General features: G+C 71.7%; 48 protein-coding genes (2 of these 48 running past the window's edge). 25 read left to right on the top strand and 23 right to left on the bottom strand.

The genetic code is table 11. The features are described 5' to 3' along the window. The 4 genes from treY to ACQPZZ_RS09730 form a co-directional block, all read right to left on the bottom strand. Positions 1-1,829, bottom strand: the 5' portion of a protein-coding gene (gene treY / locus ACQPZZ_RS09745) for a malto-oligosyltrehalose synthase (protein ID WP_432930901.1). Its footprint begins 382 nt before the window's first position; the window shows 1,829 of its 2,211 coding nt (coding positions 1-1,829); the start codon lies at positions 1,827-1,829; its stop codon lies beyond the left edge, outside the window. 201 nt (positions 1,830-2,030) lie between these two features. Then, complete coding sequence (gene glgX / locus ACQPZZ_RS09740; protein WP_432930899.1) at positions 2,031-4,184, bottom strand: glycogen debranching protein GlgX; 2,154 nt, start codon at positions 4,182-4,184, stop codon at positions 2,031-2,033. A gap of 347 nt (positions 4,185-4,531) precedes the next feature. After that, the gene (locus ACQPZZ_RS09735; protein WP_432930897.1) at positions 4,532-5,308 is read right to left on the bottom strand and encodes an MBL fold metallo-hydrolase; all 777 of its coding nucleotides are present in this window, start codon (positions 5,306-5,308) and stop codon (positions 4,532-4,534) included. A 116-nt stretch (positions 5,309-5,424) separates the two neighbouring features. After that, positions 5,425-5,796, bottom strand: coding sequence for a winged helix-turn-helix transcriptional regulator (locus ACQPZZ_RS09730; RefSeq protein ID WP_432930895.1), 372 nt, complete (start codon positions 5,794-5,796; stop codon positions 5,425-5,427). 76 nt (positions 5,797-5,872) lie between these two features. On the opposite strand from ACQPZZ_RS09730, the gene ACQPZZ_RS09725 reads away from it, so the two are divergent. Both ACQPZZ_RS09725 and ACQPZZ_RS09720 read left to right on the top strand, forming a co-directional pair. Beyond that, a complete protein-coding gene (locus ACQPZZ_RS09725) occupies positions 5,873-6,733 on the top strand; it encodes an SDR family oxidoreductase (RefSeq protein WP_432930894.1) in 861 nt (286 codons plus the stop codon). 145 nt (positions 6,734-6,878) lie between these two features. Continuing rightward, entirely contained in the window at positions 6,879-7,484 is a 606-nt protein-coding gene (locus tag ACQPZZ_RS09720; protein WP_432930892.1) for a hypothetical protein, read from the top strand. Between the two features lie 3 nt (positions 7,485-7,487). On the opposite strand, the gene ACQPZZ_RS09715 is transcribed toward ACQPZZ_RS09720, so the two are convergent. The 3 genes from ACQPZZ_RS09715 to ACQPZZ_RS09705 all read right to left on the bottom strand — a co-directional run bounded on the left by ACQPZZ_RS09715 (position 7,488) and on the right by ACQPZZ_RS09705 (position 12,888). Continuing rightward, positions 7,488-10,784: a BTAD domain-containing putative transcriptional regulator gene (locus ACQPZZ_RS09715; RefSeq protein ID WP_432930890.1), complete on the bottom strand. Its 3,297-nt coding sequence runs from the start codon at positions 10,782-10,784 to the stop codon at positions 7,488-7,490. A 76-nt stretch (positions 10,785-10,860) separates the two neighbouring features. After that, positions 10,861-12,180, bottom strand: coding sequence for a sensor histidine kinase (locus ACQPZZ_RS09710; RefSeq protein ID WP_432930888.1), 1,320 nt, complete (start codon positions 12,178-12,180; stop codon positions 10,861-10,863). 24 nt (positions 12,181-12,204) lie between these two features. Beyond that, positions 12,205-12,888, bottom strand: a complete 684-nt coding sequence (locus ACQPZZ_RS09705; RefSeq protein ID WP_432930886.1) for a response regulator transcription factor — start codon at positions 12,886-12,888, stop codon at positions 12,205-12,207. 157 nt (positions 12,889-13,045) lie between these two features. On the opposite strand from ACQPZZ_RS09705, the gene ACQPZZ_RS09700 reads away from it, so the two are divergent. After that, entirely contained in the window at positions 13,046-13,675 is a 630-nt protein-coding gene (locus ACQPZZ_RS09700) for a hypothetical protein (RefSeq protein ID WP_363644548.1), read from the top strand. A 140-nt stretch (positions 13,676-13,815) separates the two neighbouring features. On the opposite strand, the gene ACQPZZ_RS09695 is transcribed toward ACQPZZ_RS09700, so the two are convergent. Then, positions 13,816-14,532, bottom strand: coding sequence for a DUF305 domain-containing protein (locus ACQPZZ_RS09695; protein ID WP_432930884.1), 717 nt, complete (start codon positions 14,530-14,532; stop codon positions 13,816-13,818). 390 nt (positions 14,533-14,922) lie between these two features. Here ACQPZZ_RS09695 and ACQPZZ_RS09690 point away from each other — a divergent pair, with 390 nt between their 5' ends. From ACQPZZ_RS09690 to mscL, 3 genes are all read left to right on the top strand, one after another. Further along, positions 14,923-15,927, top strand: a complete 1,005-nt coding sequence (locus ACQPZZ_RS09690) for a LacI family DNA-binding transcriptional regulator (RefSeq protein ID WP_030510556.1) — start codon at positions 14,923-14,925, stop codon at positions 15,925-15,927. Next, positions 15,914-17,398, top strand: coding sequence for a serine/threonine-protein kinase (locus ACQPZZ_RS09685; protein WP_432930882.1), 1,485 nt, complete (start codon positions 15,914-15,916; stop codon positions 17,396-17,398). The genes ACQPZZ_RS09690 and ACQPZZ_RS09685 overlap by 14 nt, the downstream gene beginning before the upstream one ends. A 291-nt stretch (positions 17,399-17,689) precedes the next feature. Further along, entirely contained in the window at positions 17,690-18,118 is a 429-nt protein-coding gene (gene mscL / locus ACQPZZ_RS09680; protein WP_432930880.1) for a large conductance mechanosensitive channel protein MscL, read from the top strand. Positions 18,119-18,422: 304 nt separating this feature from the next. Here mscL and ACQPZZ_RS09675 read toward each other — a convergent pair whose 3' ends face one another. The 6 genes from ACQPZZ_RS09675 to ACQPZZ_RS09650 all read right to left on the bottom strand — a co-directional run bounded on the left by ACQPZZ_RS09675 (position 18,423) and on the right by ACQPZZ_RS09650 (position 26,934). Next, positions 18,423-20,405 (bottom strand): glycosyl hydrolase family 28-related protein, encoded by a 1,983-nt coding sequence (locus tag ACQPZZ_RS09675; protein ID WP_432930878.1) that lies wholly within the window; start codon positions 20,403-20,405, stop codon positions 18,423-18,425. Beyond that, positions 20,402-21,970, bottom strand: a complete 1,569-nt coding sequence (locus tag ACQPZZ_RS09670) for a glycoside hydrolase family 13 protein (RefSeq protein WP_432930876.1) — start codon at positions 21,968-21,970, stop codon at positions 20,402-20,404. The genes ACQPZZ_RS09675 and ACQPZZ_RS09670 overlap by 4 nt, the downstream gene beginning before the upstream one ends. Before the next feature lie 42 nt (positions 21,971-22,012). Continuing rightward, positions 22,013-22,990, bottom strand: a complete 978-nt coding sequence (locus tag ACQPZZ_RS09665) for a carbohydrate ABC transporter permease (RefSeq protein WP_432930874.1) — start codon at positions 22,988-22,990, stop codon at positions 22,013-22,015. Positions 22,991-23,001: 11 nt separating this feature from the next. Beyond that, complete coding sequence (locus tag ACQPZZ_RS09660) at positions 23,002-23,925, bottom strand: carbohydrate ABC transporter permease (protein ID WP_432930872.1); 924 nt, start codon at positions 23,923-23,925, stop codon at positions 23,002-23,004. Between the two features lie 127 nt (positions 23,926-24,052). Further along, positions 24,053-25,432 carry an extracellular solute-binding protein gene (locus tag ACQPZZ_RS09655; RefSeq protein ID WP_432930870.1) on the bottom strand — a complete coding sequence of 460 codons (1,380 nt, stop codon included), beginning with the start codon at positions 25,430-25,432 and terminating at the stop codon, positions 24,053-24,055. A 491-nt stretch (positions 25,433-25,923) separates the two neighbouring features. Next, the gene (locus ACQPZZ_RS09650; protein ID WP_432930868.1) at positions 25,924-26,934 is read right to left on the bottom strand and encodes a LacI family DNA-binding transcriptional regulator; all 1,011 of its coding nucleotides are present in this window, start codon (positions 26,932-26,934) and stop codon (positions 25,924-25,926) included. A gap of 539 nt (positions 26,935-27,473) precedes the next feature. Here ACQPZZ_RS09650 and ACQPZZ_RS09645 point away from each other — a divergent pair. After that, positions 27,474-30,296 (top strand): discoidin domain-containing protein, encoded by a 2,823-nt coding sequence (locus ACQPZZ_RS09645; RefSeq protein ID WP_432930866.1) that lies wholly within the window; start codon positions 27,474-27,476, stop codon positions 30,294-30,296. A gap of 122 nt (positions 30,297-30,418) precedes the next feature. Here the strand turns inward: ACQPZZ_RS09645 and ACQPZZ_RS09640 are convergent, their stop codons facing one another. Continuing rightward, the gene (locus ACQPZZ_RS09640; protein ID WP_363647137.1) at positions 30,419-31,411 is read right to left on the bottom strand and encodes a LacI family DNA-binding transcriptional regulator; all 993 of its coding nucleotides are present in this window, start codon (positions 31,409-31,411) and stop codon (positions 30,419-30,421) included. 130 nt (positions 31,412-31,541) lie between these two features. Between ACQPZZ_RS09640 and ACQPZZ_RS09635 the strand changes: the two genes are divergently transcribed. After that, positions 31,542-31,913: a hypothetical protein gene (locus tag ACQPZZ_RS09635; RefSeq protein ID WP_432930864.1), complete on the top strand. Its 372-nt coding sequence runs from the start codon at positions 31,542-31,544 to the stop codon at positions 31,911-31,913. A gap of 482 nt (positions 31,914-32,395) precedes the next feature. On the opposite strand, the gene ACQPZZ_RS09630 is transcribed toward ACQPZZ_RS09635, so the two are convergent. The 5 genes from ACQPZZ_RS09630 to ACQPZZ_RS09610 all read right to left on the bottom strand — a co-directional run bounded on the left by ACQPZZ_RS09630 (position 32,396) and on the right by ACQPZZ_RS09610 (position 34,228). Continuing rightward, positions 32,396-32,641: a hypothetical protein gene (locus ACQPZZ_RS09630; RefSeq protein WP_432930862.1), complete on the bottom strand. Its 246-nt coding sequence runs from the start codon at positions 32,639-32,641 to the stop codon at positions 32,396-32,398. Next, positions 32,634-32,861 carry a DUF6158 family protein gene (locus ACQPZZ_RS09625; RefSeq protein ID WP_432930861.1) on the bottom strand — a complete coding sequence of 76 codons (228 nt, stop codon included), beginning with the start codon at positions 32,859-32,861 and terminating at the stop codon, positions 32,634-32,636. The genes ACQPZZ_RS09630 and ACQPZZ_RS09625 overlap by 8 nt, the downstream gene beginning before the upstream one ends. A gap of 13 nt (positions 32,862-32,874) precedes the next feature. Next, a complete protein-coding gene (locus ACQPZZ_RS09620) occupies positions 32,875-33,021 on the bottom strand; it encodes a hypothetical protein (protein ID WP_357325544.1) in 147 nt (48 codons plus the stop codon). Positions 33,022-33,158: 137 nt separating this feature from the next. Next, on the bottom strand, positions 33,159-33,380 hold the full coding sequence (locus ACQPZZ_RS09615) for a DUF397 domain-containing protein (RefSeq protein ID WP_142563210.1): 222 nt from the start codon (positions 33,378-33,380) through the stop codon (positions 33,159-33,161). Continuing rightward, a complete protein-coding gene (locus ACQPZZ_RS09610) occupies positions 33,377-34,228 on the bottom strand; it encodes a helix-turn-helix domain-containing protein (RefSeq protein ID WP_432930858.1) in 852 nt (283 codons plus the stop codon). Before ACQPZZ_RS09610 ends, ACQPZZ_RS09615 begins: the two co-directional genes overlap by 4 nt. A gap of 150 nt (positions 34,229-34,378) precedes the next feature. Here ACQPZZ_RS09610 and ACQPZZ_RS09605 point away from each other — a divergent pair, with 150 nt between their 5' ends. The 16 genes from ACQPZZ_RS09605 (at position 34,379) to ACQPZZ_RS09530 (ending at position 51,337) form a co-directional block, all read left to right on the top strand. After that, the gene (locus tag ACQPZZ_RS09605; RefSeq protein WP_363647133.1) at positions 34,379-34,822 is read left to right on the top strand and encodes an ATP-binding protein; all 444 of its coding nucleotides are present in this window, start codon (positions 34,379-34,381) and stop codon (positions 34,820-34,822) included. A gap of 103 nt (positions 34,823-34,925) precedes the next feature. Continuing rightward, complete coding sequence (locus tag ACQPZZ_RS09600) at positions 34,926-36,365, top strand: MFS transporter (protein WP_432930856.1); 1,440 nt, start codon at positions 34,926-34,928, stop codon at positions 36,363-36,365. A 129-nt stretch (positions 36,366-36,494) separates the two neighbouring features. Then, positions 36,495-36,626: a hypothetical protein gene (locus tag ACQPZZ_RS09595; protein WP_363647131.1), complete on the top strand. Its 132-nt coding sequence runs from the start codon at positions 36,495-36,497 to the stop codon at positions 36,624-36,626. A 201-nt stretch (positions 36,627-36,827) separates the two neighbouring features. Then, a complete protein-coding gene (locus ACQPZZ_RS09590) occupies positions 36,828-37,685 on the top strand; it encodes an LLM class flavin-dependent oxidoreductase (RefSeq protein ID WP_363647130.1) in 858 nt (285 codons plus the stop codon). 133 nt (positions 37,686-37,818) lie between these two features. Beyond that, a complete protein-coding gene (locus ACQPZZ_RS09585) occupies positions 37,819-38,286 on the top strand; it encodes a PH domain-containing protein (RefSeq protein ID WP_432930854.1) in 468 nt (155 codons plus the stop codon). Further along, positions 38,283-39,875, top strand: a complete 1,593-nt coding sequence (locus tag ACQPZZ_RS09580; RefSeq protein WP_432930852.1) for a PH domain-containing protein — start codon at positions 38,283-38,285, stop codon at positions 39,873-39,875. The genes ACQPZZ_RS09585 and ACQPZZ_RS09580 overlap by 4 nt, the downstream gene beginning before the upstream one ends. Positions 39,876-39,920: 45 nt before the next feature. Then, a complete protein-coding gene (gene speB, locus ACQPZZ_RS09575; RefSeq protein WP_363647127.1) occupies positions 39,921-40,934 on the top strand; it encodes an agmatinase in 1,014 nt (337 codons plus the stop codon). Positions 40,935-41,319: 385 nt separating this feature from the next. Further along, entirely contained in the window at positions 41,320-42,396 is a 1,077-nt protein-coding gene (gene rsgA / locus ACQPZZ_RS09570) for a ribosome small subunit-dependent GTPase A (RefSeq protein ID WP_432930850.1), read from the top strand. Between the two features lie 253 nt (positions 42,397-42,649). Continuing rightward, positions 42,650-43,162 carry a GNAT family N-acetyltransferase gene (locus tag ACQPZZ_RS09565; protein ID WP_432934322.1) on the top strand — a complete coding sequence of 171 codons (513 nt, stop codon included), beginning with the start codon at positions 42,650-42,652 and terminating at the stop codon, positions 43,160-43,162. 140 nt (positions 43,163-43,302) lie between these two features. Further along, complete coding sequence (locus tag ACQPZZ_RS09560; RefSeq protein ID WP_432930848.1) at positions 43,303-44,295, top strand: hypothetical protein; 993 nt, start codon at positions 43,303-43,305, stop codon at positions 44,293-44,295. Between the two features lie 97 nt (positions 44,296-44,392). Continuing rightward, on the top strand, positions 44,393-45,427 hold the full coding sequence (locus ACQPZZ_RS09555; protein WP_363647125.1) for a rod shape-determining protein: 1,035 nt from the start codon (positions 44,393-44,395) through the stop codon (positions 45,425-45,427). Next, entirely contained in the window at positions 45,424-46,383 is a 960-nt protein-coding gene (mreC, locus tag ACQPZZ_RS09550; protein WP_432930846.1) for a rod shape-determining protein MreC, read from the top strand. Before ACQPZZ_RS09555 ends, mreC begins: the two co-directional genes overlap by 4 nt. Next, positions 46,383-46,964: a rod shape-determining protein MreD gene (locus ACQPZZ_RS09545; protein WP_432930844.1), complete on the top strand. Its 582-nt coding sequence runs from the start codon at positions 46,383-46,385 to the stop codon at positions 46,962-46,964. The genes mreC and ACQPZZ_RS09545 overlap by 1 nt, the downstream gene beginning before the upstream one ends. Beyond that, a complete protein-coding gene (gene mrdA, locus ACQPZZ_RS09540; protein ID WP_432930842.1) occupies positions 46,957-49,020 on the top strand; it encodes a penicillin-binding protein 2 in 2,064 nt (687 codons plus the stop codon). The genes ACQPZZ_RS09545 and mrdA overlap by 8 nt, the downstream gene beginning before the upstream one ends. 91 nt (positions 49,021-49,111) lie before the next feature. Further along, positions 49,112-50,278: a rod shape-determining protein RodA gene (rodA, locus tag ACQPZZ_RS09535; RefSeq protein WP_432930840.1), complete on the top strand. Its 1,167-nt coding sequence runs from the start codon at positions 49,112-49,114 to the stop codon at positions 50,276-50,278. Positions 50,279-50,293: 15 nt separating this feature from the next. After that, positions 50,294-51,337, top strand: coding sequence for a DUF2293 domain-containing protein (locus ACQPZZ_RS09530; RefSeq protein ID WP_363647120.1), 1,044 nt, complete (start codon positions 50,294-50,296; stop codon positions 51,335-51,337). A 7-nt stretch (positions 51,338-51,344) separates the two neighbouring features. Here the strand turns inward: ACQPZZ_RS09530 and ACQPZZ_RS09525 are convergent, their stop codons facing one another. Both ACQPZZ_RS09525 and ACQPZZ_RS09520 read right to left on the bottom strand, forming a co-directional pair. Further along, positions 51,345-52,247, bottom strand: a complete 903-nt coding sequence (locus ACQPZZ_RS09525; protein WP_432930838.1) for a serine/threonine-protein kinase — start codon at positions 52,245-52,247, stop codon at positions 51,345-51,347. A 110-nt stretch (positions 52,248-52,357) separates the two neighbouring features. Then, a complete protein-coding gene (locus tag ACQPZZ_RS09520; RefSeq protein WP_432930836.1) occupies positions 52,358-54,520 on the bottom strand; it encodes an N-6 DNA methylase in 2,163 nt (720 codons plus the stop codon). A 58-nt stretch (positions 54,521-54,578) separates the two neighbouring features. On the opposite strand from ACQPZZ_RS09520, the gene ACQPZZ_RS09515 reads away from it, so the two are divergent. Beyond that, positions 54,579-55,313, top strand: coding sequence for a PP2C family protein-serine/threonine phosphatase (locus tag ACQPZZ_RS09515; protein WP_432930834.1), 735 nt, complete (start codon positions 54,579-54,581; stop codon positions 55,311-55,313). Between the two features lie 256 nt (positions 55,314-55,569). Here ACQPZZ_RS09515 and ACQPZZ_RS09510 read toward each other — a convergent pair whose 3' ends face one another. Further along, on the bottom strand, positions 55,570-57,035 hold the 3' portion of the coding sequence (locus ACQPZZ_RS09510; RefSeq protein ID WP_432930832.1) for a multicopper oxidase family protein. The gene runs 130 nt beyond the window's last position; only the last 1,466 of its 1,596 coding nucleotides appear in the window; the start codon falls outside the window, past its right edge; its stop codon occupies positions 55,570-55,572.

Raw genomic sequence — 57,035 nt, 5'->3', positions numbered from 1 at the left:
TCCGGGTCGACCAGGGAGAAGTCGGTGATCTCGTTGCCCTGGTAGACGTCAGGGATGCCCGGCATGAGGAGCTGGACGGCCTTCTGCCCCAGGGAGTTGACCCGGGCGTACCGGTCCACGACCTCGGTGAACGAGGCGACGGAGTAGCCGCAGGCGTCGATGGCCCGCAGGGCGAAGTCCCTGATCCCGTCCTCGTACGCCGGGTCGGGGTTCAGCCAGGAGATGGACGTCTTGGCCTCACGCGCCGCCTTGAGGAGGTAGTCGGTGAAGCGGTCGACGGAGATCGGCCAGGCCGCCATCAGCGACTGCCAGGCCAGATAGTCGAGCCTGGGGTCGAACGACACGGCCGCCGTCCAGGAGTCGACGGCCATCGCCCACTCCTCGGGCATCTCCGACAGCACGGCCAGCCGGGCGCGCACGTCCTCCGACCGTTTGGTGTCGTGGGTGGACAGCGTCGTCATCGTGCGCGGCGGCAGGCCCGCGCAGAATTCGTGGAACTCGGCCGGCGACACCCCGAACCTGTCGGGCTCCCCGCCCACCTCGTTGAGGCAGGCCAGCGGATACCACCGGTAGAGCGCGGTGTCCTCCACGCCCTTGGCCATCACCGGCCCGCAGGTCTGCTGGAAGCGGACGACCGCCTCCGGCGGGCCGTACAGGACGAGGTCGGCCACCTTGGCCACCGCTGCGGGATCGGTCCTGGTGGCCGCCAGCCCGGCCGCCTCCCGGATGATCGCCTCCGCGTCGGCGGGCGGCTGCTCGCCCGGGTTCACGTACGCCCGGTAGACGGGCATCGCGGCCAGCAGCTCCACGACGGCCTCGCGCAGCGCGGGGTCGCCGAGGTCGTCGGTCAGCCGGTCGACCTCTCCCGCGAAGAACAGGTCGATGACGTGCTTCTTGGCGTCGTGCCGCACGGTCTCGTAGTCGTCGCGCACGCCGGTGTGCCGGCCGAACGTCTCGATGAGCGCGTCGCGGCCCGCCGGGTCGGCGAACAGCCGGGTGACCATGTTGAGCGCGTCGTACCCGGTGGTGCCGTCGCACGGCCAGTCGGAGGGCAGCCGTTCGCCGTCGATGAGGATCTTCTCCACCCACAGCGGCCCCGGCACGTGCGGGCGCAGCCGCCGCAGGTAGCCGCGGGGATCGGCCAGGCCGTCCGGGTGGTCGACGCGCAGCCCGTGGATCACCCCCTCCTCGATGAGGCGGAAGGTGACGGCGTGGGTGGCCTCGAAGACCTCGGGGTCCTCCACGCGCAGGCCCATCAGCGACGACACGTCGAAGAACCGCCGATAGCCGGGGCTCTCCCGCCAGTGGGCCAGCCGGTAGTGCTGGGCCTCCAGCAGCTCCGGCAGCGGCAGGTGCCCGGTGCCCGGCCTGATCGGGAACACGTGGTCGTGGTAGCGCAGCACCCGGCCGTCCACGCCGTCGTCCACGCGGAGCGCCTCGTCGGCGTCGTCCCCGAGCAGCGGCAGCGTGACCGGCCACCGGAAGTCGAACCACCGGGAGGCCGGCGACCCGGGGCCGTCCCGCAGCGCCGCCCACAGCTGAGCGTTGTCCGACTCCGGCACCGGCACCGTCATGTGGTTGGGCACGATGTCGGACACCAGCGGCATGCCCTCGGCCGCCAGCGCCCGAAGGCCCTCCTCACCGCCGAACTCGTCGCGTACGCGGCCGTGGTCGGTCACGTCGTACCCGTGCTGGGAGTTCGGGCAGGCCTGGAGGATCGGCGACAGGTAGAGGTGGCCTGCCCCCAGCTCGCGGAGGTATCCGACGAGGCTCGCGGCCTGGGCGAATCCGAAGTCAGGCGTCAGCTGCACCCGATAGGTAGAAGTCACCGAACCGCCTTTCGCAGCGCGTTCCCGGAGTGTTCATAGTGCACGGCACGAATGCGCCCCTGCCAGACCGTGACGGCCGGCAGGGGCGCCGGGCTGGAACCCCTCTTGCCCGGTGCCCGGCGGGCTAACACCCGAAGAGCACTTTATTGCGACATAACCGCTGGTCAGCCCAACTGTTGGTCCACGGGGCCGGCGTACGGCTCACACGCGCCGCAGCACCCGCACCGAGCGGCCGTTCACGGGAACGGCCTCGCCGGCCCGGCACACGCGTGACTCGCTCAGCACCGGCATCGCCGTGTCCAGCTCGGTCGCCCACAACTCGCCGTAGTCGTCGGGGATCGTGAACTTGATGACCTCGTGGTGGGCGTTGAACAGCAGCAGGAACGAGTCGTCGCTGATCCGCCGGCCGCGCCGGTCGGGCTCGGTGATGGCGTCGCCGTTCAGGAACACCGCGAGCGCCTTGGCGTAGCCGTTCGTCCAGTCGGCGTCGGTCATCTCCGTGCCGGACGGCGTGAGCCAGGCGATGTCGCTCAGCTGGTCGTGCGATCCGCGTACGGGACGGCCGTAGAAGAAGCGGCGGCGGCGGAAGACCGGGTGGTCGCGGCGCAGCCGGGCGACGCGCCGGGTGAACTCGAGCAGCTGGCGCTTCTCCCGCGTCCCCGCGTCGTCCTTGGCACCGGAGTCCCTGGCGCCGGCCTCCAGGATCGCGCCCCAGTCGACCCAGCTGATCTCGTTGTCCTGGCAGTAGGAGTTGTTGTTGCCCTGCTGGGTGCGGCCGATCTCGTCGCCGTGCGACAGCATCGGCACGCCCTGCGACAGGAACAGCGTGGCCAGGAAGTTGCGCTTCTGCCGCTCGCGGAGCTGGGCGACCGGCCCGGTGGCCGGGCCCTCCACCCCGCAGTTCCAGGAGCGGTTGTCGTCCGCGCCGTCGCGGTTGTCCTCGCCGTTGGCCTCGTTGTGCTTGCCGTTGTACGACACCAGGTCCTGCAGCGTGAAGCCGTCGTGGCAGGTGACGAAGTTGATCGACGCGGCGGGGCGGCGGCTGTCGTCCTGATAGAGGTCGCTCGACCCGGTCAGGCGGCTGGCGAACTCCGGCAGCGCGGCGGGCTCGCCCCGCCACAGGTCGCGGATGGTGTCGCGGTAGCGGCCGTTCCACTCGGTCCAGCGGGCCGGGAAGTTGCCGACCTGGTAGCCGCCGGGGCCGACGTCCCACGGCTCCGCGATGAGCTTGACCTGCGACAGCACCGGGTCCTGCTGGACGAGGTCGAAGAACGCGCTCAGCCGGTCGACCTCGTGCAGCTCACGGGCGAGCGAGGCCGCGAGGTCGAAGCGGAAGCCGTCCACGTGCATGTCGCGCACCCAGTAGCGCAGCGAGTCCATGATCAGCTGGAGTGCGTGCGGGCTGCGCATCAGCAGGCTGTTGCCGGTGCCGGTGGTGTCCATGTAATACCGCCGGTCGTCCTCGACCAGCCGGTAGTAGTTGGCGTTGTCGATGCCCCGCATGGACAGCGTCGGGCCCAGGTGGTTGCCCTCCGAGGTGTGGTTGTAGACGACGTCGAGGATCACCTCGATGCCCGCCTCGTGCAGGGCCTTCACCATCGCCTTGAACTCCAGCACCTGCCCGCCGCGCTGCCCGGAGCTGGAGTAGGCGTTGTGCGGTGCGAAGAAGCCGATCGTGTTGTAGCCCCAGTAGTTGGACAGCCCCCGCTTCTCCAGCATGTGGTCGGTCACGAACTGGTGGACCGGCATGAGCTCGATCGCGGTGACGCCGAGCGACAGCAGATGATCGATGATCTCGGGGTGCCCCAGGGCGGCGTACGTGCCCCGGATCCGCTCGGGGATCTTCGGGTGGCTGATCGTCAGGCCGCGCACGTGGGCCTCGTAGATCACCGTGTCGTGGTACGGCGTGGCCGGCGGCCGGTCGTGCCCCCACCCGAAGAACGGGTTGACGACGATCGACCTCGGCACGTACGGCGCCGAGTCGCTGTCGTCCCGGCTGTCCGGCTCCCCGAAGCGGTAGCCGTACACCGCCTGGTCCCACTGCACCGAGCCCTCCACCGCCTTGGCGTACGGATCGAGCAGCAGCTTGTTGGGGTTGCAGCGCAGGCCCTCGGCGGGCGAGTAGGGCCCGTGGACGCGGTAGCCGTACCGCTGGCCCGGCCCCACCCCCGGCAGGTAGCAGTGCCAGACGAAGCCGTCCACCTCGCTCAGCGGGACGCGCTCCTCGTTGCCGTCGTCGTCGAACAGGCACAGCTCGACGCGCTCGGCCACCTCCGAGAAGAGCGCGAAGTTCGTGCCCGCGCCGTCGTACGTCGCTCCGAGCGGATAGGAATCCCCCGGCCAGATCTCCCTCATCGGACCTCCTCGCCCTCCGGCTCGGCGGTCATGCCGGGAAGGTCCCGGAGCCCACCGGCTCTATGGTCGCGCTCGCTCGCGGTCCGTCCCCTCGCGGAGACCCCGTCTGCGAGATCATGGTGCTGGATGTCGTTCACAAGACATCGTGCCTGCCCAGAAAAGGCTCCGACAGTCTCGCCACGTTAACTGCGTGTATGGCAACGGGGTGGACCGGCCATCGGCGGGCAAAGCACCCGTGACCTGGCCGGACTCGCCGGGCGCGGCCACGGGACGGCCGCCCGGCCGGATCGTGGCCGCGTCACCGTCCGTCATCGGCGCGCGTCACCGGCGAGGGTCATCGGCAGCGGTCACCGGCAAGGGCCCCCGGCGGGCGTCACCGGCGGGGCGGGCGGCGCCCCGGCGAGGCCGCGTACGGCGTCGATCACCCCGGCGACGCGGTCACCGGTCGCGGTGGGCCCGTGGGCCGAGGCGATCGCGATGATCTCCATGGCGGCGATCCGGTCGACGTGGCGGCCGAAAATCCGTGGGTCGAGCCAGTGGTGCCAGGGGCTGAGCGCGGCGGCGAAGGCGCGCACGGCCTCCAGGTGGTCGTCCGGGGGGAGCTCCCCGGCGTCCGCGGTCGCGGCCCGCGCCTCGGCGCCGAAGCAGTCGGCCGCCCAGTAGACGCCGCTGCGGTCGTCGTACAGCCCGCGGGTCGCCGGCGCGTCGTAGAACGGGGGCCGCACCGCGGTCAGCCGCCGGTCGCCCGCGTCGAACGACTCGTCGTCGGCGATCCATCGCGTACGGCCCGGCGGCGGCGCGAAGCCGCGACCCGGGCGCACGGGCGCCCCCGTGACCAGCGTCGCGGCCGGGCACATCTCCAGCGCGATCTCCAGGTTGCCCGCGTGGTCGGGGTCGTCGTGACTCAGGAAGATCCACCGCACGTCCCGCGGCTCCACGACCGAGAAGACGTCCTCGACCCAGCGCTCGCGGTTCCCGGCGGCGCCGGTGTCCACGATCACCGGCTCGCGCCCGGTGATGACCATCGAGTTGGTGTGCGCGTAACCCGCCGCGGCGGGTTCGATCACCGGGACCAGCACCGCGTCGGGCGCGATCCGCCAGGGACCTGTCAGCTGTGTGTCCATGCCCCCAGGCTCGGCGGGCGGTCTTGTTCCGAACTTGGCGCGGGCTTGCCCGGGTCACCGTCGCGAGCGTCACCGTCCCGCGTGGTCACCGTCCCTTATGGTCACGTCCCGCGTGGTCACCGTCCCTCGTGGCGCTCCCGTGCGGCGACGACCTCGGGCATGCGCTCCTCCGTCCAGGCGAGGAGGGGAAGCAGGCGCTCGGCGGCCTCCCGGCCGAGGGGCGTGAGGCTGTATTCGACCCTGGGAGGGATCGTGTGCTCGGCCTCCCGCAGCACCATGCCGTCGCGTTCGAGTGCCTGGAGGGTCTGGGACAGCATCTTCTCGCTGACCCCGTCCACCCGGCGGCGCAGCGCGTTGAAGCGGTAGGACCCCTCGTACAGGGCCGCCAGCGCCAGGATCGCCCACCGGCCGGTGATCGTCTCCAGCACCGTGCGCGAGGTGCACCTGCGCGAGAAGACGTCGGCGACGAGGTCCTCGAACTCCTCCATGGTCGTCAGCTTACGCTCCCGTAGTACTTTCTGATAGAAAGCACTAACTAAAGGAAAGTGCTGCGGAGGAGAAACCATGATTGTCGTGACCGGAGCCACCGGGCACCTCGGCCGGCTGGTCGTCGAGGAGCTCGCCGCGCGCGTGCCCGCCTCGCGGATCGTCGCGGCGGTGCGCAGCCCGCAGAAGGCGGCCGACCTGGCCGAGCGGGGCATCGAGGTGCGCGAGGCCGACTACGACCGTCCCGCCACGCTGGGGCCGGCCTTCGAGGGAGCGACCAGGGTCCTGCTCATCTCCGGCAGCGAGCCGGGCCGGCGCGTCGACCAGCACAAGGCCGTGGTGGACGCCGCCCGGGCCGCGGGCGTCGAACTGCTCGCCTACACGAGCATCCCGCACGCCGAGACCACCCCGCTGGGCCTCGCGCCCGACCACAAGGCGACCGAGGAGCACATCCGCGCGAGCGGGCTGCCCTTCGCCTTCCTGCGCAACGGCTGGTATCACGAGAACTACGTCGCGGCGGCCCGGCAGGGCGCGCGGAGCGGTGTCATCGCGGGCAGCGTCCGCGACGGCCGCGTCGCCTCGGCGGCCCGCGCCGACTTCGCCGCCGCCGCGGCGGCCGTCCTGACCACTGAGGGACGCCAGGGCGCGGTGTACGAGCTGACGGGCGACGTCGCCTGGACCATGCCCGAGCTGGCCGCCGTGGTCTCCGAGCTGGCCGGCACACCGGTCGAGTATCGGGACCTGCCCGTCGCGGAGTACGCCAAGGCGCTGGAGGCGAGCGGCATGCCCGCACCGGTCGCGGCCCTGTTCGCGCAGGTCGACGCCGGCATCGCGGACGGCTGGCTCGGCGACACCCCCGGCGACCTGTCCCGTCTCATCGGCCGGCCGACCACGCCGCTGCGCGACACCCTCGCGGAAGCCCTGAAGAACGGCGAGTGACCGGCGGCGGCCGGGGACCCGCACGGCCCCGGCCGCCCACCGCCGTCGCCGTGCCGGGCAAGCGGTTCGCAAGTCATGTCGGCCCGCTGCAAGCGGCCGGTCGTACACCTGAGGCGTTCACCCCGTCCAGGAAAGGACCAGTCCGATGGGCCGCGCCTCCCGTTCCCTCCTCGGCCTCGCCACCACTGTCGTCACCGCTGCCGGCGCCGCGGCCATCGCCCTCTCGGCCGGCGTCTCCCCCGCCGCCGCGGCCACCTGCGACCCCGCCCTCGTGGCCCCCTCCGGCAGCCTGGTCGGCGACCTGTGGCGGTCCAACGGCGGCGGGAACAGCGTGTACGGCTGCCCCATCACCAAGGAGTACGGCTTCGCCGGCAAGCGCGGTTCCTACCAGGAGTTCCGCAACGGCAAGATCGTGTGGTCGCCCAACCTCGGTGGAGGCGCCCTCGTCCGCGCCTACTACGCGCAGGGCAAGGCCGTGTTCCGCTGGAGCGGCCTCGGCCGTGACTGGGACTTCTTCAACGTCCGCTGGAGCATGGACGGCGGTCCCGCCACCCAGGTGAAGGTCGGCAGGCTGACCCCGTGGAGCGGCGCCTACTCCATCGACCCCTACTGCGGGAACGGCGTCTGCAGCACCACCAACGGCCACGCGGTCGGCCGGATCGCCTTCGTCGTCCAGGGCTGCGATCGCGGCACCTTCGGCTCCGACTGCGGCCCGTGGAGCATCGCCACCTCCGTCAGGCTCGCCCACTGACCGTCACACGCGGGTCTGCAGGGCCAGGATCGGCTTCTCGTACAGGGTGGCCCCCGAGCGGCGGACGAGGGCGAGCGCGTCCCGCAGGTGACGCCGCGCGGTCTCGCGGTCGTCGCGGGCGAGCGCCAGGCGGGCCAGGCACAGGTCGGTCACCGCCCAGCCGAGCAGGCGGCCCCGGTGTGGCAGGAGCAGCTCGCGCAGCGCGGACGCCGCGGCCGTGTCGCGCAACGCCAGGCATGCCTCGCTCAGCAGGTCGGGAATGAACCGGTAGGCGAAATCGCCCCGCATCCCGGCGAAGTCGTCGCGAGCCAGACCGGCGAAGACCTCCAGGGCCTCCTCCCTCCTGCCGAGGTCGAGCAGGGCCGCGCAGCGCAGCACCCGCCATCCCGGCTGGCCCGGCCGGCGCGCCAGCGCCTCCTCCGCCAGTGTCAGCGCCGCCGCCGCGTCACCCCGCATTCGCGCCGCGAGGCAGCGGAACACGCCGGCCCGGCTCTCGGCGTGGTCGCGGCCGAGCGCGCCCTCCGGATGGAGCCGGGCCGACTCCTCCGCCTCCTCCAGGGCGCGGCCGGGGTCACCGCGAAGGTAGGCGTGGATCGCCGACAGCCAGGCGCTGAGACTGAGCAGGGCGGGCTGCCGGATCCTGCGCGCGGTGTCCGACAGCCAGGTCAGCAGCCGGTACGCCCGCTCCAGCTCGCCCTGTTTGACCAGCTCGACGTGTTCGGCCTCGCGGGCCAGCCATTCGGCCACCAGGTCCCCGCTCCTGCGGGCCACCTCGGCCATCTCGTCGATGGCCGCCTGCCGCTCGGCCTGCCCGGCGACCCCGCGCGAAAGGATCTCGTACGCGCTCAGCGCGCGCAGCAGCGACCCGTCGTCGCCCCGCAGGCGGGCCTCCCGTACGGCCTCGGCCGCGAGCGCGACGCTCTCCTCTACCGGCCGGGTGAAACAGCCCGTGATGGCGAAGGCCGCCAGGAGCTGGGACCGCCACGGCGAGCCCTCCTCCTGGCTCCGCAGCGCCCGCTCGATCCGCCCGGTCAGCGCGCTGCCCGCGGCCCATTCCTCGTACATCGCCCACGACAGCGGATCGGAGAACCCGAGCGCGGCGCGGGCCAGCCGGTCGTCGTCCCCGAGAGCGTCGGCGATCTCGGCCGCCTCCTCCAGCGAGGCGTGGACCTGCGTGCTCATCCCGGCCGCCGACTGCGCCTCGGCGAGGCCGAGCAGCAGGTCGCATCGCAGCGCCCGGCTCCCGGTCGCGGCGGGCACCGGAAGCTGACCCGTGAGGGCGACGGCGTGCCGCAGGTGCTCGACGGCGTCCTCGTAGGCGAACTGGGCCATGGCGTGGGCGGCCGCCTGCCGGGCGTACTCGATCGCCTTGGCCGCCATGCCGGAGATGACCAGCCCCTCGCGGTAGTGGTGCGCCAGCTCCGCCAGGTGCGTGCCGCGCCGTTCGAGCACGGCCGCGATGGCGGCGTGCAGGCGGCGCCTGCGCAGCGGGGCGAGGCCGTCGCGCAGCACGTCGCGGACGATGTCGTGGGCGAACCGGTAGACGAGGTCGTGCTCGGTGAGCAGGCGCGCCCGGACGGCCGCGTCGAGCACGTCGAGCACCTCGTCGCGCGGCACGTCCATCACGTCGTGCACCACGTCGAGCAGGACGTCCAGCGGCGCGTCGCGGCCCAGCAGCGCCGCCGCCGACAGGACGCCGGGCGCGCCGGGCGGCATCGCCGCCATCCTGCCGCGCAGCACGTCGGCGACCGCGGCCGGCGCCTCGCCGCCGTCCAGGTGGACGAGTTCGCCAAGGAAGAAGGGGTTGCCGCCGGTCCGTCTCGCCACCTCGGCCGCCCGCGCGGCGTCCCCGCCCGACCGCCGCAGATACTCGGCGATGGCGTCCTCGCCGAGGCCGCCCAGTGTGATCCGCTCGACCTGCGGCAGCCGTACGAGCGTGGCGAGCGTTCGGGACAGCGGCCCGCCGACCTCCGTGTCGCGGTACGTCGCGATCACGGTCAGCCCGGGGCACGCTCGCGTGGTGGCGAGGAACTCCAGCAGGCGCAGGGACGAGGCGTCGGCCCACTGAAGGTCGTCGAGAACGACGAGCACTCTGCCCTGCGCCGCGGCGTGCTCCGCCACCAGGCGGGCGAACGCCTCATACAGCGCGAACTCCCCGGTCGCGCCGAGCACCTCGGCCAGTTCGCCGTGCCGTCCGGTCAGCTGCCGCGCGGCCTGGGCCCAGGGCCAGAACGGCGGCGCACCCGTGCCGTCCCAGCAGCGGCCGAAGACCGCCACCGGCGCGTGCGCCGCGGCGTCCTCCGCCAGGCTGGTCTTGCCGATGCCCGGCTCGCCCGCCACGAGCACGATCCGCGTGCCGTCCGCGGCGACGGCGCGGCGCAGCACGCGTGATTCGGCGGACCGCCCGATGAGCGCGCCCTCCTGCCGTCCGGCGCCGCCCGTGTCCGTCCCGGCACCGGTCACGGGGGTCGCGGCCGCGGAAGCCACGGTCATGGGGGCCATGGTCTCGGGGGCGCGGGGAGCTGCGGGCGGGGGCCTCAGCGAGGGGTCCTGTTCCAGGATCCGCCGCTCCAGCTCCCGGGAGCCCGGGTCGGGGTCCAGGCCCAGCTCGCCGATGAGCAGCCGGCGGCCCTCGGCGAGCAGGGCGAGCGCGTCCGCCTGACGACCGGCCTGGTAGAGGGCGTGCGCGCCGAGCCGGCGCAGCCGCTCACGCAGGGGATGCGCCGTCACGAGCCTTGTCAGCTCGGGCACCAGCGCCCGCCCCGCCCCGAGCGCGAGCTCGGCCTGGGCCACGTCCTCGATGACCGAAAGCCTGAGCTCCGTAAGGTGGGCGATCTCGTCGCGCGCCCAGGGCTCGTCCTCGAACCCCGCCAGCGGCTCGCCCCGCCATTCGGCCAGGGCGAAGCGGAGCCTCTCGGCGGCTCCCGCGTGGTCGCCCGCCTCGAGCAGCCGCCTGCCCGCCGCGACGGCGGCCTCGGCGCGGCCCAGGTCCACGCTTTCGGGCGGCAGCTCGATCGCGTACCCGCCCGGCCTGCTCACCAGCACCGACGCCCTCGCCCTGCGCACCCGGCCGGGTTCGAGCACGCGCCGCAGCTTCGACACGTACGCCTGGACCGTGTTGACCGCCCCCGGCGGCGGCTCCTGCTCCCAGAGCGCGTCCACGATCCTGGCCATGCTCACGGGACGCGGCGCCGCCAGCACGCACAGAGCCAGGACCGCCCGTTGCTGGGACGGGCCGACGTCCAGCGGCGTCCCTCCGTCGTCGAGCACGACGACCGGGCCGAGCACGCGGAACTCCAACGCGATCTCCTCCGATTGCGGTCCCCCGAATGTATCCCGCCCCGGTAGGCATTTTCGGACGATCTACGACAAAGGGTCAGTGACGGGACCCGCGGGCGCGCCTCAGCAGACCGCGACGCGGGCTCGCGGCCCGGCCGTCGGTGCGCAGCCACACGTTGACGCCGGTCCCTCCGAGCGCCGACGGCTCGACGCGCACCCCGCCGCCCGTCGACTCGGCCAGGCGCCGGGCGATGTCGAGGCCGAGCCCGGTGGAGCCGGCCCCGCTGTTGCCCCGCCGCAGCGCCTTCTCCGGATCGGGGATGCCCGGGCCCGCGTCCGCGACGAGGATGCCCACCATGCCGCTCCCCCGGTGCAGGGTGACGCGGAAGGCCGTGCCCTGCGGCGTGTGACGGAAGACGTTGCCGAGCAGCGCGTCGACCGCCGCGCCGAGATCGGCCGCGGCGACCGGCACCGGACTGGGCTCGTCCGCGCCGACGAGCTGCCACGGCCGCGCCTGGTCCTCGGCCAGCGCCGACCAGAAGGCGAGCCGTTCCCGCAGCACGAGCGCGGCGTCGCAGCGTGCCGGTGCGGGCCGGGACGGCCTCCGGGCGGCCTCGATGATCTCGTCCACAGCCTGTTCGAGCCGGTCGATGGCGAGCCTGCGCTGCTCGGCCTCGGGACCGGTGCCGCCGAGGTTGAGCCGCAGCGCGGTCAGCGGGGTGCGCAGCCGGTGCGACAGGTCGGCGGCGAGTTCGCGCTCGGCCGCGAGCAGTGCCGCCACCTGGTCGGCCATCGTGTTGAACGCGCGTCCCGCGGCCACCAGCTCGGGCGGGCCGTCCGGGACGATGCGCACCGTGAGGTCTCCCGCCCCGAGTGCCGCCGCCGCCTGCCCGAGGCGGCGGGCCGCCCGGACCACCCGGGCCCCGAGCCGGTCGGCCACCACCACCGACCCCACCACGAGGGTGACCGCGACGCCGGTCAGCACGGCCCAGGAGGTGGACACGCCCTTCCTCGCGTCGGCCTCGGGCGCGTACACCTCGATGACGGCCCGCCGCCCGCCGCCCAGCGCGACCGGCCTGAGCAGCACGTATCCCTTGCCGACCGGAACGGTCCTGGCGCTCTCGGCCGCGCTCGCGACGTCGGCGGGCGCGACCCGGGACCGGCCCACCGAACGCCCGCCGGGAAAGTGGACGGCCAGGCGCGAGGCTCCCGCCGGGGTGCTGGCCAGCGCGCGCTCCAGCGCGGCCGCGTCGTCGGTCACCACGAGGGCGGGCACGATCGTGGCGGCCTGGCGTTCGGCGTCCGCGAGCGCGCGGCTCTCGGCGATCTCCTTCACCGCCACGGCCAGCGGGATGAGGAAGGCCAGCGCGACCATCGCCGTCACGGCCACCGCGACCAGGGCCAGGCTCCGTCTCACCGCCGCTCCCGTCCGGCCCCGGACTCAGTCCCCGGCAGGGGGACTGAGGCGCACGCCGACACCCCGCACGGTGTGCAGATATCGGGGGTGGGATGCGCTCTCGCCGAGCTTGCGCCGCAGCCAGGACAGGTGGACGTCGATCGTCTGGTCGTCCCCGTACGACTGCCGCCACACCTCGGCCAGCAGCTCCCTGCGGGAGATCACCCGATCGGGACGGGCGGCGAGGTAGGCCAGCAGGTCGAACTCCCTGCGGGTGAGGTCGAGGGGCGCTCCGTCCAGGCGGGCCTCCCTGCGGTCGGCGTCGACGACCAGGCCGCCGACCCTCGCGACCGACGAGGGCGCCCCGGGCCTGGCCCGGCGCAGCACGGCCTCAAGGCGGGCGTTGAGGTGGTCGCCGGAGAAGGGCTTGACCAGATAGTCGTCCGCGCCGCCGCGCAGCAGGCGGACGATCTCCGCCTCGTCGTCCCGCGCGGTCGCCACGATGACCGGTACGTCGGAGATCGCCCGGAGCATCTTCAGCGCCTCCGCGCCGTCGAGATCGGGCAGCCCCAGGTCGAGGACGACCACGTCGGGAGCGGCGTGGGCGATTTCCCGCAGGGCGTCGAGCGCGCGGCCCGCGCTGCGGACCGCGTGGCTGCGCCCGGTCAGGTCACGGATGATCGCGGACCGGACGAACTCGTCGTCCTCAACCACCAGAACGGTCGCCATGGGGAAGAAACGTACACTCCCGCCTGGTACGGCGTCCCGGGAAGAGCGACCCGAAACACGGGGATTCGCGGCGATTTAAGGCAGGCAAAAATCCATAAGAGGTGTCCGAAAAAGGACCGGGCGACCTTTACAGATCGCGAGATAGAGTGAGCGGCCCATGAGAAGGGCCGCAGGTTACTTGGTCGCCTGGTGCGGGGCCACCGCGCTCGCCGTCGGTGTGTCCTGGCTCGGCGTGCGCGACGTGCTGCGCAGCGCGATCCTGGACGAGGCGCCTCTCGCCCCGGTGGTCGCCGTCGCCGCGCCCCTGTCCACCTCCCCCGACGCCCCCGCCCCGCCGGCCACCCCGGACGGCGAGGCCTCCGGCGGCCCGTCCGGGAAGCCGTCCGGAAAACCGTCCCCCTCAGACGCGACGCCCGGCCATCCGTCGCCCTCCCGGGCCCGGGCCACCGTCACGCCGCCGCGGACCGCGCGGACCTTCCCGGAACCGCGCCCGCCCCGCTCCACTCGGCCGGCGGAATCGATGGAGCCCTCGCTCACCACCCGGCCGCGCGAGGCCGCGGGCGGGGAGAGCCTGCACACGTTCACGCTGAAGGGCGGCAGGGCGACGATCGCGGTGACCTCCGGGGACTGCCGAGTGGTGACGGCGACCCCGAACGACGGCTACGAGGTCAAGGTCTGGGAGACCGACCAGTGGCTGCGGGTCGCCTTCCTCCGGGACGCCCATGAGTCGTCCGCGTTCTGCACGTGGAACGCCCTGCCGCCCAGGCTCGACACGTACGAGAACTGAGCGGGCCGGGTCCGCAAAGTCCGGCGGGCCCGCTCCGGGAGCGGCTCGGTCCGGGAGCGGCTCAGCTGAGGAGAGCTCGGCCCGGGAGCCGCTCGGTCCGGAAGCGGCAACGGCCCAGGAGTGGGCACAGCCCAGGAGCGCTAATCCAGGAGGGCGCGGTACTTCTTCAGCTCCTTGACCTCGGCGCTCAGAGAGGTGGCGGTGGCGACGGCCAGCGCCTTGGCTCCCGGGAACGCGCCTTCCGCCTGCTCGGTCCGGGCGAGCTTGATCGCGCCGTTGTCGTGCTCGATCATCAGCGTCACGTACTTCCGGTCGAAGCGCGGGCCGTTCAGCTTGGCGAGCGCCTCGATCTCGTCCCGGGTCTGCGTGCCCGGCATCGCGTGGTCGCGCGGCAGCGGCTCGGCGCCCCACAGGCCGAGCCAGCCCTGGAAGGTGCGTATGTCGGCGTCCCGGGCCGTGGCGACCTTCGCCGCGAGCTGACCGACCCACGGGTCACCCGCCCGCGTCTGCGCGAGCCTGGCCATCTCCAGCGCCTGGAGGTGGTGCGGGATCATCTGCCGGGCGAACGCCACGTCGGCGGCGTTGGCCCCGCCGGCCGGCTGCGCCGCGCCGGTCCCGCCCGGGGTGGGAGTGAGCGCGGCGTCCGGGGTCTGCCCGGCGTCGGGGGTCGTGGCGGCGCCGGGAGTGAGCGCCGCACCGGGGGTGGGCGCGGCCTCGGGGGTGGTGGGGGGCGGGGCCTCGGCCGATACCGCGGGTGCGGGCGATGCGGCCTCGCCCGCCGGGTCCGGCGCGCCGCATCCGGCGAGCAGGGCCGCCGCAAGCACGCCCGTTAACGCGCCCGTCACACGAGCCGTCACGACGGGGAGCCGGCGCATACTGGTCGTCACAGGAGGGCCTTTCCGGTTCTGGCTCGGGGACGGACTCGAGGGCCCGATGCCGGGCGCGATCGGATCCGTCCGGGATCCCTTCGCCGCAGGACCCTACCGCCGGGGAGGCGTTCCGGCCGCCCCCACATGGCATTTCGGCACATTTACGGTGATTATCGGACAAGCTGGGCATCTCACGTCAAAATCCCCATTCCCTTCCATCGACCACCCCCGTGCTCTAGCCTCCAACTGTGCCAAACGGGAGCGAAACTCTACGAAAGGTTTCACACCGAGGAAACCTCTGTTGACACGAGCGAAACAGTGATACTTTCGCTTGGGAGCGCTCCCAAGCCGTGTGAACCTTCGGGCCGAGGAGACCGGATGGCCGATCTTCCCACCCTCGCAGAGGTAGCCGCCGCAGCCGGCGTCTCCCCGGCAACAGCTTCCCGGGTCTTGACCGGCTCGGTACGCGTGACCACGTCGACCCGTCGACAGGTCCACGACGCCATGTCGCGTCTGGGCTATGTACGGCGCCGCGCCCCCAGGGGATCCGCGGGCAGACGGGCCGAGCAGATCATCGCCGCGGTCGTCTGCGAGCACAGTCCACGCCTTTTCACCGAGCCGTTCTACGCCAGGCTCCTGTCCGCCTGCGAGGAGGTACTGACGACGCACGGGGTCCCGATGGTCGTGATGACCGCGACCCCTGCGACCGCCTCCATCGCCGCTCCCCCGCTGGTCGCGGGCGCCGTCGACGGTGTCCTTCTGATCGGCGCACGGGCGCGGCACCCCCTCGCGGTCACGCTGGCGGCCTCGGGCGTCCCGGTGCGCTGTGCCGGGCGGCCGCCAGACGGCATCGACCTCCCGTTCGTCGACATGGACAACCGTGACGGCGGACGGCAGGCGGCCGAGCACCTGCTGCTCAACAACCGCAAGCACATCGCCACGATCGCCGGACCGCCGACCCTGCCGGCCGCCCGCGACCGGCTGGAGGGCTTCCGGCAGACGCTCCGCGACGCCGGCGTGCTCGACATGCCCGTGGCGTACGGCGACTTCACCCATGCGTCCGGCGCGCACGCCATGCAGTGGCTGCTGCAACGGGCGCCGCACCTCGACGCCGTGTTCGCGGCGTCGGACGTGATGGCGGCCGGGGCGATGCAGACACTGCGCCGAGCCGGGCGGAAGGTGCCGGACGACGTGGCCGTCATCGGATACGACGACGCGCCCGTGGCCAGGCACACCTCGCCGACGCTGACCACTGTCCGGCAGCCCGTCGAGGAAATGGCCACGCTCGCCGCACGACTGCTTCTCATGACACTCGGGGACGGGGACAATCCCAAGGGCAATCCGGTGCTGCCCACGGAACTGGTGGTTCGTGAATCGGCCTGAGCTTCAAGAAGGCGACGTCCTGACCCGTCGTTATCTGCTCCAGGAGCGCATAGCGACGGGCGGGATGTCGGTCATCTGGCGTGCCTTCGACCAGTCACTTCAGCGCATGGTCGCGATCAAGGTGCTGGACGGCTCGCTCGACGACGACAACCCCGGACGGGAACTCATGCGGCGGGAGGCGAGGGCCACCGCCCGGCTGATCCATCCCGACGCGATCGAGGTCTACGACTACGGCGAGACGGTCACGAACGGCGGCAGGCTGGCGTCCTTCGTGGTCATGCGCCTGCTCGAGGGCCGGTCGCTGGCCGACCGGATCATCGAGGGCCCCCTGCCCTGGGCCGAAGCGGTGGAGATCGCCGCCGGGCTGGCGAAGGTGCTGGCCGCGGCGCACGATCGGGGCATCGTCCACCGGGACGTCACCCCGGAGAACGTGCTGCTCGCCGACGACGGGCCCAAGCTGCTCGATTTCGGGATCGCCGCGTTCATCGGCGAGGCCGACGACCAGCTGGTCGCCGACTTCGGCACACCGCCGTACGTCGCGCCGGAGCGGCTGAAAGGGACGACGGCCGACCCCGCCGTGGACGTCTACGCGCTCGGCGTGCTGCTGTTCGAGATGCTCACGGGCGCCCTGCCCTACCCGGAGAAGACCTGGGAGGGGATCGAGGCGGCACGGCGGGAAGGACCGCCGCCGGCCCCCGAAGGGGTGCCGGGCCTGCCGCAGGAGGTCGCCGACCTGTGCCGGCGCTGCCTGTGCCCCGACCCCGTGGACCGGCCGACCGCACGGGCGGTGGCCGCCGCCCTGACCGCGGTGAAGAAGCCGCCCGGCCCGCGCGGGGCGGGGTGGGGTGCCGCCGCCGTCGGGGCCGCCGCCCTCGGCGGCATTCTGTGGATCAGTCAGACGGGCGGCCCCGAGGTCGGAGCCGTCGCGGTCCTGCCCAGCCCGTCGGCCGCGTACGCGCAGGCCAGCGCCTCGCCACCGCCACAGGTCGAAGCCGTCACCGAGCCCGTCACCCGGCCCCGGCACACGGTCGCGCCCGTCGCGGACCCCGTACGCACAGCCCGGCACCGCCCCACGGCCACTCCCTCCCACAGCGTCAAGGTCGTCAAGAAGGACCGGCACGCGGAGGACACCGTCAGGCGGCCGAAGACCTCGGCCACCGGCAGATCCGACGTGGCGCCGCTCCCCCTGGCCGCCACGGCCGCGCCGCCTCCGCGGATCGACACCGCGGTCCGGCAGTTCAACCTGCTCGTGGACGGCTCCGAGGCCACCAACGACATCGACGACGACGTCGCCCTGGACCTCAAGCAGGTGCTGCGCAACGCCGTCGACAACGGCCAGGGGCTGTCCGCCATTCGCACCAAGGTCGAAGTTCGGTACCGCGAGGGACGGCTGCCGCTCGTGTTGAAGGGGGAACTGCTGGCCGCGCTCGACCGGGTCGAAGCCGCCCTGGCCCAGGCCAGCGACACCTGAAGTGGGAGCGCTCCCAGAACAACCGTCTGTTGCGTTCGGTCAAGACCGAAAGTCCGGCCGCGGTCCGTTAAGCGGCCACATCGGGACCGAAATAATAGTCTAGTGCGGGGCCGGCCGACGATGCCCAGCCCCGGCATCCCCTCTTTCACACCCGGTCTCACCGCGGCCCTGTTCGCCGGCCGCCGGGTGAGGCGAATATCCCGTCCTGTGCCATTGATCGCTCCGGCTCCGGACAGGTTCCCTCCCCCCACGCCCTTGCATAGGAGAGGCAAAACCGGATAGCCGTTGCCCATGAGCGGATTCAAGAAGTTCCTCTTACGAGGCAACCTGGTGGAGCTCGCCGTCGCCGTCGTCGTGGGCGCGACGTTCAGCGGGCTCATCCAGGCCCTCGTACAGGACCTGATCACCCCCCTGATCGCGGCCATCACCGGCGGGAAGCAACCCGACTTCTCCAGCTACAAGTTCACCGTCAACGGCGCGGTGTTCAAGTACGGCGATTTCGTCAACCACCTGCTGACGTTCCTGATCGTCGCCGCCGTGATCTACTGGCTCGTCGTCCTGCCGATGACCCGCTTCCTGAGCCTCTTCGACACCAAGAAGGAGGCCACCGAGAAGAAGTGTCCCGAGTGCCTGTCGGACATCCCCGTCGACGCCCGCCGCTGCGCCTTCTGCACAGTTGAGCTGTCCACCGTTCCCGCCGCCGAAAGGCCCCCTGCCTGACTGAGTACGTCGGCAGTGTGGATGCTCGTGTAGAGGTGAGCTGAGCGATGTGTCGCGCCATTCGTGTGGTCCCTCTCAGGCGCACTTCCGGTCGTGAGGCTCAGCTCGCCCGATCACTCCTACGGCGCCCCTTACGCGCCAGAACCGCAGCGGCCGCCACGACACTTCAGAAGGTGCCGCAGTCGCTCCGCCAATCGCGGCAAATACCCCAATGCCACGGTCTCAAAATCAGACTTCTCACAGCAAGGACTCCCAGCCCCGAATGAGGCAGGGAGTCCAGTGGATCAATTACAGCCGGGGGGCGTCACCAGTGGGACGGGGCGGGCGGGGGGACGACCGGGGGGCGGTCGTCGCAGGTGATGGTGTTGGGCAGCATCCAGGGGGCGAGCCAGCCGCCGTCGTTGCCGCCGAGGTCGGTCAGGGAGAACTCCGACCCGGAGGGCGGGAAGTTGAAGGCCCCGCAGTTGTTGACGCCCACCGCGCCGACGTTGCGGGCGTCCACGTTCTCGAAGGACGCCGAGCCCTTCACGCGGGCGCTGACCACGGAGGTGCCCGTGCCGTCGACCCGGATGTCCCTGAAGCGGACCTTCGGAACCGCGTACAGGTCCTTCACCGACCACTCGCTGACCAGCATGATCGCGTTGTAGGTGCTGTCCAGGTAGTGGTCGCCGCTGACCTCGATGTCCGCGTCGATGTCCTTCTCCAGGGCGTAGAACCAGATGGCCCCCAGGCCGATCTTCCAGTTCAGCTCGAACGTGCCGGCCCGTACGGTCGTGTTGCCGCTGATGCGGAGCCCGCCCGCGAACGGCTCGGCGCCGAACCGGGAGCCGACCTGGATGGCGCTGCCCTCCCTGATCGGGTCGGCGATCAAATTGTTCGCGACCGTGTTGTCCGTGCCGCCGTAGATCGCGATGCCGTTGGCCAGCACGGGTGTCTGCACGGTGTTGTGGTCGACCGTGTTGCCCGCGTCGGCGGTCTTGTCGGACCACAGGGCGATGGCGTCGTCACCCGTGTTGCGGAAGACGTTGTTCGACACGACGGAGCCCGTCACGCCGGTGTGGAAGTTGAGCCCGTCGGCGATCTGGTCGGCGATGACATTATTGGTGATCTTGAGGTTGCGCATCGGGCCGTCGAACCACATGCCGACCTTGGTGTGGTGGATGTAGAGCCCGTCGATGGTCGAGTCGCTCATCGCGCCGCCGACGCCGTTGACCTGGTCGGTGTCGATCCGCTCGCGGACGTCGCCCTCGATGGCGAAGCCGGACAGGTGGACGCCCCGGCTGCCGCCCGCCGAGGCGTCCTTGCCGTAGAAGCCGACGCCGGTGTGCACCGAGCCGTCCGGTGCCGGGGTGTCCAGGTCGGCCTGGCGGCCCTTGATGATCGTGTACCAGCTGCCGGCACCCGTGATCGTCACGTCGTCCACGACGATGTGACGGTTCACCTGATAGGTGCCCGGCGGGATGTAGACCTTCAGGTGCGTACGCTTCGCGAAGGCGACGGCCTTGTCGATCGCCCCGGCGGAGTCGCGCCTGCCGGTGGGGTCGGCGCCGAAGAGCAGCACGTTCGCCGCGACGACCTCGACGCGCGGCGGGCCGACGAGCTGCGAGTCGAGCAGGTCGACGACCGTCCACGCGGCGCCGCTCCCGGCCGGGACCGTCAGCCGCACCGTGTCGCCCGCCCGGAACGTACGGCCGAGCAGGAGGCGCTGCTCGTCGTAGAAGTGGTTCGGGCGGAACGGCTTGGTGATCTCCGGGGCCGGCGTGGTGGCGTCCGGCACGCAGGAGCACTCGGTGATCCACCAGTCCGGGTGCAGCAGCCCCGCGTTCGGATCGTTCGAGAACGGATACTGGTTGTAGAGCCAGGCGTACTGCGATGTGAGGGTCATGGTGGCCCGCTTGTGGCCGTTGACCGCGACGTCGAGCGGCGCGGTGATGCCGCCGCCCCCGGGAGCGTCCGGGATGCTGTATCGCACGGTGATCGCGTTGGCCGCCTTGGGCAGGGTGAACTCCACGTACTGCCCGGGGGTCAGCCTGACCGCCTTGCGGCCGGACGCCTCCGCGGGAAGCGTGTACGCGTCGCGGCCCGGGCCGATGACCGTGCCGTCGGTGGAGGCGTTCTCCGCCTCCTGCTCGGCGAAGTCGACGCCGGCCCCGCGCCCGGCGACGAGCGCCGGGTCGAGGGCGGCCCGCGTCACGACGGGAGCCTTCGCCGAGGCCGAGGCGGACGCGGGCGTCGGTAAGACCACGAGCCCGGTGACGGCCAGCGCCGCCGCCAGCAGGATCCTCATCGGTCCTCCATGATCCAGACGGCGGTGTCGGACGGGAGCAGATCGCCGTCGACCGGGCCGCTGGCCAGCACCACCGGACCCGTCTCAGGGAGCGCTACCGGCTCGGCGCCGAGGTTGACCAGGCAGACCAGGCCGGAGTCGCGGCGGAACGCGATCACCTCGTCCCCGTACGGCAGCCAGGTCAGCGTGCCGTCGCCGAGGAGTTCGCGGCGCAGCCGCAGGGCCGAGCGGTAGAGGCAGAGCATCGAGCCCGGATCGGCCTCCTGAGCCTCCACCGTGAGGTCGCGCCAGCCGGCCGGTTGCGGCAGCCAGGGCTCGCCGGTGCTGTAGCCGAAGGGCGGCTCGGTGCCGGACCACGGCAGCGGCACCCGGCAGCCGTCGCGGCCGCGGACCGTGTGGCCGGAACGCTCCCACATCGGGTCGTCGAGGAGCTCCTCGGGGATGTCCTCGACCTCGTTCAGGCCGAGTTCCTCCCCCTGGTAGACGTAGACGCTTCCGGGCAGCGCCATCGCGAGCAGCGCCGCCGCCCGCGCCCGGCGCCGGCCGAGCTCCAGGTCGGACGGCATGCCGTCCCGGCGCTCGGCGTTGTCCCAGGACGTGACGGGCCGGCCATAGCGGGTGACGGGACGGGCGACGTCGTGATTGGACAACACCCAGGTCGCGGGCGCGCCGATCGGCACGTGGGTCGCGAGGGTCAGGTCGATGCTGCCGCGCAGCGCGGCCGGTTCCCACGCGCTCGACAGGAAGTCGAAGTTGAACGCGGTGTGGAGCTCGTCGGGGCGCAGATAGTTGGCGAACCGCTCCTGGTCGGGCAGCCACACCTCGCCGATGAGGATCCGCCCGCCGTAGGAGTCGGACACCCGCCGCCACTCGCGGTAGATCTCGTGGACGCCGTCGTGGTCGGTGTAGGACTCCTCCACGCTGTCGAGGTCCTTGACGAGGACGGCCGCGGAGTCGATGCGGACGCCGTCCACACCCCGGTCGAACCAGAACCGCAGCACGTCCAGGAACTCCTGACGCACGGCCGGGTTGTTCCAGTTGAAGTCGGGCTGCTCGGGGGCGAACAGGTGCAGGTACCACTCGCCGTCCGGCACCCGCGTCCACGCGGGACCGCCGAAGATCGACTGCCAGCCGTTCGGCGGGCCGTCGCCGACGCCGGGGCGGAACCAGAACCGCTCCCGGGCCTCCGAACCGGGACCGGCCTCCAGGGCCTCCTGGAACCAGGCGTGCTGGTCGGACGCGTGGTTGGGGACGACGTCGACGATCGTACGGATGCCCAGGCCGTGGGCTTCCTCGATCAGCTTCTCCGCCTCGGCCAGGGTGCCGAAGACCGGCTCGATGCTGCGGTAGTCGGCGACGTCATAGCCCCCGTCGGCCATGGGAGAGGGATACCACGGGTTCAGCCAGATGGCGTCGACGCCGAGGTCGGCCAGGTACGGCAGGCGTGACCGCAGCCCCGCCAGGTCGCCCGTCCCGTCGCCGTTCCCGTCGGCGAAGCTGCGCAGGTAGACCTGGTAGATCGCGGCCCCGCGCCACCAATCGGGGGTCGAGGTGTTGCCGGGCATGCTGAATACAACTCCTTACGGGGTGATGGCGACAGAGGGTTTTCAGCCCTTGAGGCTGCCGGCCGTGAGACCGGCCATGATGTGCCGCTGGAAGAGGAAGAAGACGACGATGGTCGGGATACTCGCGATCACCAGGGAGGCGACCAGCACGTTCTGCGGCATCTGCGAGGAGAGCGAGGCGATGCCGATGCTCACCGACATCTTGTCGCTGTCCGGCAGGACCAGCAGGGGCCAGACGAAGTCGCGCCAGACGTTGACGACGGTGAGGATCGAGACCACCCCGAGGATGGGCCGGGAGATCGGGATCACCACCGACCACAGGATGCGGCCCGGCGACGCGCCGTCGATCTCGGCGGCTTCGAGCAGCTCCCTGGGGATGGAGTCGAAGAAGCGCTTGAGCAGGAAGACGTTGAAGCCGTTGGCCGCGGCCGGCAGCCAGATCGCCCACGGGGTGTTGAGCAGGTTCCACCCGAAGATCGGCACTTCCTTCACCGTGAGGTACGCCGGGAGCATGATGACCATGGGCGGGATCATCAGCGTCGACAGCATCAGGGCCAGCACGACCTTGCCGAGCACCGGACGGAGCTTCGACAGGGCGTACGCCGCCGAGACGTCCACCGCGAGCGTCAGCAGCCAGGCGCCGCCGGCGTACAGGGCCGTGTTGCCGAGCAGCGTGCCGAGGTCCAGCAGATCCCACGCCTCCAGGTAGCCGTCCAGGGAGAAGTGCGACGGCAGGAAGGTCGGCGGGATCGCGTTGAGTTCCTCGGTGGACTTCATCGCGCCCGTGACCATCCAGTAGAGCGGGAAGACGAACGCGGCGGTGAAGCTCACCACCACGATCACCAGCACGATCCAGTAGACGATCCGGCCGCGGGTCGTGTTGAGCTGGTGCGGCGAGACGGCGGTGCGGAACTGCGTGTCGAACGCCTTGCGGGGCCGCCGCTGCCCGCGGCGCTCCTGCCCGGCGGGGGTGTCCGCCGTCCCGGCCGAGCGGTCGGGCATGACGGTGATGTTCGACATGGTCGCTCCCCTCACACCGTGTTGTCGCGCGAGACGCGCAGGTAGATCGCGGAGAACACCATGAGCACGATCATGAGCATCAGGCCGAGCGCGTTGCCCGCGTTGAGATTGCCGAAGTTGAAGGCGTACTGGTACATGAGGTAGACGACGCTGACCGTGGCGTTCTCGGGACCGCCGCCGGTGAGCAGGTAGGGCTCGATGAAGACCTGCATCGTCGCCACGATCTGCAAGAGGAGCATCACCAGCAGGATCAGCTTGGTCTGCGGGATGGTGACGTGCCAGATGCGCTTCAGCAGGCCGGCGCCGTCGAGCTCCGCGGCCTCGTACAGCTCGCTCGGGATGGTCTGCAGGGCCGCGAGGTAGATCAGCGTGCCGCTGCCCATGTTCGTCCAGGTGGAGACGATGACCAGCGAGATCAGCGCGGTGCTTGTCGAGTTGAGCCACTGCAGGCCCGGCAGGTGAACCAGGCCGAGGACCTGGTTGAACAGCCCGTAGTCGGGGTTGTAGAACCACTGGAACAGCAGCACGCTCACCGCGGGCGGCAGCATGACCGGCAGGTAGACGACGAAGCGCAGGTAGGCGCGCGCGTGCCGGAGCTCGTTGAGGACGATCGCGGTGACGAAGGGGATCCCGTAGCCGCACAGCAGGGCGAGCAGGGTGAACACCGCGGTGTTCACCCAGGCCGGCCCGAACGCGGGGTCGTTGATTACGGTACGGAAGTTCTCCAGCCCCACCCACTTCGGTGGGTCCACGAAGTTGGTCTTCTGGAAGCTGAGAATGACCTCCCGGATCATCGGATACCAGGAGAAGAACGCGAAACAAATCAGAGCGCCGCACAGGAAGCCGTAGGCGGTCACGTTGCGCCGCACGGCGCGCCGCAGTCTCGTCGGCTGCCGCCGCCTGCCGCCCGCTGCCGGGATGCTCGCTGTGGTCATCGTTGTGAATCCGATCTCGACGTGTGTGGCCCGGAACGCGCCCCGGACGCGATCCACCGGGGCGCCGGCCGCGCGCGGATCACACCCGCGGGCGACGCCCCGGACCGGTGCCGGATTATCAGGGCCGTCAGCCCTTCGAGGCCAGCAGGGAGTTGACCTTCGACTCGGCGTCGGACAGGAGCTGATCGATGTTCGCGTCCTTGCGGGTCAGCACGGCCGACATCGGAGTGTCGAGGATCTTGTAGATCTCCTGGGCGTACGGCCCCGGCTCGGCCTTCGGCGGGATGCCCTTGGAGCCCTCCACCCATCCGGCGAACTGCCCGGCGTCGATGTTGGCGTTCGCCTTGCGCAGGTCGTTCACGGCCTGACCGGACGGCGTGTCCGCGCCGTACAGGTCGGGGTACGGCTGGCCGACGGTCAGGTTCGCGCCCTTGGCCCGCACGTAGTCGAACTGACCCTTGCCGGGGGTGAGGAACTTGTACTCGATCCACTTGAGGCCGGCCTTGATCTGCTCCGGCGTGGCCTTCGGGTTGATCATGTAGCCGGCGCCGCCGTTGAACAGGGCCTTGGCCTCGGGCTGGGCCGTGATGGCGTAGTTCTCGAACTTGCCGCCGAAGTCGTTGCGCAGCGAGATGAGCACATCGGGCGCGCCCAGCATCATGCCCATCTTGCCGCCGGCCATGGCCTTCATCAGGGCCGGCCAGTCGATGTACAGCTGGGAGCCCATGCTGTTGTCGGCCCACCGCATCTGGTGGAGGTTCTCCAGCACGGCCTTGCCCTCGGGGGTGTTGAAGGCGGCCTTCTTGCCGTCGTCGGTGATGACCGATCCGCCGCGGCCGTAGATGGATGCGGTGAAGTGCCAGCCGCCGACGTTGTTCCCGCTGTACTCGCCGTACCCGACATAGCCGGGCCCGAGTGCGGCGATCTTCTTCGCGGCGGCCTGCACCTCTGCCCACGTCTTGGGCGGACTGTTCGGGTCGAGCCCGGCCTTGGTGAAGACCTCCTTGTTGTAGACGAGGCCCATGCCGTAGCCGTCGGTCGGCAGACCGTAGACCTTGCCGTCCTTCTTGAAGAGGTCGATCGAGCTGTTGTAGTCCTGGAACGTCTTGATCTCGTTGACGTACGGCGTGATGTCGGCGGCCTGGCCGCTCTCAACCAGGCGGCCCACGTTGGGAAAGTTGACGTAGAACACCGTCTCGAGCTCGCCGCTGGCCAGCTTGGGCTCGAAGGTGCGCGGGTCGTAGCAGGGGAAGGCATCGGTGACCTTGGACACCTTGATGGTGGGGTTCAGCTTCTGAAAGGCCGCCAGGTCTTCCTCGAAGGTCGCGCGCTCCGCCTTGTTCGTCTTCGGCGGCTCGCAGTTGACCGAGATCGACACCGGCCCCGCGCCGCCGGGCGCCGCACTGGCCTTGTCGCCGCCGTTGCCGCTGTCGTCGGTGCCGCACGCCGCGGCCGTTGCAATGGCAAGTCCCGAGACCAGCAGTATCGAGAGCTTGTGGGATTTCATCCTCGTTCCCTTCTGGAACCGCGCACCACGACCCGTCGAAGCACACGGCTCGGGGGCCGGCTGGAGCGCCCCGATCCGCTCGGTTGCGAGAAACATACAGAGGCATGCAGGACTGAGCAATAGTCCATCATTAACTCTGCAAAAAAGTGACAGTGACCGGTCTATCACCGGCATGCGCCCGCACGAGCGCAGACGCGCTCAAGAGCGGGCCGACGGGGAACGGGGATGCTCGGGGTTGGTACCGCATGGGCGGAAGTACCGTGACGCGCTCAAGGGCGGGCGGGTGCTCCGGCCGGCCGTGATAGTGGCGGTCCGGTGAGCCGCGCGGGGCGCGGCCATCGCGGGCGCGGTGGTACATGGCACGGTCTTACGCCGGCCTCCGCACCCGCCCGCCCCCGGCGCTCCGCGCCGACGGCGAGGCGGGCCGGAGGCAGAGCCCCTCCATGGGAAGCGACCGCCGGAGAGCAGCAGCGATCCCGCAGCCAGGAGCTTCAGGAACGGGGTGCGGGCGCGGTTGAGGCGCGTACGACCAGCTCTGGTTCGAACAACAGCTCGTCCCCCTGCACCACGGCCGCGTCGATCTGGGCCACCAGCAGCTCGACCGCCGCCCTGCCCATCGCGTCGATGGGCTGGCGGACCGTGGTCAGCGGCGGATCCACGCAGTTCATCAGCGCCGAGTCGTCGTATCCGATGACGGAGACGTCCTCGGGCACCGACAGTCCCGCCCGGCGCGCCGCCCTGATCGCGCCGAGGGCGAGCACGTCACTGGCGCAGATGATGCCGGTCACACCTCTGGCGATCATGCGCGTGGCGGCGGCGTGCCCGCCTTCCAGCGAGAACATCGTGTGCTCGACGTGATCGGGACCGAGTTCCAGGCCGTTGGCGGCGGCGTACGCGCGGAACGCCGCGAGCTTGCGCTGGGACGGCACATGGTCGGGCGGGCCGAGCAGCATCGCGACGTCGCGGTGCCCGAGCGCCATGAGATGGGCGAGCGCGATCTCCGCGGCGGCCACGTCGTCGCACGAGACCTGGGGAAACCCGAGATGTTCGACGGCCGCGTTGACGAGCACGGTCGGCAGCTTGCGCTCCAGGACCCTTCGGTAGTGGCTGTGGGAGGCGTCTCCCTGGGCGTACAGGCCGCCGGCGAAGACCATTCCGGACACGTGCTGCTGGAGGAGCAGGTCCACATAGTCGGACTCGGAGACACCGCCCACGGTCCGGGTGCACAGCACGGACGTGAACCCCTGCTGGGCCAGCGCACCACCGACGACCTCGGCGAACGCCGGGAAAATCGGGTTCTGCAACTCGGGGAGGACCAGGCCGACGAGCCGGCCGCGGTCGCCGCGCAACTGGGTCGGCCTTTCGTATCCCAGCACGTCGAGAGCGGTGAGCACCGCCTCCCTGGTGGCGTCGGAGACCCCCGGCTTGCCGTTGAGCACGCGACTCACCGTCGCCTCGCTCACGCCCACCTTCTTGGCCACTTCCGCAAGCCGTCGTGTCATGGACGCAACTATACGACAGCCAACGCAAGTGCTTGCGTCTACTTACGTACTTCCTTGGAAACGCCGGATGCCTCCGGCCCGCCTCGCCGTCGGCGCGGAGCGCCGGGGGCGGGCGGGTGCGGAGGCCGGCGTAAGACCGTGCCATGTACCACCGCGCCCGCGATGGCCGCGCCCGCGCGGCTCACCGGACCGCCACTATCACGGCCGGCCGGAGCACCCGCCCGCCCTTGAGCGCGTCATGCATTCCCTGCTCATAAGCACATCGCGTCCCTGCTCATGAGCACCTCGCGCGTGCCCGCCCACCGGTGAGCGCGCCGGATGCACGCGCCCAGCCCCCAAGCACGTCACACGTCCCCGCCACTGATGCCCAGCGACCAAGCACCTCGCGTTCCCCATCCCCCGTATCTTGCGACTTCTCGTCGTAATATTGCAGAAAGATGTTTGTCAACTTATCGTGTGGCCACTCACCTTCTTCGGAGGTGTGGCGGTTTCAGCGTCCACGCCGCATCTCCCGGATCTCGCATGCAGAAAGGATTCCCATGAGAAGATCCGGAGCCGCCGTCGCGGTGGCGGGGGCGCTGATCGCCTTGGGGAGCGTGGTGGCGTTCCCCGGTATGTCGTCGGCCGCGACGTCGCCGTCACCCTTCTCGATAACCGGAAGGGGCGCGACCGTGCCGTTCACGGAGATCGAAGCCGAGAGCGCCGTGACCAACGGCGAGCGGATCGGCCCGGACCGGGTCTACACGCATCTGCCGTCCGAGGCGTCGGGCCGCCGGGCCGTACGGCTCGACGCGCCGGGAGAGTACGTCGAGTTCACCCTGCCCAAGGCCGCCAACGCGATGACCGTGCGCTACAGCGTGCCGGACAACGCGTCCGGCACGGGCATCACGGCACCGGTCGACCTGAGGATCGACGGGACCAAGCTCAAGGACCTGCAGTTCACCTCCCGGTACGGCTGGTTCTACGGCGGCTACCCGTTCGGCAACACGCCGGGCGACAAGCCGCACCACTTCTACGACGAGACCCGCACGATGTTCGGATCGACCCTGGCGGCGGGGACCAAGGTGCGGATCCAGGTGGCCTCCACCGCGGTCGCGCCGTGGTTCGTCGTGGACCTCGCCGACTTCGAGCTCGTGCCGGACCAGATCACCCGGCCCGCCGGATCGCTGTCGGTCGTCGACTTCGGCGCCGACCGCAACGGCACGAGCGACTCCACCGCCGCCTTCCAGGCCGCCGTCGACGCCGGAAAGGCCCAGGGCAAGGAGGTCTACATCCCGGCCGGCACGTACACCCTGTGGGATCACGTGGTGGTGGACGGGGTCACGCTGCGCGGCGCCGGACCCTGGTACAGCGTGCTCACCGGCCGCCATCCCACCCAGCGCAACCGCGCCGTCGGCGTCTACGGCAAGTACGTCAGCGGCGGCGGCTACACCGGCGGGATCCGGCCGCACGAGGCGGGCGGGCCGAGTCGCAACGTCACTCTGAAGGACTTCGCGATCATCGGTGAGATCACCGAGCGGGTGGACGACGACCAGGTCAACGCCCTCGGGGGCGCGATGACCGATTCGGTGGTCGACAACGTGTGGCTCCAGCACACCAAGGTCGGGGCCTGGATGGACGGCCCGATGGACGACTTCACGCTGAAGAACAGCCGCATCCTCGACCAGACGGCCGACGGTGTGAACTTCCACACCGGCGTCACGAACTCCACGGTGACCAACACCTTCGTCCGCAACACCGGCGACGACGGCCTGGCGATGTGGCCCGACCGGGTGGCCAACGCGAACAACGCCTTCACCTTCAACACCGTGGTCGCGCCGGTCCTGGCCAACAACATCGTGACGTACGGCGGCCGGGACATAAAGATCACCGACAACGTGGTGAGCGACACGGTGACCAACGGCGGCGGCATCCACGTCGCCAACCGCTATCCCGGCGTGAACTCCGGCCAGGGCACGGCCGTCGCCGGCACGATCACCGTCGCCCGCAACACGCTCATCCGGGCCGGCAACAGCGACTACAACTGGAACTTCGGCGTCGGCGCGATCTGGTTCGACGGCCTCAACGAGCCGGTCAACGCGACGATCAACGTGACCGACACCGACATCGTCGACAGCTCCTACGAGGCCGTCCAGTTCATCGAGGGCAGCACCCAGACCGTCAACTTCTCGAACGTGAACGTCGACGGCACCGGGACGTACATGATCCAGGCGCAGGCGGCGGCGAAGGCGACCTTCACCAACGTGAGGGCGGCCCACATCGGCGCGGGCGTCGCGATCCACAACTGCGTCGGCACCGGATTCGCCCCCGCGTACGGCACGGGCAACTCCGGCTGGAGCCTGAGCTCCACCGTCTGCACCGGCCAGTGGCCCGCGCCGAACTACATCTACGACGGCGGCGACCCGAGCCCGAGCCCCTCGCCGTCCAATTCGCCGTCCAGCTCGTCCTCTCCCTCGCCGTCGCCCAGCCCGACGGCGTGCGCCCCCGGCAGCGGGGACCTCGCCCGGGGCAAGCCGGTCACGGCGACGAGCAGCACCCAGTCGTACGTCGCGGCCAACGCGGTCGACGGCGACGCGGGCACCTACTGGGAGTCGGCGAACAACGCCTTCCCGCAGTCGATCACCGTGGACCTGTGCGCCGTGACCCCGGTCCAGCGGGTGGTGCTCACGCTGCCGCCCAGCGCGGCCTGGGCCACCCGCACCCAGACCCTCTCGGTCCTCGGCAGCACGGACGGCACGAACTACACCACGTTGTCCCCCTCGGCGGGCCGCACTTTCGACCCCGCCACCGGCAACACGGCGAGCATCTCCTTCACCAGCGCGAACGTCCGGCACGTGCGGGTGACGGTCACCGGCAACACCGGCTGGCCCGCCGGGCAGCTGTCGGCCATCGAGGTGTACGGCACCGGCACCACCCCCAGCCCCTCACCCAGCCCGCTGCCCACGGGGAACCTCGCCCGGGGCAAACAGGTCAGCGCGAGCAGCCACGCCGACGTGTACGTCGCGGGCAACGCGACCGACGGGAACACGGGCACCTACTGGGAGTCGGCGAACAACGCCTTCCCCCAGTCGATCACCGTGGACCTCGGGGCGTCCGTCACGGTCGGCAGGGTGGTGCTCAGGCTCCCGCCGAGCGCCGCCTGGGGCGCCCGCACCCAGACGCTGTCGGTCCTCGGCAGCACGGACGGCACGAACTACACCACGATCGCCGGGCCCGCGGGCTACAGGTTCGACCCGGCGAGCGGTAACGCCGTCACCGTCGCCGTGCCCGCCGGCGCCCGGCGTTACCTGCGGCTGAACGTCACCGGCAACACCGGCTGGCCGGCCGCGCAGATCTCCGAGTTCGAGGCGTACGCCTCGTAACCCGGAACGGGACGCCCGGAGGAGGAGTGGACGCCTCCTCCTCCGGGCTCCCCCACACAGCATGACCCCACCAGGCCGTACGGCACGATCACGGGACGGCGGACCGGATCAGGAGACCGCGCTCAGGCGATGGCGACGCCGACCCGACCCGTGGAGGAGCGAACCACCAGCTCCGGCTCGAACAACAGCTCGCCCGTCGCGACGGCGGCGCCCTCGATCTGGCTCACCAGCAGCTCCACCGCGGCCCGGCCCATCGCCTCGATCGGCTGGCGCACCGTCGTCAGGGGCGGGTCCACGCAGGTCATGAGCGCGGAGTCGTCGTATCCCACAACGGACACGTCCTGGGGCACGCGCTTGCCGGCCCGCCGCGCCGCGCGGATGGCCCCGAGGGCCAGCGGGTCGCTGCCGCAGATGATCCCGGTGACGTCCTGCCGTACGAGCTTCAGCGCCGCCGCGTGGCCGCCCTCCAGCGAGTGCATGGTGTGCTCGACCAGCTCGCCGCCCGCGGCGCGGAAGGCCTCCAGCTTCCGTACGGACGGCATGTGGTCGGCGGGGCCGGCGACGAGGCCGATCCGCTGGTGGCCGAGCGCCCTGAGGTGGCCCAGCGCCTGCTCCACCGCGATCGTGTCGTCGCAGGAGACGCGGGGGAAGTCCCAGTGGTCGGCGGCGGCGTTGACCAGCACGGTGGGCAGCCGCCGCTCGACCAGCCGCAGGTAGTGCTCGTGGACGACGCCGGTCTGCGTGTAGAGCCCCCCGGCGAACACCACGCCGGACACCTGCTGCTGCAACAGCAGGTCCACGTAGTCGGCTTCGGAGATCCCGCCGACCGTGCGGGTGCACAGCACGGGGGTGAACCCCTGCTGGGCCAGCGCTCCGCCGACCACCTCGGCGAACGCCGGGAAGATGGGGTTCTGCAACTCGGGCAGGACGAGCCCGACCAGACGGGCGCGCTCACCGCGAAGCTGAGTGGGCCGCTCGTATCCGAGCACGTCGAGGGCCGTCAGCACGGCCTCCCGGGTGGCCTCGGAGACCCCGGCCTTGCCGTTGAGGACGCGACTCACCGTGGCCTCGCTGACCCCGACCTTCTTCGCAACCTCCGCAAGCCGTCGCGTCATGGCGGCAAGCATACGACGCGGAGCGATCGGGCCAAGGATCTTCCGCCACAGGGCTGTAAGCGGGCTGAAAGCGCCGTGAAAGAGGCGATTCCTAGTGTCTGACGCGTTGAAGATCACTCAGGAAGGCACCATGAACATCCTCAGGAACAGCCTCGCCGTCGTCGCGGCGTCCGCCCTTCTCGCCCTCACCGCCGCCTGCAGCGGGAGCCAGACGGCCGTCTGCGAGGAGGCGACCAAGGCGTTCACCGACTACAGCAGCAAGGCCGGCGCCGCGGCCGGTGACTTCAAGGGCATCAACGCCGCGACCAGCGACCTGGCCGCGCGGCTCAAGGACCTGTCCGGCAAGGCCGACGGCGACCTGCAGGTGACGCTCACCGGCCTGGCCGACTCGTGGGGGTCCTTCAAGATCGACCTGTCGGACCCGGCCGCCGCGACCAAGCTCGCCGAGTCCGGCCAGAAGGCCATCCAGGCGACCCAGCAGCTCGCCTCCGCCTGCTCCTGACCCGAGCATCGGGCTGCCCGCCTTCAGCGCGGGCGATCGCAGACCCCCGGCCGGCCCGGCGATCCGGGCGAGGCGGACGGTGTGGCGCACCACCGTTCCCCGCCCGCACCGCCGTGGTCCGGCCGGGTCCACGTAATCGGGCACCACGGCCGCCGGCGCCGGGGGCGGGCGGGTGCGGAGGCCGGCGTAAGACCGTGCCCTGTACCACCGCGCCCGCGATGGCCGCGCTCGCGCGGCTCACCGGACCGCCACTATCACGGCCGGCCGGAGCACCCGCCCGCTTCTGAGCGCGTCCACCAAGGTTGGCCGGCCCGGCGAACCAGGGCCGGCCGAAGCACTCACGAGGGCACGTCGGCCAGGTGGAACGCAAGCCGGCGTGAGCACGGCCGACGGTTGGCCGAACCACTCACGAACGCACGTTGGCCAAATGGAACCGGCATGGGCCGAAGCACGTTCGTGAGCACGGCCGACGGTCGGCGGTTTCAGTAGTCGAGCCCCCAGTCGTGGTCGCCGAGGAGGTAGGCGTCGCCCTTGGGCACCAGCCTGCCGCCTGCGGTCAGCCTGTCGAGGCACCGCCGTACCTCGTCGTCGCCGAGCCCGGTCATTCGGGCGACCTCGGCGACGGTCGCGTGCCGTTGCTCCACGTTCAGTGCGGCGACGGCCTCGTAGACCGTCATCTCCGCCGCCGTCATCTCCTGGGCGTCTTCCAGGCTCTTTCTGTCAGGCACTGCGCTGTCTCGCCCCCTCACGCAGCCGCTCCGGATCGACCTGCCGGTCCGGGTAGCGTTCGAGGTACTCGCGTTCCAGTTCCTGCGTCCGCGAGGTGTGGTGCTCCAGCGCGTCGTCCGACCCGTGGAAAAGTGTGTCCGACCGGGTTTCGTGCAGGTGGCGCAACTCGCGGATCAGATCATCGTCGCCCAGGTCCCGCGGGTCGACTCCCATGGTCATGTTCGGTCCTCCCTCACACCTCTGTGGGCTTGTCCCAGCGTTCGTCCGGGTTCTTGTCGTCGGGCTCCGCGTTGGGCGGATCCGTGGCGGACGGGGTCCACTCGCCGGCGATGTCCGGCTCGTCCTCGGTATCGATGTAGCGGTCGTCTTCCTTTCGCATGCAGGTCTCCTGCCCGGTGGAGGGCCCGCCATTCCGGACCGGCCGCACCGCCCCGCCCTCATCACCCCTGAATGCCGTACGGCCCGCCCCGCGCCGGCGAAGCGCGTGACGGGCGAGCCGTACGGGGACGGGAGCTGTCAGGACAGGTCGAACTCCCCGCCCTTGACCCCGTCGATGAACGCCTCCCACTCGCCGGGGGTGAACATCAGCCGCGGCCCCTGGGGGTCCTTCGAGTCGCGCACGGCTACGCCGTCACGCAGGCGCGCCACCTCCACGCACTGGTTGCCGACGGTGTTCGAGCGCGCCGCCTTGCGCCAGACCGCGCAGGCCAGATCGTCCGCCGGTACGAGTCCCCTCATCGCCCTGCCAACTCCTTCTCGACCGAAATGATGGTTTCCATGGACTTCTCCGGGCCGAGCGCGGCGGCACGAAGATGATCGAAGACCTGGGCATATCGGCGGATCTCCGCCGGATCCTCCAGGTAGAGCTCACCGCTCAGGTTCTCCAGCAGCACGACGTCGGCGTCGCCGGGATCGGCGAAGGCCAGGATCGCCAGCGCGTTGCCCATGCCGAGGTAGGCGCCGGCGTCGAAGGGCAGCACCTGCACGGTGACGTTCGGCTGCAGGGCCGTCTCGCGCAGCCTGCGCAGTTGCTCGGCCATCACGGGCGGACCGCCCACCGGCCGCCGCAGCGCCGCCTCGTCGACGACGGCCCACAGCTCCAGTGGGGCGGGCCCGGTCAGGCGCCGCTGACGCGCCATACGGGCGGCCGCCCGCCGCTCGATCTCCGCCGGGTCCTTGACCAGGGCGGCGCCGATGACCGCGCGGGCGTAGTCCTCGGTCTGCAGCAGCCCGGGCACCAGCAGCGGCTCGTAGTTGCGCACCGAGGACGCCTCGGCCTCCAGCCCGACGTACGGTCCGGGCAGGACGTCGTCGTAGGCGCGCCACCATCCCCGCCGGGCCGCGTCCCTGGCCAGCGCGATCAGCGCCTCCCGCTCCGAGCCCTCGACGCCGTAGAGATCGAGCAGGTCGCGGATGGTGCGGGGCTGCGGGCGGGTGTGACCGGTCTCGATCCGGTACACGGTGGAGGCCGCCACGCCGAGCCGCCGCGCGACCTCCTCGCGGATGAACCCGGATTCACGCCGCAGACGCGTCAGCTCACTGGAAAGCCGGCGGAGCCGTACCGTAGGACCGCCTACTCCCCTCATGAACCGAACTCTCCCTTTCGCCGCAAAAGGAAACCATGCAATCGTTCATTCGCCGTATTGCGTAGTCGTTTTGCAAAGTGCAGGATGAACGAAGTCTTGCACGACCTCGAATCGCCATCGGCAGACGGGTGCACAGGGAGTTATCACGGGATGACAATTCTCAACCTCTCGGGGAGAATCGCGATCTCACGCCCCTTCTCGGGAGAGCCGTCCCAGGTGCGGGCCGCCCGGCGGTTCGTGGCGGGCCGCCTCGGCGACGGTCATCCCTGCCGTGACGACGCCGTGCAACTGATCGGCGAGCTGGTCGCCGAGTCCCTGCGGCACGCCGTCTCCTGCGGGCGTCCTCCCGGGTACGGCGTGGCGGTCCTGGCCACCCCCGCCGCGGCGCGCGTCACGTTGTCGACCCAGGGCTGCGGGTGCTGGACGTCTCCGGAGCTGACGCCGGGCCGTGGCGTGCACCTTGTGGACCTGTTCACCCGGCGGTGGGGCGTGTCGGCCAGCCGCACCGGGGTCTGCGTGTGGTTCGAGCTCGGGCACGACGCCGCCGTACCGCAGCCAAGGGACGCGGAGAGCGAGGGCACGAGGACGGCCTGAACGCCGGTCCGCACCGGCCACCACCGAGACCGCGGCCGGCAGAACGAATTTCCGGCCGGATACGGGGTAGACGGGCGCCATATCTTCCGAAGAAGGGGACGATATGGCGCAAATAAGCACTGACATTCCCGCGCGGCTGGATCGGCTCCCCTGGGCCCGCTGGCACTGGCTCGTGCTCATCGGTCTCGGCACCGTCTGGATCCTCGACGGGCTCGAAGTGACCATTGTCGGAGTGATCGGCCCTCGGATCACGGATCCGGGCAGCGGGCTGGGACTCACCGACAGCGAGGTCGGGATCGCCGCCGGCGTGTACGTCGCGGGAGCCTGCCTCGGCGCTCTCTTCTTCGGCCACCTGACGGACCGGTTCGGGCGCAAGAAGCTCTTCCTGGTGACGCTCGCCCTCTACCTGGCCGCCACCGTGGCCACGGCCTTCTCGCACGACGCCTGGTATTTCTACCTGTGCCGGTTCTTCACCGGCGCCGGCATCGGAGGCGAGTACGCCGCGATCAACTCGGCGATCGACGAGCTCATCCCGGCCCGCGTGCGCGGCACGGTCGATCTGGTGGTGAACGGCTCCTTCTGGCTGGGCACCGCGCTCGGCGCGCTCATCGCGATCCCGGCGCTGGACACGAGCCTGCTGCCGGCCGGTCTCGGCTGGCGCCTGCTGTTCGGCCTGGGCGCCGTCCTCGGCGTCGGGATCCTGCTGGTCCGCAGGACCGTGCCCGAGAGTCCACGCTGGCTGTTCATCCACGGCCGCGAACGCGAGGCCGAGGAGATCGTGCGGGACATCGAGACGAAGGTCCGCGAGGAGAGCGGCAAGACGCTCGAACCGGCTCACGGGGAGATCCGCATCAACCAGCGGGCGCACACCCCGCTGACCGAGGTGGCGGCCACGCTGCTGCGCCGTTATCCCAAGCGCACGGTTGTCGGCCTGTCGCTGTTCATCGGCCAGGCGTTCCTCTACAACTCGATCTTCTTCACGTACGCGCTGGTGCTGTCGAAGTTCTTCAAGGTGCCGGACTCCGGCACGCCGTGGTACCTCGTTCCGATCGCGATCGGGAACTTCCTCGGCCCGGTCCTGCTCGGCCGGTTCTTCGACACGATCGGCCGCCGCACGATGATCGCGGGCAGCTACGTGCTGTCCGGCCTGCTCCTGCTGGGCACCGCCGCGCTGTTCAACGCGCACGTGCTGAGCCCGGTGACCCTCACGGCCTGCTGGATGGTGGTGTTCTTCTTCGCCTCGGCGGGGGCCAGCAGCGCCTACCTTACAGTCTCGGAGATCTTCCCGATGGAGACCAGGGCCCTGGCGATCGCGCTGTTCTACGCGGTCGGCACCGGGCTCGGCGGCATCATCGGGCCCGTGCTGTTCGGCCGTCTGGTGGAGAGCGGGGTCGTCGGCGACGTCGTCGTCGGCTACGTCATCGGCGCCGTCCTGATGATGGCGGCCGGGCTCGTGCAGTGGTTCATGGGCGTGGAGGCGGCCCGGCGCTCGCTGGAGGACATCGCCGCCCCGCTCAGCTCCGAACAGCACCAGATGGTCTGACCGGGCGTTCCGGTACGGCTCACGCCTTCGGGGCGCGAGCCGTACCGGGCCGGATGTCTCATGGCTCTCTTGGGTATCAACCCCATCAGATGTGCACATAAGGCGCATCCACGCACATTCGGGGGAATCATGGCTGACGACGCTCAGAAGAAGAAGCCTTCGAAGTCCACCGGCAAGGCGAAGAGGACGGCCATCAAGGAAGCCCGCTCCGCGAAGCAGGCGAAGAAGGCCAACCGCCCCGCCGAGGGCGAGAGCCAGTGACGGCCTCACGGCCGGTGCCACCATGATCCGGGCCGGGCCCGCGCGGCCCGGCCCTCCTCCTGCGCACGCCCCGCTCCTTCACCGCCCGCTTCCCTCGCGACCGGCGCCGGCCCGCACCCGGGTCCCGTATGCGCTGTCCCCCTCCGTCCTGGATACTCGGAAGGCCGTGGAGCCGATCTCGCTCGTTCTGGAGGACCGCCCGTGAGGCTTGGAGTCGTCTTCGACCGCGACCTGCCGCCGGAGTCGCTCCCGGCGTTCGCCGGGGAACTCGACGGCACGCCGGTCTCCGATCTGTGGGTGGTGGAGGATCTCGGCTGGACGGGCGCGATCTCCTCGGCCGCCACGGCGCTGACCGCGACCTCGCGCCTGCGTGTGGGCATCGGCATCACCCCCGCGCCCCTGCGCAACCCGATGCTGCTGGCGATGGAACTGGCCAACCTGGCCCGCCTCCACCCCGGGCGGCTCGCCGCCGGCATCGGGCACGGAGTGCAGGCGTGGATGCGCCAGGTGGGCGCCGCCGCCTCCTCGCCGCTGTCGCTGCTCGAGGAGACGATCACGTCCGTACGGGCGCTGCTGGGCGGTGAGACCGTCACCCTGCACGGACGCGAGGTGAGCCTGGACGGCGTCCGCCTCGTCCACCCGCCCGCCGAGCCGCCGCCCGTCCTCGCCGGAGTGGTGAGCCCGCGCTCGCTGGCCCTGTCGGGACGGGTCGCCCAGGGCACGATCCTCCCCGAAGGGCTCGGCCCCGAGCGGTTGCGGTCGATGATCGAGCGGATCGGCGCGAGCGGCGACCACGAGGTGGTGGCCTTCGTCCACCTCTACATCGGCGACGACGCGCGCGAGGCCATGCGGCCGGCGGCGGAGGAGCAGGCGGGGTTCCTGCAGGTGCCGCCGGAGGAGGTCGTCATGGCGACGGGTTCCCCGGAGGAGGCGTCCGCCCAGGTCAGGGCATTGTGGGAGGCGGGCGTCACCACGGTCGCCGTCCGCCCGGTTGGTTTCGCGGGTGCTGCGGGCGCCGATCCGCTCTCCCACGTCCACAAGCTCCTGTCCGCGCTCTGATCGGCCGTACGCCACGGGAAGACAGGACATTTGTCCTGGGGAGAACCGGGATCGGCCTCACTACACCGGGACGCGCACGATCGGGCAGAGTTGGGGCGTGGACACCCCGACCCTCCGATCCCCTCAACACCGCGTGAGCCGTACCGCCATCTGGTACTGGGCCGCGCGGGCCGCTCTCGGCTGGCTGGTCATCCTCGCGGCCCAGGTGTTCTGGCTCGTGATGGACCGCGACGAGAACGCCCTGCCCGTCACCGCTCACGTGACCGGTCTCGTCGTCACCGCCGTCGTCGCGGTGGCGCACGTCACGGTCATGCCGCAGTGGCGTTACCGGGTGCACCGCTGGGAGGCCACATCCGCGGCCGTCTTCACCCAGTCGGGCTGGTTCAAGCAGGAGTGGCGCATCGCGCCCGTCTCGCGCATCCAGACCGTGGACAGCGAGCGCGGTCCGCTGGAGCAGATCTTCCGCCTGGCCAACGTCACCGTCACGACCGCCTCCGCCGCCGGCCCGATCAAGGTCAGCGGCCTCGACCGGGACACGGCCCAGCGCCTGGTCGCCGATCTCACGGCCACCGCGCAGGCGACGGCGGGTGACGCGACATGATCGACCCCGTCGTCGAGGCGACCTGGCGGCGGCTGAGCCCGCGCATGCTCGTGATCCACCCGTTCCAGGAGGTCGTACGGGCCGCCCCGGCGCTGCTCGGCCTGCTGGTCGCGGGATCGAGCAGCGGCGGGAAGGGCCACCTGTGGAGCGTCGCGGGCGTCGGCCTCATGGTCGTGCTCGGCATGCTGCGCTGGTTCACCACGACCTACCGCATCACTCCCGAGCACGTGCAGGTCCGCCGCGGCCTGCTGACCCGGAAGGTCGTGACCGTGCCCCGCGACCGGGTCCGCACGGTCGACGTCACCTCCCACGTGCTGCACCGCGTGCTCGGCCTGGCCCGGGTGGAGGTGGGGACGGGCACGTCGGAGCGCAGGCACGAGGGCCGGCTCAAGCTGGACGCGCTGACCGCCGCCGAGGCCGCCCGCCTGCGGGTGGAACTGCTGCACCGTTCCTCCCTCGCCTCCGCCCCCTCTCCCGCCGCGCCCTCCGCGACGACCCCCGTGCCGCCCCCCGCGGGGAGCGCGCCGGCCGCGGAGACCGAACTCGCGCGGATGCGTCCCGAGTGGGTGAGGTTCGGGCCGTTCACGATGTCCGGGCTCGTCACCGTGGGCGTCGTCGCCGGTTTCGTGTCCCGCCTGGTCTCGGAGGGCAACGTCGACCTCGGCCGGGTCGGGCCCGTGCAGGAGGCCTGGCGGTGGTTCACCGCGATGTCGCTCCCGCTGGAGATCGCGACGGTGGTGCTCGTGCTGGCCGTGTTCGTGAGCGTCGCCTCCACGCTCGGGTACGTCCTGGCCTTCGCCAACTTCCGGCTGACGCGGCACGCCGAAGGCACCCTTCACGTGGCCCGGGGACTGCTGACCGCCCGGGCCACCTCGATCGAGGAACGGCGGCTGCGCGGGGTCGAGGTCAGCGAGCCGCTGCTGCTGCGCGCCGTACGCGGGGCGCGGCTGTCGGCGGTGACGACCGGTTTGCGCTCGGCGCAGGGCGCCCAGCGCGGCGGGTCGATGCTGCTGCCGCCCGCACCGCGCGTGCAGGCCGTGTCGGTGGCCCGGCTCGTGCTGTCCCGTGTTCCCGGCGCCTCCTCGGACGCCTCGCCGGTCACCGCGGACCTGGCCGCGCACGGCCCGGCCGCGCTGCGCCGTAGGTTCACCCGGGCGTACGGCGTGCACGCGCTCGCGCTCGCCGCGCTGCTCGTGCTGTGGAGGTGGGCGGGGCTGCCCTCGTGGACGTGGATCACCACCGCCGCCCTGCTTCCGCTGACGGCCCTGCTCGCCGCCGACCGCTACCGCTCGCTCGGCCACGCGCTCACGTCCGGCTATCTGGTCACCCGCTGGGGCTCGTTCGTACGCCGCCGGGTGGCGCTGGAGTGCGACGGCGTCATCGGCTGGAACATCGAGCGGTCGTTCTTCCAGCGCAGGGCCCGCCTGGCGACGCTGACCGCGACCACGGCGGCGGGCAAGCAGGGCTATCAGGTGAGCGACGTGAACCTCGCCGAGGCGCTGCGCCTGGCCGCCGCGGCCACGCCCGGCCTGCTCGACCCGTTCCTCGTCGAGGCCCGCACACCCGATATGTCCACCTTCGCCCCCTAATAGCATGTGATGCCCGATAAGACCGGCAGCAGCTAAGGAGTTGGATTGTCCCGCTACGGCCAGATGTTCGGTCCCGACATCACCTTCCTCGGCGTCGAGCGGTGCGACCTCGGCGACCCGGCAGGCTACGCGGACGCCGACGTCGTCATCCTGGGCGCCCCGTTCGACGGCGGCACCTCCCACCGCCCCGGTGCGCGCTTCGGCCCGAACGCCATCCGCCAGACCTGCTACCTCCCCCACGACGGCTCCCGCCCCAGCCTGGCGCTGCGCGTGGACGCGCTCAAGGACCTGCGGGTGCTGGACGCCGGGGACGTGGAGACCTACGCCGGGGACATCGAGGGCAGCCTGCGCGCCATCGAGGACGCGGTCGCCAGGATCGCGGCCTCCGGGGCGATCCCCGTCGTCCTCGGCGGCGACCACACGATCGCCCTGCCCGACGCGACCGGCGTGGCCCGCCATCACGGCTTCGGCCGGATCTCGATGCTCCACTTCGACGCGCACGCCGACACCGGCGACATCGAGTTCGGCCACCTGCACGGCCACGGGCAGCCGATGCGGCGGCTCATCGAGTCGGGCGCGATCCGGGGCGACCGCTTTTTGCAGGTCGGCCTGCGCGGCTACTGGCCCGGGCCCGAGATCCTCGACTGGATGGCCGGGCAGCGCATGCGGTCGTACGAGATGACCGAGATCGTGGCCAGGGGTCTCGACGAGTGCCTCACCGAGGCGTACGCGATCGCGCTCGACGACTGCGACGGGGTCTACCTGTCGGTCGACGTGGACGTCTGCGACCCGGGCCACGCGCCGGGCACCGGCACGCCCGAGCCGGGCGGCCTGTCGGCCCGCCAGCTCCTCGACGCCGTACGCAGGACCTGTTACGAGCTGCCCGTCGTCGGCCTGGAGATCGTCGAGGTGGCCCCGCCGTACGACCACGCGGACATCACGGCCTATCTCGGCAACCGGGTCGTCCTGGAGGCGCTGTCGGCGATCGCCCGCCGCCGCAGGGACGCCGCCGACGGCACCCGCTGGGACCCGGAGCAGCCCCTCCTCGACGGCCGCTGACCCACACCGCCCAACCGTACGGACACGACCTGAGCGCAGGTCTTCCGCTCGACGTCACACAGTTCGACTTCGTGGTGGCGCGTTGCCTGCACGGCGACTGCGAGCAGGCCGACGAAGGGCTCCCGGTGGCCGAAGCGCCAGGGCGGCGGTACCGCCGACCCTGGCCGGGGTGCTACGCTGCCGCTCGTTCGGTATCGGATCGGCGTGGAAGGGAGGTGAGGTTTGATGACCGCGGTGAAGACCGCTGCCACGTGCAGCGCCCGGACCAACCTCACGTCCCGGGCCCCGGTCTGACCCACCTCTTCCCCCGGCCTTGAGCCACCGGCTCGCCAGGCGGGGTGATGTCCACGTCTCGTCGGGGCCCCTTCTCCGCAAGGGTCTCACGTTGCCACACACGTACACCGATCCATCCGGCCTGTTCCGGTACGGGTGGACCGACGCACTCGACCAAACCTTCACCGAACATCGCGAAGCCGGCCTCGTACCGGCCCGGATCTCCCGGGTCGATCGCGGCCTGTGCACGGCGATCACCGCGTCGGGCCCGATGCGGGCCACGTTCGCCGCACCCCACCCGCCCGACCCGCTCCTGACGCCTTGCACCGGCGACTGGGCCGCGCTGCGCCCGGGCGCCGAGCCGCACCTGGCGGCGCTGCTGCCGCGGCACAGCGCGATCGTGCGCTCGTCGGCGTCCAGGTCCTCCCACGGGCAGGTGCTCGCCGCCAATGTCGACACGGTCGTCATCGCCCTGTCCCTGTCCACGTCCCTGGACGCGGCCAAACTGGAGCGGCTGCTCGCCCTGGCTTGGGAGAGCGGGGCCCAGCCGGTGATCGTCCTGACCAAGGCGGACCTGGCCACCGATCCCGAGGCCGTCCACGCCGAGGCTGGCGCGCTGGCACCTGGCGTGGACATCCTGGTCACCAGCGTCGCCACGGGTCACAACATCGACGCGCTGGCGGCGCTGCTGCGCGGCACCACCGTGTTGCTCGGCCGCTCGGGTGCGGGCAAGTCCAGCCTCGGCAACATGCTGCTGGGCGAGGAGCTGCTGGCCACCGGCGCGGTACGCGCGCAGGACGGCAAGGGCCGCCATACCACCGTCCGCCGCGAGCTGGTCCCCCTGCCCGGCGGCGGGGTCCTCATCGACACGCCCGGCCTGCGCGGAATCAGTCTGCACGCCGCCGCCGACGGCCTGGAGCAGGTCTTCGCCGAGGTCGAAGACCTCGCGGCTCATTGCCGCTTCGGCGATTGCGCCCACGACACCGAGCCAGGATGTGCGGTCCAGGCCGCCATCGCGGCGGGTGAACTGCCCGAACGTCGCCTGCGCAGCTACCAGAAGCTGCAACGGGAGAACATCTGGGCGGCTTCACGTACCGATGCCCGGCTGCGCGACGAGCGCGTCAACCGGCAGAAGGCCATCACCGGTCACCTGCGCGCCACCTACAGGTTCCGGGACCAGCAGCCATGACCGGCCGCGTCCCACCGGCCTCCCCGACCGCTCATCGCCACGAGGAGCCCGCACCACCATGCCCGAAAGCCCGCCGTCGACGCTCACCCCGGGTGGCCGGCTGGTCGGCGCGGCCTGCCTGGCCGTGCCCGGGATGCGCGAGGCGGTCACGGTCGCCCCGAAAGAGATCATTATGCGCCGCGAGCACGGCGCGGACTACCAGTACATCGGCTACGTCCTGCATCCGCAGGAGGACAGGGAGACGAACCCGACCATGAGCCCTTCCTGGACCACCCGTCCCGAGAGCGCCGGCGACGTCGCCGCCATCCGCGACATCAACCTTGCCGCCTTCCCCAGCCGGCACGAGGCCGACCTCGTCGAGGCGCTGCGGGCCGACCCGCAGGCATGGCTGCCCGGCATGTCCTGGCTGACCGAGGCCCCCGGCGGCGATCCCGTCGGATACGCGCTGCTCACCCGCTGCCACGTCAACGACTCACCCGCCCTCGCCTTGGGCCCGTGCGCCGTCAAGCCCGGACATCAGCGGCGGGGCGCGGGGTCCGCCGCCATCCGCGCCGCTTTGCGCGCCGCCCGCGAGCAGCGCGAGAACCTGGTGGTCGTGCTCGGCCACGCCGAGTACTACCCGCGCTTCGGCTTCACCCCGGCCTCCGGGTACGGCATCCGCCCGCCCTTCGACGTCGAGGACAAGTACATGATGGCGCTTGCCCTCGACCCTGAGCGGCCGGTCCCGAGCGGCGTCATCCGCTACCCGGCGGCGTTCGGCGTCTGATCTCCCGCTGTCTGAATGCGACGAACGGCCCTCAGCCCGGCTGGGGGCCGCCACCGGGCTGCGCAACGCCGAGCTCGCCGGCCGGCCGCCGGGGAGTACGCCCGCCTGAAAGCGACAGGCGATCTGGTAGGCATGGTCACGTGACGCGATCGAGAACCGCCGCCGTCCTGGCCGTCGCCGCCGTGCTCCCGGCGCTCCTGACCGGGTGTTCGGACACGGATCTCGGCCCCTCCCGGCCGCCGGTGCGGGCCGAGGGGACGCCTACGGGAGCGGAGAAGACGCGCGAGACCACCAGGGAAGCGGCGCGGGAAACGACCGGGAGGACGGCGCGCAGAACGGTCCCGGTGCGGCGGGCGGCCGCCGCGCCGGTGCGGGTGCCGGCCGGGGTGACGGCGGGGTACGCCGTGGTCGACGTGACCACGGGCAAGACGGTCGCGTCCCGCCAGGTGCACCACCGGTTCCGGTCGGCGTCGGTGGTGAAGATCCTCATCGCCACGGACTACCTGGAGCGGCACAGGGGGACGATTCCGGCCAGGGACATGGCGCTGCTGACACCCATGCTCCGCGGCAGCGACGACGACGCGGCGACGGCCCTGTGGCGGCGCGGCGGCCAGGGCGAGATCGTCAGGCGCATGGCACGCCGGATCGGCCTGACCGAAACCTCCCCGCCGCCCGCCGCCAAACCCGGCTTCTGGGGCTACACGGCCATCAGCGCGGCCGACATCGCGCTCGTCTACCGGTATCTGCTGCGGCGGGCCGAGCCCCGCGTCCGCGACTTCGTCCTCGGCACCATGCGCGACGCGTCCCAGTGTGCCCGCGACGGCTTCGACCAGTTCTTCGGCATCCCCCGCGCCGTTCCCCGGCCGTGGGCGATCAAGCAGGGCTGGTCCGGATACGGCGCTGTTCCTCCCGTCAAATGCACCCGGGCGAAGGCGGCGTCGTACCGTATCGGGTCGGTCACAATGGGCGGCAACCCGGTTGATTTCGGCCGTCCGGTGCTTCACACTACCGGCGTGATCGGCGACCGGCTGATCATGGTGGTGCTCACCCTGCAGCCCTCGGGGGCGTCCTTCACGCGGTCGGCCGAGCGGGTGACGAAGCTGGCGAGAGACCTCTATCTCAGCGTCGCCTGACGGTCCGGTTCGTACGGAAGGGACCGTTCCGTTTAGAGGCGGGGCCGCCGGGCAGCGATCACGCGTGCTCTCCCTCCTCTCTGAAAGCTGGTCGGCGATGGGTTTCCCGTGGGGATTGCTCGGCCGGGACATGGCGGTCGATCTGGGTACGGCCAACACGCTCGTGTACGTGCGCAAGAAGGGCGTCGTCCTCGACGAGCCCTCGGTGGTGGCGATCAACCTGCACACGGACAGGATCGTGGCGGTCGGCACCGCGGCGAAGGAGATGATCGGGCGCACCCCGCCCCACATCGCCACGCTGCGCCCGCTCAAGGACGGTGTGATCGCCGACCTCGACGCGGCCGAGCGCATGCTGCGGCACTTCATCCAGGTGGCGCACAAGAACCGCTACCTGGCCAAGCCCCGGGTCGTCGTCGCCGTGCCGAGCGGCACCACGAGCGTCGAGCAGCGCGCGGTCAGGGAGGCGGCGTACGAGGCGGGCGCCCGCCGTGTCCACATCATCGAGGAGCCGATGGCCGCGGCGATCGGCGCGGGGCTGAACGTGGGCGACACGACCGGCAACATGGTCGTGGACATCGGCGGTGGCACGACGGAGGTCGCCATCGTCTCGCTCGGCGGCGTGGTCGTGTCGAAGTCCGTACGGGTCGGCGGCGACGAACTGGACGAGGCGATCGTCAACTACGTCAAGAAGGAGCACTCCCTGATGCTCGGCGAGCGCACGGCCGAGCACATCAAGATCAAGATGGGTGGCGCGCGGCCGGGCGGCGACGAGACCACGCCGCTGCCGATCCGGGGACGCGACCTGGTGACCGGCCTGCCGAAGACCGCGACGATCACCCGGGCGCAGGTGAGGGAGGCGATCGAGGACCAGGTCCAGACGATCGTCGACGCCGTGCAGAGCACGCTCGACCAGTGCCCGGCCGAGCTGGCGGGCGACCTGATCGACAACGGCATCGTGCTGACCGGCGGCGGCGCGCTGCTCGACGGGCTGGCCGAACGGCTCGAAGAGGCCGTCGGCATGCCGATCCACCTCGTCGACCAGCCGCTCCAGTCGGTGGTGCTGGGCGCCGGCCGGTGCGTCGAGCGTTTCGACGACATGCAGGACGTGTTCCTCCCCGAAACACGTCGATGAGGGCGGCCGGTCGCCGGGCGCCCGCGCTGCTGGCGCTCGTCTCCGTCGCACTGATCGTGACCGACACCGTCACCCCGCTCGAACCGCTGCGGGCGTTCGGGTCGGCCGTGTACGGCGGACTGGAGGACGCCGCGTCCTCCGGCGCCCGGTGGGCGTCGGACGGACCCCGCGTGGAGGAACTCGAACGCGAGAACGCCCGGCTGCGCGCCGAGGTGCTCGCCGCCCGCCGCGCCACCCCACCCCCCGCTCGGGCGGACGGCTATCAGGTCGTGTCCGCCCACGTCATCGGCTTCGGCCGGGACGGCACGGTCACCGTCGACACCGGCACGCAGGGCGGCGTGACCCGCGACATGACCGTGTTCGACGCGGACGGGCTGGTCGGCCGGATCCTGCGGGCCGGCCCGGGCACGGCGACGGTCCAGCTCGCCACGGCCTCGGGAGCCTCGATCGGCGCGCGGCTCGAGGGCTCGCGGGAGGTCGGCCTGGTGACCGGCGTCCCCGAGCGCGGGCTGCTGCGGCTGAGCCTGCTCAATCCCGCCGCCGAGGTGAAGCCCGGCGATCGGGTGGTGACGCTGGGCTCGCGCGACATGCGGCCGTACGTGCCGGACGTGCCGATCGGCACGGTGGCCACGGTCGAGCCGGCGCCGGACGCGCTGACCAGGACGGCGCTCGTGCGTCCCTTCGCGCGGTTCACCGCGCTCGACCTCGTCACCGTGGTCCTCGGGCCACTGCCGGACGCCGCGGACCCGGCGGTGGACCCGTCCGACGAGACAGACGGCGACAAGGGCGGCGACAAGGACGGCGGCAAGGACGCGGCGAAGGCCGAGAGCGACGGGGCCGAGAGCAAAGGCGGAGACCGGGGCGAGGGCGCGGCCGGGGACACCCCGAAGAGCGGTTCGAAGAAGGCGAAGGGGGACACCGCGAAGGGCGGTTCGAAGAAGGCGAAGGAGGCGTGATGAGGGCGGTCGTCCTGTCCGTGCTCGTCGTCCTCCTCGCACCGGTGCTCCAGGTCACCGTGGTGAACGGGCTGTCGCTGCCCGGCGGCGGGCCCGATGCCGTGCTGGTCGCCGTCATCGCGCTCGCGCCGCATCTGCGGCCGAGACCGGAGGCCAGGGGTCTGCCGGAGCGGGGCGCCGCGGGAGGAGGGGCGGGCGCGTTCCTGGGATTCGCCGCGGGCCTGGCCGCCGACATCGCACCGCCCGCCGATCACGTGATCGGGCGGCTCGCCCTGGTCCTGTGCCTGGCCGGATGGGTGTGCGCGCGGGTGGCGGCCGACGGCACGGCCGGACGGCGCGCCGCGGTCGCCGCCGCCGTGGCCCTGGGCGCGACGCTCGCCGGGGGCCTGCTCGCGGCCCTGCTCGACGGGACGCCGTGGGGCACCGCCCTCGCGCCCGGCGCCGCCGCCTGGACCGCCGGCCTGGCCACGCTCGTGTCGGCGGCGCTCGCCGCGCTCCCCCGCCGCCGGTCCTTCGGGCGGGTGCCCAGATCACGGGACGGTTCACGCGATCCGTACGCCCGGGGGAGGCGGCTTGCGTAGGAGCGCCCACCGCCCCTTTTCCAACCGGGGCCGTCTCACGGTCGTGCTCGTCGTGGTGACCGCGCTCATGCTGACCCTGCTCGGCCGCCTGTGGTATCTGCAGGTCGTCACCGGTCCGTCGTACGTCAGGGCGGCCACGGAGTCGCGGGTGCGCTCGGTCGTCCTGCCGCCGGTGCGGGGGCAGATCCTCGACGTACGCGGCCGGCCGCTGGTGGCCAACGAGACCAAGCCGCAGGTGTCGGTGGACTACATGGCCCTCATCCACCAGCCCGACGGCGGGAAGGACGTGCTGACCCGGCTCGCCCAGGCCCTCGGCCGGCCCTACCAGGAGATCGCCGACCGGGCGCGGCTGTGCACCGGGGATGTGCCCCGGCCGTGCTGGCCCGGCTCGCCGTACCAGCCGATCGTCGTCGCGGACGACGTGAGCGTGCGCACGGCGCTGTGGATCGCGGAGCGGCAGGACGAGTTCCCCGGCGTCAGCACGGCGTTGCGGCCGGTCAGGACCTACCCGCTCGGCTCGGCGGCGGCACACGTGCTCGGCTATCTGCAGCCGCCCTCTCCCGACGACCCCGAGGGCGGCCCGGAGCTGATCGGCCGCGACGGCCTTGAAGCGGAGTACGACCGCGAGCTGGCCGGGCGGACCGGAATCAGGCAGGTGGCGGTGGACAGCACGGGCAAGGTCACCGGCCTGATCCGCGAGGAGGCGGCCGTGGCCGGGGACACGCTCGTGACCAGTATCGACGCGCGCGTCCAGGAGCTGGCCGAGCGGGCGCTGGCCCGGGCGGTGACCGCCGCGCGCAAGCGGGGCGAGCCCGCCGACAGCGGCGCGGCGGTGGTGCTGGAGGCGACGACCGGGCGGGTGACGGCGATCGCCGACTACCCCACCTATCACCCGGGCGTGTGGACCGGGGGCATCTCGCAGCGCGACTATGAGGACCTGCCGCTGGTCAGCGCCGCCGTGCAGGGGCAGTGGCCGCCGGGCTCGACGTGGAAGGTGACCTCGACCGCCGCGGCGGCGAAGGCGGGCTACTCGCTGCGGGCCTCCTACGACTGCCCCGGCGGCTACACGATCGGCGGCCGGGTGTTCCACAACTTCGAGAGCGCCGAACTGGGCCGGATGGACATGCGCCGGGCCCTGGTCGTGTCCTGCGACACGATCTTCTACCGGTTCGCGGAGAAGTTGTGGCAGCGCGACGGCGGGCTCACGCCGGTCAAACGGCCCAAGGACCCGATGCAGGCGATGGCCAGGGAGTTCGGGTTCGGCACGCCCACCGGTGTCGACCTGCCGCACGAGGCGTCGGGACGGGTGCCCGACCGCGCCTGGAAGAAGTCCACCTGGGAGAGGACCAGGGCCGACTCCTGCCGCCGCGCCAAGACCGGCTATCCGGAGATGTCCGACCGCAAGCGGGCGGCCTACCTCAAGGCGCTCGCCGCCGGCAACTGCCGCTCCGGCGGGGTCTGGTGGGCCGGTGACGCGGCCAACTTCTCCATCGGCCAGGGCGACGTGCTGGTGACGCCGCTCCAGCTCGCCCGCGGGTACGCCGCGCTCGCCAACGGCGGCACGGTCTTCAGCCCCAGGATCGGCAAGCAGGTCGTGCGTGCCGACGGCACCGTGAGCCGCACGATCACCCCTCCCGTCATGGGGAAGATCGGCGCCTCCCGCACGACGCTCCGGTTCATCCGCGACGCGCTGGCCGGCGTGCCGCGAACGGGCACGGCCGCGGGCGCGTTCGAGGGGTACCCGTTCAAGCGCCTGCCCGTCGCCGGGAAGACCGGCACCGCCGAGGCGTACGGCAGGCAGGACACCTCGTGGTTCGCCTCCTTCGGCCCGGTGAAGAAGCCCAAGTATGTCGTGGTGGTCGTCGTCTCCCAGGGCGGCACGGGCGGGACCACGGCGGCCCCCGCCGCCCGGGAGATCTGGGAGGGCATCGCCGCCCTCACCCATGACGCGAAAAAGCACGACAAGAAGGCCGGGAAACACAAGAAGCACGGCAGCGGGACGCGGTCCGCCTCCCTGCCTCCGTCCGCGCTCGCCGGAGCGGGTGGCGCGCGATGACCCGCCGCCCGCCGGCCCGCGCAGAGTGGCGCGCGACAACCCGCCGCCCGCCAGCCGTGACGGTCCGGGCTCGTCCAGCTGGAGGCGCACGATGACGACGCTCGGTCCCCTGTCCGTACGGCTGCCGCCGGGCCGTACGACCAGGCGCAGGACGAGGGCGCGCCTCGCCTTCCTCCCCGCCTGGGGGCTGCTGCTGCCCGCGGCCGCGTTGTCGGCGATCGGGCTGCTGCTCGTGTGGTCGGCCACCCGCAACGAGCCGGGCTCGACGCTGCCGCAGCGGCAGGCGCTCAGCGTGGGCATCGGTTTCGTGCTCATGTGGGCCGTCTCGCGGATCGACCTGCGGATGCTGCGGGCGTACGTCCCGGTGCTGTACCTGCTCGGGCTGGCCGGGCTGATCGCCGTGCTGACCCCGCTGGGCCGTACGATCAACGGCTCGCACGCGTGGATCGTGCTCGGCGACGGGCTGCAGTTCCAGCCGTCGGAGTTCGCGAAGGCGGCCACGCTGCTCGCGCTGGCGACCGCGCTCGGCGAGCCGCGCGACGGCGAGCGCAGGCCGGGCGCCGGGGCCGTGCTGCTCGCCCTCGGGCTCGCCGCGCTGCCGGTCGGGCTGATCGCGCTGCAGCCCGACTATGGCACCGCGCTCGTCTTCCTGGTGCTGACCACCGGGATGATCGCGGTGTCGGGCGCGCCCAAGAGATGGTTCGCGGCGTTCGCCGCGGCCGGGGCCGCCGGGCTGTTCCTGGTGTGGCGGCTCGACCTCGTCCGGCCCTACCAGCTCCAGCGTCTGATGGTGCTGGCCGACCCGGACGCCGACCCGATGGGCGTGGGCTACAACGCCACCCAGGCCAGGATCGCGATCGGCTCCGGGGGCCTGCTGGGCAAGGGCCTGTTCCACGGCGAGCAGACGGCGGGCCATTTCGTGCCCGAGCAGCACACCGATTTCATCTTCACCGTCGCGGGCGAGGAGCTCGGCTTCGCCGGCGCCGCCTGCGTGATCCTGCTCATGCTCGCCCTGCTGTGGCGTGGCCTGTGGATCGCGGCCAAGAGCCCGTCGCCGTTCGGCACGGTCGTGGCCGGCGGGGTGGTGTGCTGGCTGGCGTTCCAGACGTTCGTCAACGTGGGGATGACCATGGGCCTGCTGCCGGTCGCGGGGCTGCCGCTGCCGTTCGTGTCGTACGGCGGGTCGGCCACGATCTCCAGCCTGGCGGCCGTGGGGCTGCTGGCCGCCGTGAACCGGCGTACGCGCACACCGGGATAGGGCAGGCTTGGAGGAATGCGCAGCAAGCTCGGCGGACGGGTGGCCCAGGCGGCGGAGATCGCCCTGGCCACCCGCAAGCACGTGACCCCGATCGACGTCCTCACCGGTCTGCGGTGGCTGCACGACCGCCACGTGGAGACCTGGCGGCAGGGCCGCGCCGACAGCCTGGAACGGCTGGCCGCCGTGGACGCCGGCCGGATGGCCGAGGCCGTGTCGCATCTGCGCGCCTGGGCCGTGTCCCGCGACCTGGTGGAGAGCGAGGCGGCGTACACCGCGGGCACCCGCGACCGGCGGCAGCTGCGTTTCACCGCGGCGGGCGACGAGGAGCTGGAGCGCGCCTTCCGCGTTCACTGGCTGTCGCCGGAGCTGAGCGAGGCGCGGCGGCGGCAGATCACCGAACGGCACAACAAGGCCCCCGACCTCGTGGTCGTCGCACCGCTGGACGCGTGGACCTGCGCCGACTGTGGGGACACCGGACCTTATCTGGTCATGGAGGACGACCGGCCGCACTGTCTCAGCTGCGCCGACATGGACCACCTGTGCCTACTGCCCGCCGGGAACGCGGCGCTGAGCCGCCGCGCCAAGAAGGAGAGCGGGCTGTCGGCCGTCGTGGTCCGCTTCAACCGGCGGCGCAAGAGATACGAGCGTCTCGGCGTCCTGGTCGAGGAGGAGGCACTGGCGCGGGCCGAGGAGCAGTGCCTGGCCGACGAGGAGGTGCGGCTGCGCCGCCGTGAACGCGACCGCGAGCGCCGCGCCGGCGAGGATGCCGAGTTCCGGACGAGGATGGCGGCCGAGATCCGGCGCCTGTTCCCCCGCTGCCCGGCCGAGCGGGCCGAGGCCATCGCCGCGCACGCCGCCGTACGCGGCAGCGGGCGGGTGGGCCGCACCGCCGCCGCCCGCGTGCTGGACGAGAACGCCATCACGCTCGCCGTGATCGCGAGCGTGCGCCACCTGGACACCGACTACGACGAGCTGCTGATGTCCGGGGTGCCGCGTATGACGGCCCGCGAGCGGATCCGTCCCCGGGTCGAGGAGGTCCTGACGGCCTGGCGCGCATGAGCGGCTCTCAGCGGACGCGGCCGACCATCTGGGCGTACATGCGGCCGGGGCTGGGGACCGACGACGGGTTGAGGAAGCCGGGCAGCGGAGGCAGGTCGACCGCGAACGGCTGCAACCGCTCGAACAGCGTGTGCGCGTCGGGCGGCCGGTTGTCCGGCTCTTTCTCCAGCAGTTCGGCGATCAGGCGGTCCAGCTCGGCCGGGACCCCCGGCACCCGGGGTGGCCGTTCCTTCACCTGCTTGTCGAACACGGCGTACTCGGTGGGCCCGGTGAACAACTGGTTGCCGGTCAGCATCTCGTGCAGCACGCAGCCGAGGGAGTACAGGTCGCTCTTCGGCCCGGCGACACCACGCTGGATCTGCTCGGGCGACATGTACGCCGGGGTCCCGAGGATCTGCCCGATCCGGGTGAACTGCGCCGTCACCCCCGCGCGGTCCGCCTCGCGCAGCATGGCGAGCCCGAAGTCGAGCAGCTTCACGCTGCCGTCCGGGCAGAGCATGAGGTTGGTCGGCTTGAGGTCCCGGTGGCAGATCGCCAGCTCGTGCGCGGCGGTCAGCACGGCGCACGCCTGGGCGGCGACGGCCGCGGCCCACGGCACCGGCAGCGGGCCGTGCTCGCTGAGCAAATCGGCGACGGTCACGCCCTCGATGAACTGCATGACCTGGAAGAGCCGCTGTTCGTAGGTGCCGAAGTCGTAGAGCACGGGCGCGCCGGGATGGTCGAGCTTGGCGAGGATCCGCGCCTCCCGGATGAACCGGCGTTGCAGCTCCTCGTCCGGGCCGTCGGGCAGCCGCAGGAACTTCACCGCCACCTTGCGGTCGAGCCGCCGGTCGTGCCCGCCGTACACGGCGCCCATGCCGCCCTGACCGAGGGGAAGGTCGTCCAGCTCATACCGGTCGCCGATGACCATGCGCCCCTCCCGTCGGCCTATCGGGGAAAAAGCTACCGGATCCGTCCGGGGTGCTCGGGCTCGGCGGCCGGGTGAACAGGACACCTTCAGCTTGGAAGCTCCCGTTTGCGTCATTCACGGGGGCGGAGGCGTCCGTCGATCAGCCCCTCGACGCCGAGACGGGCCAGCGCCTCCCCCGCGGCGGCCGCCTCGCGCAGGCCGTCTTCGATCGCGAGCAGCCGCCTGAAGGCCGCGCCGTACGTCCGCTGGACGGCCAGCGGAAGCTGGGGGACGCGGGCCCGGCGGGCCTCCACCCGGCTGCTGCCGAGATGCGGCCGGCCGCCGCCTGCCGCGTACCGCAGGAATCCCGCCAGGAACTCGGGATCCACCTTCCCCGGGTCGACGCGGAAGAGGCTCAGATGGGGGCCGAGGACCGCCCCCTCCACCGTGACCACCCGGGCGGTGACGGCCGAGGCCACCACGTCACCCGGGCGCGCGGCGACCAGACCGGGGGCCGGCGGGATCCGCCGCGACGGCGCCGTCCCGGCCGCGACGTCGTCGGCCGTCAGCACCGCGACGCCGTCCCCGGACGCGTCGCCGGCCGCCCCGCCGATCGCCTGGCCGATCGTCTGGCCGCCGGAGACCGCGCCCGCGAAAACGCCGCCACCGGAGACCTCGCCGGCAATGTCACCGGGGACGTCGCCGTCCGGCAGCGCCCGCAGCCTCGAGTGCCGGATGGTGAGCAGTCCCGACCTGGCCATCTCGGCCACGGTCGCCCACGACGCGTCCCAGCCCGCCGCTCCGCCGGTGAGCACCTCCAGGTCGGGCACGCCGTCGGCCAGCGCCTTGACCGCCTCCCGGAAGCGCTCCCCGGCCGCCGGAAAGCCCCGCGTGTCGACCCGGGGCGACAGGTGCCGCGCCGGGCTCACGTCCACCTCGTCGTCGAGGACGTCGATGATCCGGACCGTACGGCCGCCGGACGGCGGTTCGGTCTCGGCGAGGTGAGCCCGCCAGGCCGGCTCGACGGAGGCGGGGTCGTCGCCCGCGTCGCCCACGAGGAGGGCGACCGGCTGCCGCTCCCCCGGCTTCGGGCGGCGCAGCAGCCACAGATCGGGCCCGCCGGGCGCCAGGGTGAAGACCGCGCGCAGCGCGCCGGCCCGCAGCAGGTTCGCCCGGATGCGACGCCCCGGGCGACGGCTCGCGGCGGCGCCCGGCATCAGGATGGCCACCAGCCCGCCGGGCCGCACGTGAGCGAGGCAGTGCTGCACCCAGGCCAGCTCCGACTCGCCCCGCGGGGGCATGCCGTACTGCCAGCGGGAGTCGCCGATGAGGTCCTCGTGGCCCCAGGCCCGTTCGTTGAACGGCGGGTCGCACACGACGGCGTCCACGAACGCGTCCCCGAGCGTGTCACCAGGCGCGTCCATCGGCCGGTCCGGCGGGAACGCGTCGTGCCGCAGCGCGTCGCCGGGCACGACGCGGGCGTCCCGTCCGCGCAGCAACAGCCGCAACGCGGCGAGCAACGCGACCGTCTCGTTGGCGTCCTGGCCGAGCAGCCGCACCCCGTTTCCCTCCCCGGCCGCGACGTTCAGCAGGAGCGTCCCCATGCCGCACGCCGGGTCGAGCACCGTACGCGCGTCCGGGCAGGCCAGCCGGGTCATCAGGGCGGCCACGTCGGGCCGGGTCAGCGCCAGCCTGCGGCTGTGCGCCTCCGCGAACCGCTCGCAGAGGAACTCGAACGTGCCCGCCGCCCCCTGCCGCTCGGCCAGCCCGGCGACCAACCGGAGCAGGCCGGGCTCCAGCGGCGTCGCGTCCCCGCCGCGCGGAGGCAGGTCGGCGGTCGCCTCGGCCACCGCGCGCGGGAGCCGTACGGCGAGGTCGGTGGCGGCGGACAGGCGCTTCCAGCCATCGGGGTCGCGGAGCGTGTAGAGCAGGAACGCGCCGACCTCCCCCAGCACCTCGCCCAGGCGCAGGTCGTCGGCCGACGCGCGCAGCCGCTGCCAGACGCGGTCCCCCTGGGACACCTCGAACGACTTACCGTTCCTGCGCAGCCACGCCTCTACTTCCGGGAGTGAGAAAAGCGGGCTGGAGGCGGTACCACCGACCGGTTGGGGGAAGTCCTCGTACCGGCGGCGCCAGTTGCTGACCGCGGCCCTGCCGACGTCGGCGAGCCGGGCGATGTCGCCCGCGTTCACGGTGGCTTCGACCGCCGCTTCGACGGCGGCCTCGAGCGGGCTCGCGGCGGCTGGACGCGCCGTCGTGTCCGCTGTGCTGTCCGCCTGGGCGTCGTGGCTCATGAACACGAGCCTAGCACTATGCTTGTGAAGTGACTCAACCAATGGTTTACTCAAAACCATGACGCACAACCGTATTCGATACGCCGCCGGGTCGGACGTCGGGCGTTCGCGTGCCAACAACGAGGATTCGGTGCACGCCGGCGAGCGCCTGCTCGCCATCGCCGACGGAATGGGCGGGCACGGACACGGCGAGGTCGCCAGCGCGGCCGTCATCTCCACCATGGCCAAACTGGAGGACGGCCCGGCCCCCGCCGATCCCGTCGCGGCCCTCGCGGACGCCGTACGGGAGGCGGGGCAGCGCCTGGGCGACCTCGCCGCGCAGGACCCGGCGCTCGAACGGATGGGCACCACGGTCACCGCCATGCTGTGGGACGGGCACGGGCAGTTCGCGCTGGCCCACGTGGGCGACTCGCGGGCGTACATGCTGCGTGACGGCGCGCTGTACCAGATAACGCGTGACCACACGCTGGTGCAGTCACTGGTGGACGACGGGCGCATGAGCCCCGACCAGGCCGCCCGCCATCCCCGCCGCTCCCTGCTGCTGCGGGCGCTGGAGACGAGCGGCCTGGCCGAGCCCGATCTGTCACTGCGCGAGGCCTACCCGGGCGACCGCTACCTGCTGTGCTCCGACGGGCTGACCTCCGTGCTCGAACCCGAGGCGCTGCACCACGTGCTCACCACCGTGGCCGATCCGCAGGAAGCCGTCCGCCTGCTCATCGAGCTCGCCAACGAGGGCGGCGGCCCCGACAACATCTCCTGTGTGGTCGCCGACGTCGAGCCCGCCGGCGCCTGAGGCGAGACCGGAACACCATTCCCCCGCACCGCGAGAGCGGCCCTCCGGAGCTGCTGACCGCCCAAGAGCAGCTCGGCGGCTCCGGGATCAGCGCCGGTCGCGCCGTCGATCAGCTCGCGGAGGATGTCCGCGTGGCCCGCGTGTCGGCCGGTCTCTTCGCCTGCGGCTGCTGACCGGCTCCACGGGCTCCCAGGTCGGCAGGCTTCGCCGTGCCGGCGGACCATCTCCACACTTCGAAAGCATCGACAAAGCGCTGCTAGACGATCTCGAGGTTGGCCATCATGCCCATGTCCTCGTGTTCGGCGTTATGGCAGTGGAAGAGGTAACGGCCGCGATAGCCCTCGAATCGGGTGATGATCTCCACGGCTTCGCCGGGCCGTAGCGAGACGGTGTCCTTGAGCCCCACGTCGTGAGCCAGCGGCGGCCTGCCGCTGCGGGAAAGTATCCGGAAGCCGGCCAGGTGCAGGTGAACGGGATGGTGGACGTCGGCGATGAGCCGCCAGACCTCGACATCGCCAAGCCGGGTGGTGACGTCAGTGCGGGCGGGGTCGAATGGCAGGCCGCCGATCAGCCAGCCGCGGCCCGCGTGCGTCTGCCCGGTGCGGAAGGCGACGTCGCGCATCCTGACGGCGTCCGAGCGCCGCCAGGCCGGCAGGTCGGCGGACAGGGTGCGTGGGATGCGGCTGTCGTCGGCGACCTTGCGCGCGACCCTGAAGGCCATCACGTCCCGGGTTCGGCCGGCGCCGAGCCTGTTGACAAGTCTGACGAGACTGCCCGCCGGGAGACCGGAGAAGTCGACGACCACGTCGTAGCGTTCGGCGGGCGCTATCGGCAGCAGTCTGTGGACGACCGGGGCGGTGAGGAGTCCCTGATCGGCGCCGATCTGGACGAGGTCGAGGCGGCGCCCATCATCGGTGACCGCTTCGAGTTCGTAGTGGCGGGCGTTGGAGGCGTTGAGGATGCGCAGCCGATAGCGGGCCGCGTCGGCCTCGTGCATGGGCCACGGAGCACCGTTCACCAGGATGACGTCGCCGAGGACCCCGGCGAGATACGGCTCACGGACGCCGGGCCGTACACGCAGGGTGGGGTCGAGGGCGGGGTAGGCGAGACTGCCGTCGGCGGCGAACGCCCGATCGGCGATCACGAGGGGCAGCTCGCGCGGCCCGGCGGGCAGGCCGAGGGCGTCCTCGGCATCGTCGCGCACGATGTGCAGCCCGGCCAGGCCCCGCCAGATTGCAGGGGCGGTGAAGTCCATCCGGTGGTCGTGATACCACAGCAGCGCCGGCCGCTGGTCCAGCGGGAAGATGTAGTCCCGCGTCAGCTCTGTCACCACGGCCCTCGGGTCGTGCATGCCATGAGCGGAGCCGTGTCCCACGTGCGTGGAGTGCTCACGCCAGCCCTCGGGGAGGAGCAGGTCGGTCGGGTACCCGTCGGAGGCCGCCGGAGTCCGGCCGCCGTGCAGGTGCACGACCGTCGGGACGGGCAGCTCGTTGCGGTGCGACACGGTGACCGGCCGGCCGCGGCGCGACTCGACCGTCGGCCCGGGAAAGGTCCCGTCGTACGTCCACAACGGAGTCTTAACTCCCGGCAGGATCTCCGCGCTCGCTTCACGTTGGGTGATCTCATAGCGGTCGGCGCCGCCCGAGGTGCCGACCGGCTTCAGCACGGCGGGAATCGGCAGCGGCACCTGGAACGGCGGCGGGAGCGGTACGGCGCTACGCA

It is taken from the genome of Microbispora sp. CA-135349, assembly GCF_050947365.1.
Taxonomy (GTDB): domain Bacteria; phylum Actinomycetota; class Actinomycetes; order Streptosporangiales; family Streptosporangiaceae; genus Microbispora.
Note: the sequence above shows the minus strand (reverse complement) of the source record. Positions and strands in the feature narration are given on the sequence as shown.

What these genes read in the sequence shown, in the direction of transcription:
- ACQPZZ_RS09720 (WP_432930892.1), top strand. Translation starts at nt 6,879, where the DNA reads ATGGGCCGCGCCTCCCGTTCCCTCCTCGGCCTCGCCACCACTGTCGTC.
- rodA (WP_432930840.1), top strand. Translation starts at nt 49,112, where the DNA reads ATGACGACGCTCGGTCCCCTGTCCGTACGGCTGCCGCCGGGCCGTACG.
- ACQPZZ_RS09565 (WP_432934322.1), top strand. Translation starts at nt 42,650, where the DNA reads ATGAGCCCTTCCTGGACCACCCGTCCCGAGAGCGCCGGCGACGTCGCC.
- ACQPZZ_RS09665 (WP_432930874.1), bottom strand. Translation starts at nt 22,990, where the DNA reads ATGTCGAACATCACCGTCATGCCCGACCGCTCGGCCGGGACGGCGGAC.
- ACQPZZ_RS09520 (WP_432930836.1), bottom strand. Translation starts at nt 54,520, where the DNA reads ATGAGCCACGACGCCCAGGCGGACAGCACAGCGGACACGACGGCGCGT.
- ACQPZZ_RS09645 (WP_432930866.1), top strand. Translation starts at nt 27,474, where the DNA reads ATGAGAAGATCCGGAGCCGCCGTCGCGGTGGCGGGGGCGCTGATCGCC.
- ACQPZZ_RS09655 (WP_432930870.1), bottom strand. Translation starts at nt 25,432, where the DNA reads ATGAAATCCCACAAGCTCTCGATACTGCTGGTCTCGGGACTTGCCATT.
- ACQPZZ_RS09725 (WP_432930894.1), top strand. Translation starts at nt 5,873, where the DNA reads ATGATTGTCGTGACCGGAGCCACCGGGCACCTCGGCCGGCTGGTCGTC.
- ACQPZZ_RS09660 (WP_432930872.1), bottom strand. Translation starts at nt 23,925, where the DNA reads ATGACCACAGCGAGCATCCCGGCAGCGGGCGGCAGGCGGCGGCAGCCG.
- ACQPZZ_RS09605 (WP_363647133.1), top strand. Translation starts at nt 34,379, where the DNA reads ATGACAATTCTCAACCTCTCGGGGAGAATCGCGATCTCACGCCCCTTC.
- mscL (WP_432930880.1), top strand. Translation starts at nt 17,690, where the DNA reads ATGAGCGGATTCAAGAAGTTCCTCTTACGAGGCAACCTGGTGGAGCTC.
- ACQPZZ_RS09635 (WP_432930864.1), top strand. Translation starts at nt 31,542, where the DNA reads ATGAACATCCTCAGGAACAGCCTCGCCGTCGTCGCGGCGTCCGCCCTT.
- ACQPZZ_RS09595 (WP_363647131.1), top strand. Translation starts at nt 36,495, where the DNA reads ATGGCTGACGACGCTCAGAAGAAGAAGCCTTCGAAGTCCACCGGCAAG.
- ACQPZZ_RS09610 (WP_432930858.1), bottom strand. Translation starts at nt 34,228, where the DNA reads ATGAGGGGAGTAGGCGGTCCTACGGTACGGCTCCGCCGGCTTTCCAGT.
- ACQPZZ_RS09730 (WP_432930895.1), bottom strand. Translation starts at nt 5,796, where the DNA reads ATGGAGGAGTTCGAGGACCTCGTCGCCGACGTCTTCTCGCGCAGGTGC.
- ACQPZZ_RS09625 (WP_432930861.1), bottom strand. Translation starts at nt 32,861, where the DNA reads ATGACCATGGGAGTCGACCCGCGGGACCTGGGCGACGATGATCTGATC.
- ACQPZZ_RS09600 (WP_432930856.1), top strand. Translation starts at nt 34,926, where the DNA reads ATGGCGCAAATAAGCACTGACATTCCCGCGCGGCTGGATCGGCTCCCC.
- ACQPZZ_RS09615 (WP_142563210.1), bottom strand. Translation starts at nt 33,380, where the DNA reads ATGAGGGGACTCGTACCGGCGGACGATCTGGCCTGCGCGGTCTGGCGC.
- ACQPZZ_RS09650 (WP_432930868.1), bottom strand. Translation starts at nt 26,934, where the DNA reads ATGACACGACGGCTTGCGGAAGTGGCCAAGAAGGTGGGCGTGAGCGAG.
- ACQPZZ_RS09515 (WP_432930834.1), top strand. Translation starts at nt 54,579, where the DNA reads ATGACGCACAACCGTATTCGATACGCCGCCGGGTCGGACGTCGGGCGT.
- ACQPZZ_RS09580 (WP_432930852.1), top strand. Translation starts at nt 38,283, where the DNA reads ATGATCGACCCCGTCGTCGAGGCGACCTGGCGGCGGCTGAGCCCGCGC.
- ACQPZZ_RS09545 (WP_432930844.1), top strand. Translation starts at nt 46,383, where the DNA reads ATGAGGGCGGTCGTCCTGTCCGTGCTCGTCGTCCTCCTCGCACCGGTG.
- ACQPZZ_RS09640 (WP_363647137.1), bottom strand. Translation starts at nt 31,411, where the DNA reads ATGACGCGACGGCTTGCGGAGGTTGCGAAGAAGGTCGGGGTCAGCGAG.
- ACQPZZ_RS09690 (WP_030510556.1), top strand. Translation starts at nt 14,923, where the DNA reads ATGGCCGATCTTCCCACCCTCGCAGAGGTAGCCGCCGCAGCCGGCGTC.
- ACQPZZ_RS09620 (WP_357325544.1), bottom strand. Translation starts at nt 33,021, where the DNA reads ATGCGAAAGGAAGACGACCGCTACATCGATACCGAGGACGAGCCGGAC.
- ACQPZZ_RS09670 (WP_432930876.1), bottom strand. Translation starts at nt 21,970, where the DNA reads ATGCCCGGCAACACCTCGACCCCCGATTGGTGGCGCGGGGCCGCGATC.
- ACQPZZ_RS09735 (WP_432930897.1), bottom strand. Translation starts at nt 5,308, where the DNA reads ATGGACACACAGCTGACAGGTCCCTGGCGGATCGCGCCCGACGCGGTG.
- ACQPZZ_RS09675 (WP_432930878.1), bottom strand. Translation starts at nt 20,405, where the DNA reads ATGAGGATCCTGCTGGCGGCGGCGCTGGCCGTCACCGGGCTCGTGGTC.
- ACQPZZ_RS09555 (WP_363647125.1), top strand. Translation starts at nt 44,393, where the DNA reads ATGGGTTTCCCGTGGGGATTGCTCGGCCGGGACATGGCGGTCGATCTG.
- ACQPZZ_RS09525 (WP_432930838.1), bottom strand. Translation starts at nt 52,247, where the DNA reads ATGGTCATCGGCGACCGGTATGAGCTGGACGACCTTCCCCTCGGTCAG.
- glgX (WP_432930899.1), bottom strand. Translation starts at nt 4,184, where the DNA reads ATGAGGGAGATCTGGCCGGGGGATTCCTATCCGCTCGGAGCGACGTAC.
- ACQPZZ_RS09705 (WP_432930886.1), bottom strand. Translation starts at nt 12,888, where the DNA reads ATGGCGACCGTTCTGGTGGTTGAGGACGACGAGTTCGTCCGGTCCGCG.
- mreC (WP_432930846.1), top strand. Translation starts at nt 45,424, where the DNA reads ATGAGGGCGGCCGGTCGCCGGGCGCCCGCGCTGCTGGCGCTCGTCTCC.
- ACQPZZ_RS09530 (WP_363647120.1), top strand. Translation starts at nt 50,294, where the DNA reads ATGCGCAGCAAGCTCGGCGGACGGGTGGCCCAGGCGGCGGAGATCGCC.
- ACQPZZ_RS09700 (WP_363644548.1), top strand. Translation starts at nt 13,046, where the DNA reads ATGAGAAGGGCCGCAGGTTACTTGGTCGCCTGGTGCGGGGCCACCGCG.